Origin of the sequence: Mesorhizobium sp. L2C066B000, assembly GCF_000502335.1 — a bacterium.
Lineage (GTDB): Bacteria > Pseudomonadota > Alphaproteobacteria > Rhizobiales > Rhizobiaceae > Mesorhizobium.
Window position 1 is genome coordinate 622,588 of record NZ_AYWZ01000001.1, and the last position, 56,568, is coordinate 679,155.

Below are 56,568 nucleotides of genomic sequence, written 5' to 3' on the forward strand. Positions count from 1 at the left end.
CTCGTAATTGTCGGGGCCGATCGAAGGACCGAGAACCGCAATGATGCGCTCACGGCGGGCGCCGAGGCTTTCCATCGCGGCAATGGTGTTTTCAAGCACACCGGTGAAAGCGCCCTTCCAGCCGGCGTGTGCAGCGCCAATGATGCGCGCTTGCGCATCGGCGAACAGCACGGGGCCGCAATCGGCCGTCGAGGCGCCGATGGCGATGCCCGGCCGGTCGGTGACGATGGCGTCGGCCTTGGGCCGCGGGCCGGGAAAGGGTTCCCTGGCAATAACGACATCGGGCGAGTGGACCTGATGCGCGGTCAGGAGATGGCTGGCCGGCACACCCATCCAGGCAGCGACGCGGCGGCGGTTCTCGGCGACCAGCATCTGATCGTCATCCGACCCGGTGCCGATGTTAAGTCCCTGATAGATGCCGCCGGAGACGCCGCCGATACGGGTGAAATAGCCATGGCGGATACCTCGCGGCTTGGCCGCTTCCAGCAGCGGCGAGCGAACAGGATCCGGTTTGGTCTGATTCAGCATGGATGGGTTTGTTGTCCGCGCCGGCGTTTTCGTCAAGGCGAAGTTCGGCCGAGTGATTGCGACAGTGCTGCCGCGTCGACTTTGCATTGGCCAAAAGCAGGCATGCGACCATAGGCGGCGTCGCGGGACGGCTTGTAACGATCTCTGAGGGTCAGACTGGCTGATGCGGCAGGATTCTCAGGATTTTGAACAGCGTGCCCATGCCGTCGGGTCCGGCCAGGCGTTCGACGGCATCGGCAATGGTTTGTCGTGCCTCTTGGCTTGCCTGGCTGCCCAACTGGCCAGCTCGCTCAAGCAATCCCATGCCAAGCAGAAAGTCGCCCTGCGTCGCCAATTCCACATCGAGGCCATGCGCCCGCACGACGGCGGCCAGTGCAGCGAAGTCGACATGGGCGGTGAGATCGGCTTCGCCGGGATTGGCCAGCACATCTTCGGGGGCGTGCCTGCGCACGGCCTGCAATGTGTCGCCGAAACCGGGCTGGAGATGGCCGTAATCGGGGAACAGCCCGGCGCCGCCGTGGTCGGCTATGCGTTCGGCAATGGTCGCCATCAGTGCCGCGCGGGCCGGTGCTATTTCGAAAATAGAGCCTTGTGGCGCCTCGGCGGCGTCTTCCGGCAGCAGCGTCGCCTCGACCGAGCCGGCGCCGGCGAAGAAGCTCAACTCGTCTGAGACATCGAGGCCGATCACCCGTTCGCGCCAGCCGGCGCCGGCGCGGATGAACTGGCGGATCGGCACGGCATCGAACAATTCGTTGCCGACGATCAGCAATGGCGCCTGCGGTAGCGTGGCGATGGTTTCGTGCCAGCCGAGCTCAACCGAACTTTCGGCAAGCGTCTGCTTCTGGATTTCGGTTAGCCGCGGGCTGGTCTCGACCAGAGCGAAGGACGCTCCGGCGGCGATAGCCGGATCGAGCCGCGTCAGGGTGCGAAGCATGTCCTTCATCAGCGTGCCGCGGCCAGGCCCGATCTCCGCGATGGTGACCGGCAGCGGTCGGCCGATCGCCAGCCAGGCCTGATAGAGCCAGACGGCGACGAGTTCGCCGAACATCTGGCTGATCTCGGGTGCGGTGACGAAGTCGCCGGCGGCGCCGAACGGCTCGCGCGTGGTGTAGTAGCCGTCGCTGGGATCGAAAAGGCAGAGCGCCATGTACTCGTTGACGGGGAGGGGCCCGAGCGCGCCGATCAGGTCGACGATGCGGGTCTTCAGCCGTGTCATGCCGGCTGTGGTTGCGGCGCCGGTTTGGCTGTGGCCATCGCCCAGATGCCGGCCAGCACCATCGGCAGCGACAGCACCATGCCCATGGTGAGCCAGCCGCCGAGGAGGTAGCCGAGCTGCTGGTCGGGCTCGCGGAAGAACTCGACGAAGATGCGTGACAGGCCGTAGCCGCAAATGAAGGCGCCGCCGACAAAGCGCGGCGTCTTCAGCTTCAGCCGCGAATGGGTGAGGAAGCGCAGGACCAGGAACAGCACCGCGCCCTCGAGCAGCGCTTCGTAGAGCTGGCTCGGATGGCGAGGCTCCAGGCCCGCGACACAACCCGCCACGGTCTGCTGGAGACGCTCGTTGCAGAAGACGACGCCCCACGACACGTCGGTCACGCGACCCCAGAGTTCGGCATTGACGAAGTTCGCGATGCGGACGAGGCCGAGCCCGACCGGCACGCCGGCTGCCACCACGTCGAACAGCGTCCAGGTGCGGATGCCGCGCTTGAGGGAAAACAGCGTCATGGCGAGGATGACGCCAAGCAGGCCGCCATGGAACGACATGCCGCCCTGCCAGACGGCGAAGATGTCGAGCGGGTGGTCGATATAGCGCTTTAAATCGTAGAAAAGCACATAGCCGGTGCGTCCGCCGAGCACGACGCCGACGGCGGCCCAGACGATGAAATCGTCGAGGTCGATCGGCTTCATCGGCAAGACGCCATCAGGCCACAGCCTTGTGTTGGTGACGAGCCGCTTGGCGTACCACCAGGCGAACAGGATGCCGACGATATAGCCGATGCCGTACCAGTGCACAGCCAGCGGGCCGATCTGAACCAGGATCGGGTCGATGTTGGGGAAGGACAGCGACGCCATCGGCAGCGGGAAATAGTCGTTCAACAGGATCTCCTGGGAGGGCTCGCGTTAGGGCGCGGACCATGCGGCAGGGTTTTGGCGGGGTCAAGGCAAGGTGACGACAGCCTGATCGTCAGAGATAATGGGCTCAACCCTGCGGCTTGCCGGCGACCAATTGCCTGAGCGCATCGTTGATCCTGTCTTGCCAGCCGGGGCCATCTTCCTGGAAATGGTCGAGCACGGCGCGATCGATCCTGATCGAGACAAGCTCGCGAACGTTTGGTGCGGCGGAGGGTTCGCGAATGGGAGGCGCGGGTTTCTTGACCGGCTTGAAGGCCGCTTCAGCGGCTTCCATCGGATTGGTCGGTCGGCGCGGGGGCGTTGCCATTGGTTGATCCTGAATGAGAGTGACTCTTGCCTGGAGCAAGTCGTGAGGAAAACTAGGCCGCTGGTCTGTGAAGACCAGTAACTTCACTTGGTTCTCTCTGCCATTGCCCTGTATTTGGCTTCAAGCCTGTCCAGCACCTCGTCGCCAGGCTAGACCCGGCCCGCACTGGCATCCGAAATGCCCTTTGCGAGTGCTGCATCGAGTGCTGCAAAGCGCTTCTCCAAGTCCGCACTGTCCGTCACGGCAACCGTCGTTCCAAGAATCCATTTGCGATAATAGCAATCTGTCGGCCGGACCGTGAGCCAAATCGCGTCCGACATGAAGCCGCACCAGCTTCAACGTTCTTGCATTCCGCAGGCAGTGCCACTACGTCAATTCCAGCAAGCGAGGATTTGCCATGTCGACCGGACCGAACCGCATTCTCGATGAATTCGCCAAGCTGATGACCGATGCCGCGGGTGCCGCACAAGGCGTGCGCCGCGAGGTGGAGACTGCCTTCAAGGGGCAGGCCGAGCGCATCCTCAACACCATGGATGTGGTGCAGCGCGAGGAGTTCGAGGCTGCCCGCGACATGGCTGCCAAGGCCCGCGAAGAAAACACCAGGCTGGCCGCCCGCATCGATGCGCTCGAGGCCAGGCTTGCCGAATTGACCGGACAGGCCGCACCTGTGGCTGCGGCAAAGCCCAAAGCAAAAAAATAAAATTTGAACTTTTCCACAAAGCACAATCCGAAAAAATGCTTTGCCGTGAATCGTTTACCGGCGATGCATGAATCTTTGTGACAGCGCCTTTCCACATGCTGATGACGCAGTGCGAAAAATTAGGCTGTTCACGCGACTCCCGATCAATAGACTGAATTTGTTGCATGATTCGGAGCAGGGTCATGCGGCCGGGCGGTGGGGTCCGGTCCGGGGTCTTTGTGTCGTGAAGTCCTGGCCGTCCGAGTTCAAGACAAGATTGTTCGTCGTGTGTGCCCCGCGGAGCGTGTGGCGCTCCCCTGAACACAGGAAGCATTCCATGGAACTTCTCGAACTCGAATTCTCCCGCGAAATCCATCCGGTGGATGTCATCGAGCAGGTCGCCCATAACAATGACTGGTCCTTCGAACGGGCCGGCGATGACGAAATCTCGATCTCGGTTGCCGGCAGCTGGACCGATTATCACGTCTCCTTCTCGTGGATGGAGGACTTCGAGGCGCTGCATCTGGCCTGTGCTTTCGACATCAAGGTGCCGGAAGCCCGCGCGCTGGAAGTGATGCGGCTTTTGTCGCTGATCAACGAGCAGATGCTGTTTGGCCATTTCGATCTCTGGGAGCAGGAGGGCGCGATCATGTTTCGCCAGTCGCTGCTGCTCGCCGGCGGGGTCGAACCGTCGAGCCAGCAGGTCGAGGTGCTTTTGTCGTCGGCGCTTGAAGCCTGCGAATGCTATTTCCAGGCCTTCCAGTTCGTTGTCTGGTCGGGAACCTCGGCCAAGGATGCGCTGGCCGGCGTCCTGTTCGAGACCTATGGCAACGCTTGAGCTTCCATGAGTTCGAGCAGCGCGCGCAAGCCCGAGATCAGCTTTGCCGATTTTGATCGTGTTGACATCCGTGCCGGCACGATCGTCGAGGCCGAGCCTTTCCCCGAGGCGCGCAAACCCGCCTTCAAGCTGAAGATCGATTTCGGCCCTGAGATCGGCGTGAAGAAATCCTCGGCACAGATCACGAAATACTATGCGCCGGAAACGCTGGTGGGACGGCAGGTGTTTGCGGTGGTGAATTTCCCGCCGCGCCAGATCGGTCCGTTCATGTCGGAAGTGCTCACGCTCGGCTTCCCTGATGAAGAAGGCGCCGTGGTGCTTGGCGCCATCGAGCGCAAGGTGCCGGACGGCGGGCGACTATTTTAGGAAGATTGCGTCAGGCGGCCAGCTTGCGCGTGGTGCCGAGCGCCTCTTCGACCGTGTCCATGAACATTTCGGCGCAGGCTTTCCAGCTGTAGCGCATGGCGCGTTCGCGCGCCTCGGCGCGGTCGACATTGAGCGCGGCGAGCGAGGCCTCGCGCAGATCGGTCGACACCGCGCCGCCGATGCCGTCGCCGACAATGTCGATCGGTCCGGTGACCGGATAGGCGGCCACCGGCGTGCCGCTGGCCAGCGCCTCGATGATGACGTTGCCGAACGTGTCGGTGCGGCTGGGGAAAACGAAAACATCAGCCGAGGCGTAGATCTCGGCCAGCTCATCGTTCGGGCGATGGCCGAGGAAATGCGCCTGCGGGTACTTCGCCCTGAGCCTGGCCAGTTCCGGTCCTTCGCCGACGATCACCTTGCTGCCGGGCAGGCCGAGATCGAGGAAGGCGCTCAGGTTCTTCTCGATGGCGACGCGGCCGACGCACAGGAATACCGGGCCGGGAAAGCCGAGGTCCTTCTTCTTGTCCGGGCGGAAGTGATCGGTGTCGACGCCCCGCGTCCACGGCCTGAGCTTGGTGAAGCCTCGCGACGCAAGGTCCTCCGCCAGCGACTGGGTGGCGACCAGCGTGCCTTGTCCGGAATTGTGGAAATCACGCAGCCAGCGATAGGCCCAGCTCTCCGGCACCGGCAGGCGGGCGCTGAGATATTCGGGAAAGCGGGTGTGATAGCTGGTGGTAAAGGGACGGCCAGCATTGCGGCAATAGCGCCGCGCCATGATGCCGAGCGGGCCTTCGGTGACGATATGGATATGGTCGGCCTTGCGAGCCTCGATCAGCCGCGCGACATGACCGGGCGTGGTCAGCGCCAGCCTGATGTCGGGGTAGGTCGGCAACGGCAAGGTGCGAAAGATGTTCGGGGTCAGGAAGTCGACCGCAACGTCGAAGGTTTTCAGCGTTTCGGTGAGCCGCTCCAGCGTGTGGACGACGCCGTTGACTTGCGGCCGCCAGGCGTCGGTGACCATCAGGATGCGCATGGCGGTCCTTTGCTCGGGTCGACGGTTGCCTTGATGCGATAGCGGTACGGCCCGGCTGCCCTCGCTTCGCTCCACCGCACCCGGGCAGGCACGAGGTCGAAGTAAGGCGGCTGAGCCGAATCAACTGATGTCGCGCGCTTCATGCGCGCTCTTGACCATGGTTTCATGACGGGCGGATGAAGGTGGTTTTTGGCCGAGCCCGCCTTCCAGATCATGCTTTGGTCAGGCGGGCACCTTGATCACCGCCCGCAGGCCGCCGAGCGGGCTGTCTTCCAGCATGATGTCGCCGCCATGGCTGCGGGCAATATCGCGGGCGATAGAGAGACCAAGGCCGGTGCCGCTGGCGTCGAGGTTGCGCGCCTCGTCGAGCCGCACGAATGGTTTGAACACGTCCTCGCGCTTTTCCGGCGGGATGCCCGGACCGTCATCGTCGATGGTGACGACGAGTGAGCCGCGGCCGTGATCGGCGCTGATCTCCACCGTCTTGGCATAGCGCAAGGCATTGCCGGCGACATTGGACAACAGCCGGGCGAAAGCGTGCGGGCGCACATGCACGTCCGGATCACCGGCAAGCACGGTCGATAGCTTGCGCTTGTGCAGCGACGCCTCGTCGCCGAGCTTTTGGAAATAGGCCTCGAGATCGAAATGGCCGGCATCTTCCGACGCTTCGCCGCGGGCAAAGGCGATATAGCCTTCCAGCATCGACTGCATGTCGTCGATGTCCTGGTTGAGCGCGGCCTTGGTCTCGGGCTTGCCGCCGGCCAGCGCCAGCTGCAGCTTGAAGCGGGTGAGGATGGTTCTGAGATCGTGGCTGACGCCGGTCAGCATGGCGGTGCGCTGTTCCAGCTGGCGTTCGATGCGCTCGCGCATCTGGATGAAGGCAAAGCCGGCCCGGCGAACCTCCTCGGCGCCGCGTGGGCGGAAATCGCGCGGCATCGGCCGGCCCTTGCCGAAGCTTTCGGCGGCCTCGGCCAGAGACAGGATCGGCCGGATCTGGTTGCGAAGGAAGGGGATGGCGATCGTCAGCAGCACCAGCGACGTCCCGACCATCCAGATCAGGAAGATGTGGGTGTTGGAGGCATAGGCCTGGCTGCGGCGCACGAAGACGCGCAGCACCTTGCCCTCGAGCTGGATGCGAACCTCGACGATGTTGGAATTGCCGACCGTGTCGATCCAGAACGGGCGGTTGATCTGGCGGGTGATCTCGGTGGAAAGGACGTCGTCAAGGATCGAGAAGAAGGGCTTGGGTCCAGGCGCCGGCAACGGGTCGGGCGGCAAGAGGTCGACCTTCAACTGCATGCGGTCCTGGGCGATGCGGATGATGTTCGCGTAGTCGCCATCGTGCGGATAGGTCTCGATCATGTCGATGATCGCGGCGATGTCGCGCACGGTGGCCTGCGACAGGCGCTGCGTCACGGTTGCCCAGTGGCGTTCCATGAAGTCGAAGGCGACGACCGACTGCAGAAGGATCATCGGCGCGATGACGATGATCAGCGAGCGGGCATAAAGCCGCTTGGGCATATAGAACGCAACCAGCCGCCAGAACCGCTTCCAGGCACGCGGCATTGCTTTCAGCGCCCGTGATACGCGCGCGCCAAAGCCGCCCTGTTCCGGCCGTTCCAGTTGCGTGGTCGCCATTTGTCCTTCCGCTGGGTCAATCGCCGCTGGTCGATGGCCGCACATCTATGGCCAAGGGCGGCCGTCAGCGGCATTCTATTCCACGCTGAGCCGTTCTGGAACAGCCGTTGGCGATCAAGTAGTTAGGCTGTCAAACCTCGGATTTCTTGCCATTGATAACAAAGGGTTTATTCCTGAATTGTCAAACCCGTAAGGTATGTGTTGGCCAAAGTCTGAGGCTTGTTCTGGAGATGTACAACTCATATAGGACGCTCCACCGGTCTCAAAAGGGCTGAGTCACATAGTTGAATGGTGCGGAAGGAGATGCGGACAATCATACAACGATAATCGCACGGCTGTACCCAGCTCAGAGCCAGTTCTGTATATGGCAGCTTTGCGCCTGCATGTGGTCGTTGAGCACGCCATAGCAGAATCCTAAAAGCAGACATCCGAGTGAAGGCCTCTTCGCGGGGCGACCGCTGGCGTGGCCTGGCTTCCTCGCACAATCGGGCGGCGTGGTTCGACACGGTGCCTATCACTGCATAATAGGCGCTGATCGAAACCGGTCCGCCGATAGTTGTATAGCCTCCGGCCATGCCGATTCCGAAGCCGAGCAGGTGATATCGCTTGCGCCATTGTTCCCTCAACACGCACATCGCCGTAGCCATGCGAACCGCTCTCCGTATCGTCGGCGCAGGCTAGTGGATCGTTGAAAACCACGACGATGTCGTCGCCCACGAAACGTGGTATTCGCCAAGAACCGTCATCACCTCCTCGGGTTCGCAGTCCCGGCGAAGGCTGCAAAGGCGCGTAGATCGGTGAAAACGACGGTCACCCCGCGACGGTGACTTTAGAAGCGTGGTCGCATCCCTTTAAGGACTGGGTGAGAGAGTTCGCTAACCCCGCCGGACGGCCACCTTCGAAGCCACGAAGCGGGTACCGTCTCGATTTATTGCAGCAGCGCGATTGCTGCGTCTCCGAGACCCTTTGGTGGAGTGCCGGTGTAGCCATCCAGGTTGACGCTCGAATCTCCATTGTAAGAAAATTGCCAAGCAACAATCCACCCCAGGCCGGTAGCCAATTTTTTATCATCGGTCCCTTTCATTTTAAGGCGGTGCATGGGCGAGTATATTGTCCCACTTATCGAATAATTCTTATTTGTTGCAAGCGATATGGTCGGCAACAATGGCAAGACGGTACGCGATCCGAAGATCGCGATGCCAGTATAAACGCCGCTCGTTGGAGCGGAGAGTTCCATGGCGCCGTTCCCACCTGCCTGTATGATGCTGGACTTGGCATCGACGAATATGGTGACTTCCTTGCCTGTGATTTTCGCATTGTTGCCGATGCCGACTACCGCATTATGAAAGTAGTGAACGCCTGGGGAAAGCACAACCTTTCCACCGAAGGCGATGCTCCCGCAGAACACCCGGCCGGCCGGAATGGTGACATCCGAGAGCGTCTGGTTACTGTAATCGCAACCTGTCGGCGGAACCGGTTCTGGTGTGCTGACAAGGGGGTCGGCGAGGAAGGGCTGGTTCGCCTTCGGGGAAATACTGTATCCGCCGCCTTGGTAATTGCCGACTACCGAGATTTTTGCCGCGGTGATTTTGCCGGCCCCAACGTGTCTCATTGCTTTGGGGCTGGAAGAATTTACCTGGATGCCACAGTTTGGCACCGACACCTTTCCCAAACCGGTCACGCTCAGTGATCCGGTTGAGTCTGGATCGAGAGCATAGATGCAGTATTCCGGGGGCGCCTTTCGTGCCTTTGCAGTGACGTGAAGGCTGATCGCCCGAATGCCGGCAAGGTTCATAAAGTCCGTCGGCATTGAGGCGGTGATTTCAACTGCTGCCTCCCGCGACACGGGAGTGGGCGTTGTGATGTCGACTTCAACCACCGCGCCGACCGCAAAAGAGCCGTTGCCAAGCGCAAGGTTCTTGGCGGCCAGAACGGCCTCCTCGTCTCCACCTTCACTCTCCATGGCTGCCAGGGCCGCCGAATCCGCTAGTTCTTGCAGCCTGGATTTCCAGGTGACGGCACTGGTAAGGTCGACGCTCACGCCCAAGACCAAACAAAGCGGTAGCGCCACCAAGGCCGCTGCCACAGCAAAGTTTCCGCCCCTGTCGAGCAGCAGATCCTTCAGCTTTCGCATTGAGATGCACTCCCTCTGGTGGAGAAACTTTAGACTACGCAAGCGGCGGAGAACGCCAGGTCTTCACTTGAGGCCGAAGGCTTCCTCAGCTTGATCCGACTGCAAAAGGTCTTTGGCAGAATGACCAACACCTGGCAAAATCACCAAGCGCCAATTTATTGGCCACCCGTTAGCGATCGCAACAGACTGACCTAGATCAAATGCAAACTGCCCTCGCTCCAAACGCGTCGCTCCTTGTCGTGTGGCAGCTGAACTGTCCGCCAGATTTTCATCCCCAACATCGTCTTCTCCAAGATAGATGGTGAGCGGAAGAGCAAGGTACGCCTTCAGCTGCTGGGAGGCTTGATCAGCACTGTAGATGCAGCCCGAGGAAAGGCACCCAAGCCCATATGGCGCTGCCTCAGCCAAAGATGGCAATACATAGGTAGATGGATTCGCGACAACTAATCTCTTGCCAGCTGGAAGGCCGAATGCCGCGTCGCGTGACATAAATTGTCCCCCAGCCGAATGGCCAAAAAGATAGTACGGCGCAGCAGGCAAGCTCTCTCGCGCTCTTGCCCAACTGACGAGGCCATTCACGTACCAGACCGTCCATTGAGCACGCGGCTGGATTACGCCGTTGTTGACGATGCCGGCTCGCTGATACTTCCAGTTCGGAAACCTATCCAAGTCGAAAAGCGGCGCATAAACGATCAGACAACGCCGATCGGCGAGCGGCTGTGCGTAGTCCCTATAAGAATCGGCCGTTCGACTCAAACCGTGAAATACAAACAGAAATGACGGGTTCGCACAGCTCTTTGGATGATAGCTGTATACCTTTAGCTTTGTTCCATTAATAACCGCCGTTTCTGTGCTCTTGCCGCTCTTCCAGGCAAACACCGGCCCTGAATAAATCAGGCCAAAGCTCAGAACCACGGCGGCTAGGAGTTGAACAAAAAAACGCACACGCCACTCCACAACAATTAGCACTCGCTGATATACCCGGTTCGGTCCTCAAAGCCAACCGCGAACTGTCGATGGGGTAAAGATTTGGTTCTTGAGGGCTCTGCTAATACTTCCACGCCCATCAGGGGAAATCGAACGCGGCTGACGAACTCACGACGGAGAACTTGGCGGGACGTCACGGCCTAGTTTGACTGAGTGGAAAATCAAGATGAAATCCAATCTCGTCAGACCCGACGTCCCCCAGCCGACCTTCCAGGCCTAGGGCGACCACCGCGTTTTCAACGGATGCCTTTTCGATAAGGCAAGTCTGGAACCCGGTCTGCAAATTGTCAGTCAGCATCGGATACAAGCGAAGCGAGTCGCTCCCATCGCTCGCGAGCCTGAGTACGGCGGATAAGCCACATGGGAAGGCGCCATAGCGTGAAAAGCCGCCCGGCGAATTGAAGACGAAATTTCCCAAGCCATACACGACAACGCGTCCTAAAACATATTCGACCTTTTGAGCAATATGGGCGCCGTGCCCTATGATAAGGTCCACGCCTGCCTCAATGAGTTGTTCCGCCAGTCGTGTCTGTCTTTTCGTCGGTCCTAAATAGTCGCTGCCCCAATGAGCAAAAAAAACAAACATTGGGTCCTGGTAACTGCCCCGCAGATCAGAAATCTGATCTCTAATACGGATAGGGTCAATCGGATTGACGCCAGGTGCACTTCCAGTAGCATACCATCTGTATATCTCAGAGTACTTGTGTCTTATCTCGAAACCGCCAAAGACGATAATATCTGTTTTTCTACTGCCGATTTCAAGTGTGATTATCAGGGGGCGCTCAGCATCCCGGAGATTAATGCCTCCTCCAAAGCCTTGGATACCAGCTAAATCAAGTGCGCGAATCGTATCCTTTAATCCCTGCCGACCGCAGTCCATCATATGATTGTTCGAGAGTGACACCCCAGTGAACCGAGCGTCGATTAGAGCTTGCGAGGTCTGCTTAGGGTCACACCACGCAAGAAAGTTCTTTTGCCCCCTGAGTTTGTGTGTTCTGTCGTGCGAGAGAGGTACTTCCAAGTTGCCAATCACTTTGCTCGCCTTTTCTATGAGCCCAGCCAAGTTCTTCAAACAGTAGCCGTAACCATATTTGGCCAGTAGATCACGCAATCCAACCACACGTGGGTGATCAAAATAGCTTTCACCGAAACATATATCGCCAACAAATAGAATATCCGCCGTAACCTTTTCCTGAGGTTTATCAGGTTCACCTTCAATACGAATCTCGCATTGGGAAAAGCCAAAGCCCATTCTTCGCGCACAGCTTTCGGCGATATATCTGCACACGTTGATAGGCGTTCCATAAACCGGAAAAAGATGCGATCCTATCCCCGGTCGAGTATTAGCCTCAATAATCGCGTATCCACTTTGGTCTGCGGGCGCCGAATGGTCTATCGCGATGATGTCCACGCCCACGACGTCCAGACCTGGAATCACTACTGCTACCCGTTCAGCCACCGCTTTCATGGTGAGATGTACTTGTTCGGTAATGTCCTGAGAATCGGCTCCAGTGGAAATGCCCGCCTTTAGATCCATAATAACTCTTTGCCCGTCAGGCGGAACGGAATCGAGGTTGAAACCCTGAGCTCGTATTATGTTCTCTCGATGCGCATCGACAAGGATCGGCCGATGGCCAAGATTTGGATTGCGGCGCCGAAGTGCATTCTGGTTGTCGACGAGCTGTCTGACGGTTTTTTTCCCGTCACCGTACACGACAGGCGGAACGCGTCTACAGACGGCAACGCACCGGCCGTCCACTACCAGATAGCGGGCCTCCGTTCCGGGGATTCTTTTTTCTATCAGCACGCCGCGTCTTGTCTGTGCAGTTGCTGCAACCCACGCAGTCTCGAACTGTTCGGGTTTTACTCCGACCGAAACGCCCTTTCCTTTCTGACCATCCACGGGCTTGATTACGGCTTCGCCGAGCTTCTTTAGGCGTTGGAACGCTCGATCCTTGTCCCTATTGCGAAATCTATATCCCTCAGCCACGGTTAGTCCTGCTTGAATGAAGATCTCGCGGGCATAATCCTTTCGGGTCAACAATCGACTGGCGACGCGCGAGGTGAAACTTGTTTCTGTCTCGATCGCGAAACATGTCTTGCCCAGTCGAGAGGCGAACATGTATGGCGGCTTCACGCGAGCATCGAAACCTAGTTGGACGAACTCGCGCCGAAGATACTCGACCGTCGAGAATTTACCTATATTAGGATACTCGTTTCGGTCTCCTCTGGGAATGTCGACCGCATCCAGCTGAAGTGACGGTATGTCCATATCAGTTCTTTCCCCAGCGATTATTTATAATTCCGCTTCTGATTCAGAGAGCGCCTCGATAAACATCAAGCCGAATGTCATGGAAGAGATGCCGATCGCCATCCGAGTACCAGAGCGTTTTTTGGGGATCTCGATAAAATCTGAACACGAACGATTGCCGACCGTATTGGTCTTGATCCGAATCTTTGGATTGAGCTGTAGCCAGGCTCTCGACGTTCCCTTCGAACGTAACCGCATTCAAGCAGTTCAACACAGTGCCTGGAGCAAAGATGTCGCCGCAGTGCTTGATTGTCTTCGAAATTTCCTTGTCAGGCCCAGATAGAGTCTTTCCCGGAGCAGGCGAGATCGTCTTGCGGTTCATTAAGTAGGTATCGCCCTCGGAAATAAACGAAAGTGACGCGCCCCTGTAGCAGAAGCCGGGTCCACTCTGGTCTTGAAATCCAGTTGATAGGTTCAATATGACGGCACCTGTCTCGCCGCTCACTGTCATCTCGTCCTTGTGCACAACGACCGCAGTATTCTCGTCAACCCCCACCCCGCTTTGACAATCCAACTCGGCCATAGTCGCTATCAGCCGTGCGAGGCGGCCTCGTTGAAGAAAGTGTTGATCGACTATCCAGCTGGGATCCAGGAATCCGAGGCCGGCGTCCACATCAGTTCCGAGACGAACTCCGCCTAGGAGAATCTCGATGGGTGGTGCCGGAAGCTTAAACATGTAATGACCCATGATTGCCGCACCGGCGCTTGACCCCGCTATAACCCCGCCGGTTGACCAGCAGTCGTATATCGCCTGAAGCGTAGGGGAGGGGCGGCCTTCGGTAGTGAGCAACTCGCCTGTTATCCGAGCTTGCCTGCCGCCAGTGAAGTAGACGCATCCCGCATTTCGGATCCGGTCAGCGATGTAGATGCCTTGGGACTGCTCCGTTCCTCCGCCAATCGTTGATGACAACGGCACAACAAATGCGGAGAGGCCGAATTTCGCTAAATGCGACGCTATCTTCTCGCCCGATTTAAGAGGATTGGCTGAAGCAATTGGGATTACCGCTACCTCGGGTCTACTGCGCTCGACCAATGAGACCAATTTGCGCCAGAGCGCCCTGTTCCTAAGCCGAAAGTTTCCGCCGACGATAAACAATGGGCCGCGACGATCCAAGTGTAGGCCATTGGCATAACGAACATGTTTGCTGGTCATAAGCATTTTGCCTAGTAGGATCATTATCTCGCGGCGGGAGGGCGGCATGTCGAGGGGCTCGGGTAATCGCTTCGGATCATTCAGATGCGCATTCGGAAATTCGATTGGCCGATTTCTACGTGCGGCTAGCTTCACGCTATGCAGGCAACAACCACCGGGCGCTCCAATCTTTACGCTTCCCACCGACCGCTAACGCACACCGTTGGTAGAATTGCTGCCTTTCAAGTAAGCTTTTATGGGTCAGGGCGCTATCAATTGACTAGCCCAGTCATCAGCCGCTTTTAGTCGCCTTTCCGTTTGCACCGCTAGCAGTTCCCGCCTTCAGTTCACTTGCGTCGACCGATGCGGGGTCAACGTCACCAGGCCCGCTGAGTTCCTGCCTAGCGCGTTCCAACACTTCCGATAGTAATCCTTCACCGATCAGCTTGAGTTCTTCCGCTACCACGGCCGACTTTGTCAGAGCCCACTTGTCGAGGGAGTCAGCGCGGATGAAGCCGTAACCGGTCGACGTACGGACCATCAGCCACCCTAGCTTCATCAATTCCTTGGTGAATCCTCTCACAAATGCCGCGCCGCCGACACGGCGTCCGGTTAGGCGCCTAAATGTGTTGTGTGACATTCCTACACGGGTTCGCAGCTGTCCCGATTTGTTCGTGGTGCGTTTCAAGGTCAAGGCAACGAGTGTCGCTGCATCACTTAGCGAAACATTCGGTGCGGCAGTCGGCGAAACAGTATCCATATCCATATCCATATCCTTACTCCCCTTTACTTCGGTAACCGAAAAACTCCTCACTACTGTCGAATTTCGATCGTCTCAGGCTGATTCGAAGGAATTGAGGCCACGTCATCGAACCAACCATTCTTTTTTGCCAGATACGAAATTGCCATTGCATGCATGGCAGCCTTGACCTGCGGCGGTCGCGACGCAAACGTGGCAGGTTCCGCAACCAGCTCGCCAGATCCGGATGCAAGCGTCATCTTGGCTCCGGACCCATCGGTGCTCCACCGCATCGATAGAGCCAATCCACCGCGTTGTAGATGTCGCCGCAAATCAGCGCCAAGCTCAGTCTCCGCACTTGTCAGAATCAATCTTTCAACAGGCAACGCCGACAACGCCTGGCGGGATACTAAATCCTCATTGTCGACGATAAAATAGCCACGGTTACCGGCATTCAAAACTGCTTTGGCCAGGTTTATGAGAATCTCGCAATTCTCGGCGTCGGTCGCCGTCACCGACACAGCGTGGCAAGCGCCCAGGCCAAGACCGTTCTCCGAGATTCTTGCTGGAGAAGCGGCATAAACCAGCGCTTCCAATAAAGGATCCCTTGCCAGCATTTGCGGTGTTGCCCGCTGGCTGAATTCTTGCGGCGCGGTGTTGATATAGGCGCCTTTCTTCGACAGGAGGCCGATGCACCGCCCCTCTGCCATGAACCGGTGCTCGATTGCTTTCGCCACCATGCTGGTATGCCGGTCACCAAGGACGAGCACCGTGGCAACTTCCGATGAAGCCGGATCGTCGTACATATTGGCCAGGATTATCTCGCTCACATCCCTTGCCGTGCCGGCCCGCGGCCAAAGATGAAACTCGATGCCTGGTCGAGCGTTCACCTCGATGACAGTGCACCCGACGTCTTTGTGAGATTGCGCGATGTCGGGCATGATCAGATCCAATCCGGCAATACTGAGCCCGATGACCCTCGCGATGCGTTCGCATAGCTTATGATTGTCCGGATGGACGGAGTTTGTAACGTCGATCGGCACGCCTCCGCGTGCGAGGTGACCGTTTGGTCGCAGAACCACCTGCTGCCCGGCAATGGGGACAGTCTCCATCGTAAGATGGTGCAATGACAGGTGTCTAAGCAGGTCGTCGTCGATTTCCAGACGCGACAGACGCCTGCCGTCCCTGTCTGGTTCCCGATTCAAATCATCGATCAAGTGGCGCAGCGTTTTTTCGCCGTCGCCAGTAACCTGGGGCGGGCAACAAAGGACTGCCGCCACGACACGAAAATCAACAATCGTCGCTCGATACTCCGGGCCGGCGATGAACTCTTCCACCAGCACGCCATACCGGTCAGACTGAGCCACCTGGCACGCTATGTCGAACGCGGCTTCAACAGCGCGGCGTCCCCGCAGCTTGACTGAAACTCCGCGCCCCTGATTGCCTTGGGCAGGTTTCACCACCACTGATTTGCCCAGCTGCTTGGCGGCAGCGACCGCCTCGGATTTGCTGCGAACCGTAAGCTGGCGCGGTACGGGCAAGCCGGCCTGCGACAAAAGCCTGTTGCCCAGCCTCTTGTCCAGGGCCACTTTCGCCGACGCAAACGATGTCGAGCCGGATATCGTGGAGAAGAGCTGCTTCTGGTGTTTGCCCTGGCCGAGACGAAGGTGGTTGCGCGCGACAAACTCGAACGGGATGCGGTTCCTCTTGGCGGCGGCGACCAGCACTGCGGTCGAATTTGAAAGACGCCGTTTCTTTGCTCTTTCCAGGTTCAATTCCCGGGCAAGGGAGTACTTCGCTGCCGCGTCCCCGTCTCGCGCCGCCTCGCTGACCGCCTCCACGACAGCCGCAGCCGCAGCGCGCGACATCTGCGGGTCATCCGACTCCCAGACGATCACTGAATTGCTCTCGGTCGGATCGCTCAACAACGTTGCCACGGTTGGAAACGAATAGAAATTCATCGCGCGGCGAAGCTCGAGGTCCGCGGCCAGGATCGCATCGGCTAGATACGACGGTACCAAAGCATCCTGCTCGCACTCCGGAAACAGACCGGAAAGTACCGAGCGGGCCTCGTCAGAAAAACCGGACACACGGGCAGTAGCCAATAGCCCTAAATTCAGCGTTAATCTAACAACTGTATTCGTATTATACACGTTGAGGCCGGATAGCGTCTTGAACCCGGTGATCTCAAGCGACTCCAATTCCCCAACTGGGCATACCATAGCCATACATTTTGCCCCCCGAATTAACCTTCCGTCTGCTTTACGAAAGGTTCCTGCCTCTACGGCTTGCGCGCCACCCTGCGTTATATTATGGTTAGCTAATGGTTAAGGCAACAAAAAAATAAATAAAGGTGGGAGTGAGAGGAAAATAAAACTTAAATAAAATCTTAGATAAAAAGACTCGGACTGCGTATTTGAAAGTAGAGTTGGGGTGGGTATCATGTCGATTTGTAGAATTCAGCGCGGGCGCATGAAGAAAGCCAAGCGTTCGTTCGCGACTCGCCGGGTCGCGGCCTCGCATATGCGCACGTTGATCACAGGATCCTTGCAACCGGTCGCAGGCGATCTTGTTTTGGCTCGTGTCGACAAACTCGGTAATCACAGCAGGTTGGAGCTGATCAACGGGAGAAAGGCGATCATGTTTCCCGGCGATGAGATAATCATTTGCTATGGAAACAGATACGCACCGGACCAGTTCGAAGCCGTTATAGGCCCTGATCTCGGACCATGTGACCTGGTGGCGGGGGGGGGCATCGCTGCGTGTGAGCTTTCCAGACATGATCGCATGATCGCGCCAACGAAGATCACCCCTCTCGGACTGATCGGGGACAAGTTCGGTCGCCGATTGAATGTTTGGGATTACAAGGTCAGGTCCGACGACCTTCGCCCCTCTCTGCCGATTGTCCTGTCGCTCGGAACATCGATGAACGCGGGAAAGACATTGACGGCGACGTCGTTGGTAAGAGGTTTCAAAAGAGCAGGGCTGAAGGTTGCCGCCCTGAAGATTACCGGGACCGGGTCCGGCGGCGACACCTGGATTGTGCGCGATGCGGGCGCTGACATCGTTCTTGATTTCACCGACGCCGGGTTTGCAACCACCTATCTTGCCTCAGTGGAAATGATCGAAAAAGGCGCTTTCCGCCTGCTGAACCATGCAGCCGAGAACGGATGCGACGTTGCCGTCATAGAGATTGCCGACGGGCTGCAGCAGAAGGAAACGTCCGAGTTAATTCTGGCGGAATCGTTTCGCAGCATGGCTCTCGGCACGATATTCGCTTCCTACGACGCGATGGGAGCAAAGTATGGAGTGGATACTTTGCGCGCCGCCGGCCACAAGGTGCTGGCCATCAGCGGCAGACTTGGCCGATCGCCGCTTGGCGTGAGGGAGGCTGAGGAAGCTACCGGGCTGCATTGCTATTCCCCGTGGGACCTCCAGGATGGCGCGCTCGGTCCTGTGTTTAGGGCTCGCGCTGCGGAAAAACTGGCCAATGGACAGAGCAACAACCCGTACCTGCGGCGCATTGCGGCATCGTCGGAGGCAGCCATGCCGGTCGGCGTGGATCGAACCCATTCTCATCAACTCCGGATTGATTTCTTGGCAAAGGTCGCGCGCGAGTTGATTTTGGCCGAGTTTGGAGAAGTAAATGCCAATGGCAGCCTGGCGATGTGGCCCAGTCCATTCGGAAGCATTTTGGTCACTCTGCCTGAGCGATCTCCCCAGGGTACTGTCCCCACACTCATGTCGGTGCAGGCGCCCGTGGAACTGATAGAGGCAGCAGTCTTGGCGAAAAGCCGCGGTGTCCTCAAGTCGTCGCTCGGCGGCATCGTACAGGCCCTCGGGTACCCTCCGCTGCCGACGGCCCGGATGTCCAACCTGCTGAACGAAACTTGGTCGATGTTGGAGGCGGCCGATCACCATGATCGGCCTCTGCAAAACGCACTTGAGGCGCCGCCGTTGGATGCTCATGACGACATTGATGCAGTGATCATGAATTTCTCTGGACTCTTCAACGAGCATGCCGATCGGCACGCGCCCCTTGGGCGCGCGTGAAAGACGGTGTCCCCATGAGAACACAAGGCAAGCGTCGCTATAGCGCCCCCCTTCGCGAAATGTGGCGCAGGTCGATACCCGGCCTTGCGGCTCTGGTGGTATTCAGCGTGTTTATCAATGCCTTGCGCTTTGCCGGGCCGCTTTTTCTTATACAAATATTCGACCGGGTCATTTCCAGCCGCAGCGTGGAAACCCTCATTATTCTGACCTTGGCTGCCTTGCTCGCTCTGGTAACTGGCGCGGCGCTGGAAACCGTCCGGCGCCGCATGCTTTCCCGATGGAGCGTCTGGATCGAGCACGAGCTAACGAGCCAATCGGTGAGAGCCGGGTTGACGGCAGGCGTTGCCAATCCGCCGCTTCTGGCCAGCATCGAGAAAGTCTCTAGCTTTGTAGAGAGAGGGCTAGCTTCTTGGCTTGATGTGGTTTGGGCTCCCGTTTTCCTTTTATGTACATACCTTATTCATCCGGTTCTCGGGCTGGTCGCTTTTACAGGAGTAGTTTTGCTGGTTTGTATGAGCCTGCTCAAGGAAAAGCTCACCCAAGAACCCCGCCAAGCGCACAGTGAAGCTGCCAGGCAGGCGAAAGAAGTGTTGGTTTCAGCGGAAAGGCACAAGGACATTGTCGGTGCTTTTGCAATGGCGGACGCGATTGCAGGCCGTTGGACTAGGAATAGGCTGGACGGCTTTTTGCAAAGGGAACGGCTAAGCGCCAGGGGAACGTTACTTGGCTTGGCGATCCGTGCGCTGCGGCGAGGCCTCAATATCATTCTGCTGGCGACTGGCATATGGCTGTTCTTGAACGACCTGGCTTCCTTAGGCGGCGTGTTTGCAGCTCGGCTTATTGCTGGCTTCGGTTATAGGATGGTGGCAGGTGCGGTTCGTGAGATCCGAGGCCTTCATGAAGCGCGCGCAGGTTACTTTAAGATCAAAGCGGAACTTACCAAGCCGTTGGACTTGGAGCCTTCGCTGCTTCCTGGAACACCGCAAGGTACTTTAAATTTGGATCAAGTCACTTTCAAGCATGCCGGATCTGGAACATACGTATTCAGAAGACTGACTTTTGCGCTGGCTCCTGGCGAATTGCTGGTGATCATGGGGCGTGCAGCCTCCGGGAAGACAACACTCAGTCGTCTTCTCATTGGCCTTCTCAAGCCACGCACTGGTCAGATCCGTTTGGGAGACATGAACATAACCCGTCTTCCGGATCACATTCGAGCGGAAGTCATCGGCTATCTACCCCAGCAGGTTGAACTGTTTGAAGGAACCGTGGGCGAGAACATTGCACGCTTTCAAGAAACCTCTGTTGATGACGTAGTCTCAGCTGCGAAAATTGCTGGAATTCACGAAGTTATCGTTCGTTTGGCCCAAGGGTATGACACTCTGCTGAATGACTCGGTCGGGCTGTCCGGAAGCGAGCGGAAGCGAGTAGCACTTGCCAGAGCACTGTTCCGGTCGCCGAGGCTCATTGTGCTGGACGAGCCGTTCGCTAATTTAGATAGCTCTTCTAGAAAAGCGCTTGAGTCCGCCGTGGGGTACATGAAGAGTTCAGGGTGCTCGGTAGTTGTGACAATGTCCAGCCGGTCGACCCGGCTTGCTGGATTGGTTGACAGGTCACTGATCCTCGGTGGCCGAACACCTGAGCTCGCCGATCACACCGAACGTTCAGTTCGTCCCATACGCCCCGGGAAAACTGAATTGCGGAGTGTCAAGTGATGGTCTCGCTTGCCCTTGGTACCAAACAGCCCGCCACTCACCAAGCCGAAGACCCGCCGCCGTTTGGTAAGCGTTTTGTCATCATCGGTTTCGCGATAATCGCCGCCTTCTCGACCCTGACCGGCATGTGGCTTGTCGGAGCTCCCATCCAGGGCGCTGTTGTGGCCACAGGGGTGGTGAATGTAGCGTCAAACGTAAAGACAGTTCAGCACCTCGAAGGCGGCATCATATCGGAGATTTTCATTCAAGAGGGAGATCGCGTAGCGCCGGGCCAGGTCCTGATACGGTTGCAGAGCACTGCTTCGACCGCCGCTGCAAATGAGATCAAGGCACAGTGGTATGATGCCAAGGCTACAGAGGCGCGCTTGGTCGCAGAAAGAGACGGAAAGGATTCGATAGATATTCCGCCAGAATTGAAGGGGTCGGGCAAATTGGCAGCAGATGCTGTTTCCGGGCAGGAAAGCGTCTTTCGGACACGTCAAAACCTCTTCAGAGAACAACTCTCTCTGCTGCAGCAAGCGACCGGAAGCATGGCGAAGGAAATAGAGGGGTTTGAAGGGCAAGTAGTAGCAGCCACTCGGAAACTCGAGCTTATCGAGGAGCAATTAGGTGATGTCCGCGCCCTGTATGAAAAGAAGTTGGTGGTCAGGACACGCCTTATAGACTTAGAGAGGGAAAAGGCAGACGTGGGAGGCGCCCTAAGCGGGTATATAGCGTCGATCGGCGCGACGAAACAAAAGATGGAGGAGACGAAATTCAAGATTGCCGAACTACGTGCCTCTACGACGGCTGACATTGTCGAGGGACTAGGAGAAACTCGTGCCAAAATATACGAATACAAGCAAAAAATGGCTGCCGCTGATGACGTGGCAACGCGTACCGCGATACGCGCCCCTATCGGAGGTACCATAGTGGGAGTTAAGGTCCACACAATTGGGGGGGTCATTGCGGCGGGAGAGCCGCTAATGGACATCGTCCCCCAGGAGGATAACTTCGTGGTTGTGGCAAACGTTGACCCTCTTGACGTCGATCAGGTGAAAGTGGGGCTGCACGCGACGGTTTGGCTTAGCTCTGTGAGCAAACGTTACCAGCAACCAATGAGCGGTGACGTTCGCACCCTTTCAGCGGATCGGCTGATAGACCCTCGGACCGGTCAGGCTTTTTATTCGGTTCGAATTGTTCTGAGACCGGAGTCTTTGAAGGCATCGCCTGTAGCATTGCAAGCTGGAATGAGCACACAGGTCATGATCGAAACTGGAGCGAGGTCGGCATGGGAGTATCTCAGCGCTCCGGTATACACTGCCATGGGTCGGGCTCTTCGCGAACAATAGGGATTGGCCATCGGGCAGGCACCTTTGGGATGGGATTGTGAGCGGTGCGCAAGGTCAGCGCTTCCACATCTCAAAAGATAGCGTGCACCTGCTGGGGTGAGAGAAGAGCCCCGTCTTGCCACGCTCATAGACGAACGGCGTGGGGCGGTACCGGTACGGCGCTGCGATCCCGAAGCAGCTGATCGTTGAGCTTTCGATAGGCCGGTGATCGACGATCAACATCTGTGCGGGTTCCGACATAGGCGTGATCAAAGTGATAAGGGGAGCCTTCACGGGTTCTAGCTCCCGTGCAGTCCGAACTAGGGAAGCGCCCAGTTAATTAAGGCATCCAACTGACGGTGCGCCCGCCTAAAGCTTTTCCCCTCGCTGCCGCTGGGTTCGCCGGAGCTGAGAAATAGAAAGCGGCAGAGGCCGCACCAAGAAGGTCTGCTTCTTCAGTGTGGCCACATTGAAACAGAATTAGCAGGATCGTGGCGAGATCCCGTGCTTCCTCGCTGTCGCGTTCGAAATGTCGCTCGACACAAAACCGGTCGAAAACGCGCTGGCATATCTGCTGATCAGACTGCCAGAAGGCAGCGAGTTCACCTTTTAACATCGCCCCGCTTTCGAGCCACAGCCGTAAGACATTGCTTCCAATCGCAATTAAACTATTACATTCGTCGGAAGTCAACCCAGCCTTCGTCAGCGTTTTCAGACCTTTATGCCTCAGTCCCTCAAACTGCTGCGCGTGGCCTAGGGAAAGTCAACTCAATATCCATTTGCCCGCGAGGATTTGGTTTTTTCCGCAGACTGATCGGGCGGATCGCCGGCCTGGAAATGCGTTTGCTCACCGCAAGCGGACGGTCTGCTTTCGGCCCCAACGCAGACGGCTGGACGCGCAATCGGCTGTGCGCCTCGCCCAGTAACTACGGGCGGAGCGGCTCATCCTGAAGCGACGCCTTATTAATGCAGGTTGCCCGCGAATATGTCCTGAAGGGAGTAGATTATTTCCGCACAGGCAAGCATGCGGAGAAGCACGTACGAGGCTTTCATGGTCGGGTACGTGTTCGGCGGCACGCCGCGAGCCGTGGTCGACGGGCGGCTTACGGCGGCTTGCGGACCGGCATGTAGTTCCGGAGGCCGGCATCCAGGCCAGGTTAGCCCACCACGCTATGCTTGGTCTAACCGCTGATCCAGATCAGCAAGCAGCGCACCGCACACAACCGAAAATGGCTCTGGTTCCAACGTCTGCTCGTGGGACACCGCGGCCGAGAGACGTCCGCATCAAGCGGCTCATTTGGTCTTTCAACCTATCGCAGCTGTGATCCGTCTGCACTCAAGCGGGCATGAAGATGGTCAAAATCCGCGAGGATCCAGAATCGCTCTAGTCAGCATCGAAACAGTTCGTGTTTCGATACACAATAACGACCTTCGACGGCTGAAGCCAGTCTATCCGGAAGACAGTATGGGTGGAGCGTCTCGATAGGTATATGGCGTATAAATATGGCTATATCTCCGTTATGCGTTTACACTTCTAAGCATAAACCCTTTCTATTCTTGCTATAGATAAGATGTGAATGCACAGACAGTCTAATAGCGAGATAAAAATAATGAAAGCTTCCGGTCAACCAAACGCAGATACAGGAATTGCGAAGTTCATAGATCGTCGCATCGACCAGCTAAAGGGTCGAAAAAGCCAAAGAGACATCGCCGTCGAAGCAGGGTTTACCAACGTCAACTTTGTATCGATGTTAAAGTCGGGCGCAGCAAAAGTCCCGTTCGACCGCGTTCCTGGACTCGCGAAAGCGCTGGAGTGCGACCCCGCGAGACTTTTCCTTCTGGCGCTCGAGCAGTACTATGAGAGCAGCGCATTGGTGGCGATAAGGCAAATCTTTGGTACGATCGTGACCGAGAACGAGGTGTCTTGGATTGAGGCGCTACGCAAGGCGTCCGACAACGCCGACCCAGCTCTAACCGCGAAGCGTGCAAAGATCCTGCGAGCGATTTTTGGGAAGATTGGACCGTATCCAGGTCTGTGAAGGCGGTAGTGCAATCATCAAGGTAAGTGACACAGCCTTGCCTGCGGACGGTCGCTCCCAGCTTGTAGCAGGGGCACTTCCGTGCACTTCGCATGTGAAACTAACGAGAGCCGTGGTGCCAATATCCACTGGTGCCACGGGTCTTATCGTGCGACCAGTGCGGGGTCAGGAACCGATCGACTTTGGTCACCAGACTGAATGAACCCCATAGAAAAAATCATGGGTCGAAGTCTTAGAATGGGCGTGCTCAGCGCATGGGAATGGCTCCACTTGCGCCACAGAATAATCGCTCAATGCTCCGTTTTGTGTGGGACGGCAGGGAATCATATCGCTTCAGGACCTGGAACAAGTTGACAAACGTCAACTTAGCTAGCCCAAAAGCCCTAAATGAGCCTCAGCAACCCCGCAACCTATCAGCCAAAATGTTATGCGCTCTCTTACGGTTTAAGAGCCGGCTTGACGCTAAGTTTACGTTAAGTTGACGTCCAGACGCCCGCGGGCACATTTTCGATAAAAAGTTGACAAACGCAACCTGAGACCCAAACCAAGGGTCGAACACCAAAACAGACAGAGAAGCTCACCGGGCACCGCCAGCCGTCGGCGCAGCGGTTGCGCGAGATACATCTCGGAAGCTATCTGGCAAGCCCCATTGGTCGAAGCAGCACGCAGCCGGCAACAGCTTGACCAGCATCAGAATAATAGCACCGCCATATAGAGCGAATTAGCTATGTAGGTAGCGAGAGCACAGAGAGACCACGAGCCGCCTGCCGAGACGTACATCTTAGAGAGGCTTGTGCAGAGGTGTGGCGTGGTGGTGAATTGAGGTTCTTCGCTTTTCGCTTTCAATGACCGTTTATTTGTGGCCGATCTTCTCTCAGGGTCCGCAGGAAAAATCGGCCTATCCGATGTCCTGGGACTTCGTAAGTACAAGGCACTGGGTCTCAGATTGCAAAGCCGACCTGCAGAACGCTGTGGTGTTCTCGTATTGCCGCCTACATTGTCCGTCAAATGCCTGCCAACAAAGCACGCGCAATGCGGAAGCACGCATTGCACCCTAGGTGCCGTTCGTCCGAAACGGTGACCGCGTTGCTAAATGAACGAGGATGTTGACATTTAACGCGTTAGTGTTATAGTTCGCTGCAAAGGAGGCGACATGGTCAAGACACCCGCACAATATCAGCGCGATTACCGTCAACGGAAACGCCTAGCTCGTGAGGCGCAGCAAGAAGCTACGCGAGCCTTTCTGAAACAACCGTTTTTCAAGTTCTTTAAGGACGACCCTGACGCCTCGAATTTTGAGATGTCGCTAGACGTTGCCGGCATACATCCCCACCAGTTTGAGGATGACCGTGATCCAAAGTCTGCGACCGGTGAAATCGAGAAGGGCGGTTACGATGACTACGTGGATAATGCCGGCTCTATAGGCCGTGCGGAGATCATGGTCGCCAATTTGCTAGACGCGGCCACTCAGCTTGCAGGGATAATCAACCGCTACAAACTGAGTGAGATTAAACGCGAGGAAGATCGACTTCACAGACTTGCCGAACAAGCCACGCCTGAAGGGCGGCACGAAATCGTGAAAAAACTAGCGAAGCTCAACCGCATCGTGGGGTTATTGGACAGGGAAGTCCGCCGGTCGCTGCCACAATGGAAAGCTAAGGAGGATTAAGAGACCAAGACACTCCAAAAAGAAAGGCATGACCAAGCGCGAACTCGGTCATGCCCGATACTGCAAGTTCCCGAAGACACTCATCAACAGGAGAAATCACAAAGAAACACGATACCACCGCCCCCTCGCTCTTGGCAACTTCGAGCACGCTCGACATCCAGGCTTCGATAGCCGGGGCAAGCGAATTGCCGGTCACTGAAACGCTTCGGTTGAAGAACCGTATCGAGACGATGACCCCGGCTCGACTTGCAGATTCGCGTGGTGTTCTTGGAAGGCTTGTTCGAAGGCGCGACGGGACACCGCCCCCCCACCTCACCAGCTTGATACGGTGACCAAAATTTGGGTGGACTAGCGTCGGCGATACCTCTCGCCGGTGCATTTCTGCCCTGACGGAGGACATCCCGAACCCGCAGTGTTTCCAGTCATTGTGGAAGCACTTCGCCTTGCCGTGAGTTCAAGGCGACTGATCTTCCGCATGTCTTACGCAACAAGCGAATCTTCGCTGATCTCCGCGGGAACCGCGAGGATTCCGCTATATCGAACATCTCGATCAATTCCCGCCCCAAACATGGAGATACCCAATGGAAGACCCGCGCAAATCTACTGCTCAGCAGATCCCATCCGCTTCTCGACATGAAGCAGGCGAACCCATAGTCGCCATCATGCTCCCCGCAGATCCGCAGCTAACAAAGTCAGACATCGAATCCGTACTAGCTGAGCTCGACGGGTTGGGCTCAAGTGGCGACGGCGGGGGATTTAATGGCGGTACGGAAGAGGAGGATTTGGAAAATGGCGACGAATATAACCGTATTTTGGCATTCCGGTTTCCGACTGCAATCCAGATATTATTCCACATTAACTATATACATATTCCCGTGAGAAAGCTCTTGCAGTGGGCGGCCGCAGAACTCCCCGATGACGCGGAAACCATCAACGCCATCCGCGACGAATACTACGGCGGGGACGAGCCCGAAGACCACGAGTTCGGGGTATCCGAATTTACCTTTAGAAACACGCCGCCGACGATTGAGCAAATGGCTATCAAGCGAGTCGCGCGAGCAGCCGGCCGCAAAGAGCGTGACGCTCGTCGGTTGGGCTTTGAGATTGGAGAAGCGGAGGAAGCCATTCGTGATTCTGAGTGGCAAATCGATCAATTGGAAGGTCGATCAACGCCGTTCGAAATACATATGGAGCAGTGCAACAAGGACAGAACTGAGATCGGTGCGATGTACGGCGAGCTTCACGACGCATGGGACAAATTTGTCGCCGACCGGCAAGACAAAAACGATCCTGAGTTCGATGCGTCGACGCGCGCGAAGCTGATGACATGGGAGCAAACGATCGGCGACACTTCTACCGCGCGACGTATTGTGAGGGACGCCGAATTCAAAGCACTGATGGCTGAAAAAGCCTCTGCAGCAGAGAAAAGGAATGCAGCGTGATCGCGACCCTCCGGAGTCCAAAGCCAAAAAGGCCGAAACCGTGGTCCTGGACGGCGAGGAGGCGGTTCAAATGCGCCTCCCACGACGTCTATGACTTTGCGAAGTTCCGCAACAGCAAGGCCATTTCGGACTGTTACGGCGCCATGGGCATGCCTGAGATATTTCCCGGCAAGAATTACCTGCCCGGACCGGTTATCAATGCGCTGATATGCGAGCTGGGGGAAATTTCCCTCCCGGCAGATCGGTATGACACTTGGACGTGGCACGGGCGTTATGATCCTGAGCACTCGGCTATTTTGGTGACGCTCAGGCGATTTCGCATTGTCGGTAAAAGAGCGGAACTTATCCGCGACGCACTGCGGGCTATAGAACCCTACCCATCAAAAAAATGGGTCGAATATTCCAAGATCGATACGGTGGTGGAACAGGTTGGTAAGCTTGTAGCTCTGCCGATGGCCAACGACTCCACTACGGGGCTCTGGCAGTAGCCAGAACTTACGGGCGCCGGGTGACCGGCGCCCCCGATGCGCGCGGCTAGCCGGCTAATAACACTCCTGCACAAGATGGTCATCCTAACGCAAGGGAAGAACCCGAGCGTACATCCAACATACCAATCGCCACGCGGTCAGGGAAGCTCTCCACCGGCCGGCGCGTTTGAATGCACACATCAGCTGAACCGGCAACGTAACGTTCAGGTGAGCTTCCTTGACACTGTGGCTGCCAATCTTAGGTCTACCGGCCGCCCAGAGAGCACGGTCAGCTTAAGACAGGGTCCAAGGTGGAACAAACCCGATAACCCGCTAGGAACGAAAGCAAGTGGATGACCCTAGGCGCGACCATCACAATGGCTAACAAGGACGGCTCTCCAGCCGCAGAGATCCGCTATGAATGCAGCCGGCTGCCAAACACCCAAGCTCGTCTGCGGGGTCGCTTGACGCTTGAGCCGCAGATCGATTTCGGCGCGTATATCACTACAGCCGTCCTCGACTGGGTTGATCTCGTTTTCCACACGGTTCGTCCGACCCAGCGGAAATGGATTTTCGCTGAACTCGAAAAGGCCATTGGTACCAGGTCTTTCGTTTGGCAAAGCCGCGACGAGGATGAAGTCCAATACCGGGATTTTCGCGTCCGCTTTCAGGAACCGGAAATAAAGGACCTCCTGGCCGCTGAGTTCGCGATCAACGACAGGTGGGGATTGGCTCATTCGACCATGGTCGAGAACCTGGAGGTCAGCGTGGACTTCCGTCCCAAGGTGCCTTCGGACGTCAGCATGGCGAAAATGTTTGGCGTTCTCGTCCGAAGCCATCTTCCGGGCCGGGATGTCATTTCAGAACCATCTGATCGGCCGCGGTTCACATGGGGGAAGGGTACAAGGAAAACTGCTCACGTACTGGCGGCTCAGAAAGGCAGCCCCGACCGAAACGACGAACTGCTTCTGGCTACCGATAAGGACCGGCCGGCTGTAGCTGATTCATCTTACTACGTGGGCGCAAAGAAAGCTTCACCGTCCTGGCGCACCATGACCAAGATCATGGACCAACAGAACAAAGGCACCGGGACACGCTTGATCCTCCCCAAGAATGAGAGGCGCGTGAGAATTGAGGTAACGCTTTCGAACTCCGAGCTACGAAGCATAGGCATCGACACAATGGCGAGCCTGATGGCATTCCGCTTCCAAACATTTCAAGGCCGGTATTTCCAGTTCAGGCTGCCGACGTTTGCAGATGCGGGTGCGCTGCCAAAGGGTAACCACGCTACTCTAAGCCATCTCAGAGAGAATGAACGTCGAACCAAGTTCCTGAATAGCGGCGTTGTAGGGCTGCAGGCCATGGACGATGCAAGAGCTAGGCGAACCGGAGCGCTTCAGATGACCATGCGCACGGAGGCAAGAAAGATAGGAAACGCTAAGGCTGAAAGGTCGACAACTCAAGAGATGCCTATGATCGCCTACAAGGAGCTGACCGGTCGCGTGCTGATGGCACTGCGTCATCTGGGTGATCGTGTCGCCGCGGCTACGATTTCGTAGAGACAGGTGAGATGCAAAGGTTCTGCGATGGCTTCATGTTAGGCGCCAATGTGTCATTGCGTCTAAGACAAGTTATTAGATGCCCGAGCCTGCCTTTTTCGCAAGAGCAACGCCGTCAACGAGTCGAGACTGCTCAGAACGCTCGCGACGCGCTTCGATGCGTGGAGAAAAGTTCGGTTCGAGCACGGCTGCCGACCATGAAGGCTCAGAAAGCGGTAGATGAGTTCAACAACAACCCTCTCCCTGTTACGGAACTGCCCGCCTTGTCAGCTTATCCGCCTGGGACTGGGCCGATATCGCATCTGGGATCGCGACATGTTCGATATGGCGTACGAGCACATCAGGTTCGCTCAGGGGACGCTCAGGGCGCGCTCCGAGCGTCGTCTAGCATCTTTGTGCATGAACTCGCGATGTGTGCTCTGGTGACGCTGCCTGATAAGTCGCGCCAACCTCTGCCGTGCGCGAGATAAGAGGCAGCAGATCAAATTGAAAACACTGAACATAGTGCAGTCATTGCAATGACAGATCAGAAGCAGTTTGTGGCATTCTATTTTAGCCATGTGGGGAGACAACCTCGCACGCTTTCAGAGCTACGCAAGCTCTCGTGGCTGAACGTACAGCGCAGGATGATCCAACATTGGGCTGCGGCTAATAATTATCGTCTCGCCCCCACACCTTTCAAAACCACAACCAACACCGAAACAGCTTTTACGGAGAGCTTAGAATTCCGAACGGCGCTCCGCCACGCAGGAGAGCTCAAATGTTCGCTAGTCATGGCTGATATTTCGGAGTCGCTGTCTCGAACTCCGGCGGAGAAAATCGTTGGGTGTGTGAAAGCCCTCGATACCATCCTCGTTGATATTTGGGATGTGCGTAGCGACGACCATTGGCGATCACTGTCGTCGGAGACGCGAAGCAAGTTGATGAACCGAGCCGTGATAGTTAGGGTAAACCGTGAAAGGTCTATAAAGAGCGGACTAAGGTCAACAGGCACTCGAAAGAAGCCTTCGGCCGATAACTGGAAGAGAGGCAACTCGGCAAACCAGGCCAAGGCTGACGCATTTGCACGCGGACTCGCGGACTTCGTGCGATCGCAAAAGGAGAAACTACTGCCCGGTGCGAAAGTTTCACCATCAGCCTTGGCACACGCACTTAACGAGGCTGGTGTCCTCTCGCCGCGTTCAGGCGTCTGGAATCACAATTCAGCCAGGAACCTCCTCCGTCGTGTCGAAACTCTCAGTCGGAGTTGAGTTCGCGAGCCGATCATCGAAGGCCAGCCGATCGCCGACGGTCAGGGATCCGCGCTGAGGCTCGCAACTAGCCGCCACAAGAAACAACATTGTCTTGTCTGCCCTCCGAAGGCAGAGGTCACAGGTTCGAATCCTGTCGGGTGCGCCAATGAATTCAGGTCCATTCCGGACACATAGGTTACGGTTTATATCGGAGACATGGGTAACACTTTTGGCCCGAAGGGGTTTTGGAGTGGTTCGAGCCTGCATGTCTCATCATCGAAGTAGCCCAAATCATAATCCATGAAGGAAGCCAGCCAGATATGGTCCTCGACCTGTTTGATGCCGACGGTCTGGCCGGCAAAGACGAGGCTGAGGTTGATCTTCTTGCGATTGTAGCAGATGCGGCCGCAGGTGGTGACGGTGACGGCCTTGTCGTGAAACGGATAATCGAGATCCGGCAGGCCGGCATAGATGCGCGGTGACGGCGTGTAGCGCTCGGCTGGACAGGCCATGTCGAGCGCCTGATGTGGGCGTTCTGAGTTGAACTCATTGATGAAGTCATCGAACCTGGCCTGCTGCTGCAGGAAATTGGCGCCAGCCGGTTTGGTGGTTTCCTTCTTGAGAGTCAGGTGCATGCGCTCATGGCGCCCGTTCTGCTGCGGACAGCCCGGCTGGATGCGCTCGATGTCGATGCCCAGGCGCAGCCACCAGACCGACAGTTTGCTGAGATTGAACAGCGCGTTTGGGCTGGCAAAGGGAACGCCGTTGTCGGTCCTGATGGCGCTGGGCAGGCCGAACTCTTTGAAAACGCTCTCGAACACCGTGAAGGCATAGGCTTCCTTGGTAGTCGACAACGCCTCGCAGGCGATGAGATAGCGGCTGGCGAAGTCGGTGATCGTCAGCGGGTAGCAATAGCGCCGATCGGCGAGCATGAACTCGCCTTTGTAGTCGGCACACCACAGATCGTTGGGCCGATAGCCGTTTGAAAGTGGTGTTCCCATCGCCCTGTTGCGCCTTCGCTTGCGGCGCTCGACCAGGCCATGGCGGTCGAGAACCGCATGCACCGTCGAGATCGCAGGCCGGTGAACGTCAGGATACAGCCGGGCCAACCGTTCGCGTATCTTTGGCGCACCCCAGGTCGGCTTGTCTTGCTTGAGGCGCACAATCAGCTTCTCGATTTGAAACGGAAGCTGATTGGCGTGGCGGTAGGGTCGGCGTGATCGATCCGTCAGCCCCTCAAGGCCACTGTCATTGTAGCGTGTGAGGATCTTGTAGCCGGTCTTGCGCGAGATATCGAACTCACGGCAAAGCACCGCCATCTTCTCGCCGTCCAGCAGCCGGGCAATGAACTTCAGCCGCTCTTCCATGACGTTACACTCCTTCCAAGGCACCTTGCTCTCCTTGCAAAGGGCCGAAAGTGTAACCCATGTCTCCGGAATGAACTGTCACCCATCTCTCGGGAAGGGCATCAAGTGGTTGACAGGATTTTTGCGAACGATATTCGCTTATCCCACACAAATTTCCCACACAACCGTCGTATCTTCCAGATTTTGCCGATCCCGCTATAAGGTCAGCAAACAGGAGGCAGTGCATGGCCACGCGCATCTACACGTTCGGATACGAGGGGCTGACGATTGAACGTTTCATCGAGAGACTACAATCGGCACACGTCAGTCAGGTCATTGACGTGCGCGCAACCCCTCTATCCCGCAAACGTGGCTTTTCGAAAGTGGCTTTTGAGCAGGCGCTAGCCGCCGCCGGAATTTCCTATGTTCATGCCAAGGCAATGGGGTGCCCAAAGCCAGTTCGAGACCGTTACAAGCGAGATGGGAACTGGTCGATTTATACAAAAAGTTTTCTGCAATACCTGGGCGGTCAGGAATCGGCTGTTGACGAAGTGGCGAGCCTCGCTCGGTCGAAGAGTTCATGCCTGGTCTGCTTCGAAGCAGACCATAACCTTTGCCATCGGACTTATGTGGCGAGAGCGGCGGCCCGCAAAACAGGTTCTTCAATCGCTCATCTCAAAGATCAAACAGAGATCGTTGAGCCATTTGAGGCGATTGCCGCCTAGGGGGATAAATCAGGCTGACGATCAGCCACTGATCTGGAAACCTGTGGATCGTTCCCATCAAGAAAATGAGGTCGGCCGCAGGTAGATCGTGTTCTAGCTTGGCGCGAAAGGGGGCTTCCCAATCTTTGCCGTGCCCCCGCCGGCAATTCCAATACAGAGCGCCAATTTCCCAATCGACGATTTTGTGCCGATACTCTGCGTCAATACCCCCCACGGTGCACCGATAGCGGTAATGGAAGTCGTGTGGCAGCTTCCGAAGGGTTCTAATTGCTGGAGCGTCTGCATCATCGAAAAGCCCAGCCTGTTGCTGATGCTGCAATAGTTTCTTTCGCTCCTGGGATGTCCAGTCCGGGTTCGCTGCCGCTGTGATGTCGAGCCCAATGATTTTGGACTGTCGCAAAAATGCAAGTGTGCTGCCTGCGGTTTTTCGAGATGCCTCGACCGCGGCGTAATCGTCGAAGATAGGCGCCTTGCTTAGATACGCCCGCCGATCGGCCCATCCATTTTTGGTCGAGAGGGGAGCGTCAACCTTGTTAATCGTGTCGACCTTTATGTGATGGCTTTCGGGGCGGTTGTCGTCTCTTGCCCTTTCGATCGTGGCTTCAATCATCTGCCATTTCTTGAATTGCTGGTCATCCTTGATCAGCCGAAACGGCACTGGAAACAGTCTGATCAGGGAACCTGTTTCCTCCATTCCGGCTACGCATGAGGTCTCGGAATACTTGCTGCTCGGCGAAGGGTAGGTTTTGCAAAGCACCAGTATTTTTGCGGTTCTCGTCACCATCGCGCCACGCTCCTAGCAAAGGCTTTCGCACGCGATGCCATCCTTGTCGCGGTCGAGCTTTCCGCCCCACGAGCAATTTTGCAGATACCACTGGGCCTCATCGCACGAGCCGATCTGCGAACAGGTCCGCCGTGGCTGGCACGAATAGCCGCTCTGCGCGACCAGCTTGCGGCTGACGAGGCCAAACGGCTGGCTCGACGGCGTCGTGCCTTCAGCGTGCGCCGCGCGCCATTCCCAGGGCACCTGAAACGTGCCGGCCCACAGACCGACCTTCGCGGCCTTCGCGGTCGCCTGCTGCCTTGCATAGGCGCCTTGGCTGTAGCGGGGCCAATCCAGCGCCTGACCCTGCTCGACCATCCAGATAGCCACGCCGGTGCCGTCGGCGCGCCGGCAGTCGCCTACAAATCGGTGATAGCGGTCCCACGTCACGAATGTGCAGTCGGTTGGTCTCGATGCCGCCAGGAAGGCATCCAGCGCTTGGGCCGATCTCCGGCCGCAGGAATAGTCGGCGCCGTTCGCGTTTTTACATATCTGTCGGGTTTCGGGCGCGTCTATGCCGTTGAAGCGGATGCGCTGGCCGTGGATCTCGATCGTATCGCCGTCGATGACCGAGGCGACACCGGCGATCAGCCCTGGGCTATGGCTGATCTGGCTCGAAAGATGGATCTCGGGTGCACGGCTGCTGTGCCGCAGGACGAACTGCGTCACGAAGGCGGACATTGCAGCCACCGTGACGAAAATCAGGCGCTTCGGAATGCCAGCCAATTGGCGTGCACCCCGCAGCTTAGTGACGGTCCGATTGCCCCATTGGCCCGACCGATTGTCGTATCGGTATTTGTCCAAACCCCTCTCCCCGATGAGAGGATGCTACTGTTATGGTTTGGAGTCCAGCCGGCCGGCTCCGCAGAGCCCCATGCGGCGGCAGCGATCCAATCGACGATAAGCCGTCCGGTCCGCCCGGCGGCTGCATCTGGTCGGGTCCGCGCTTTCCTTCTTGGGTGGCGCGGGCCGCTTTGAATCCGAAATTGTGTCAACCGCCCGACGAGCCTGCTGCCCTCCCTGGCGCGAGCCGGAATGCGTAACGGTTCCGGATGTAAACGTTGAAATAGACGCCCTTGGCAAAGGCAGCTTTGAACGCGGCAAAGGCCTCAGCAGGTACGTCCAAAAACTCGTAATGCTTCCCGCTCGCTACAAACCAAACCGAGAGAACCTTGGTGCTGGGGTCATAGTCGAACTTGCGTATCGAGGTCGACGGCATGGTATGCCATTCAAAAACTCAGCTAGCCGAGTTGGATCGTCAGCTACAGGCTGAAACTATATTCGAATATATGGCCGCGCTTCTCGTCGGCAACCCTGATCCAAATGGGTTCGCTGGTGGGCAGGGTGAGGTCGCGCTCTGTCGCTTCCCGCGCCGTCCTGATCGGCGTTGTGGCGTGGACGATGTGCGTAGCCGTCACGGTTTCGCCGTCCATTTCCTCGACGTGGTATTTCGGCACTTGTGTTCCTAAGCGTCTAGTTCGAGAGGCTGATCGTGATCCGGATCGGCATGATAAGCGACCTGGCGAAAGTCGCGCATGTCGATCTGTTGGCCGCAAACAGGGCAAGGCATGAAGTGATCGAGCTCGCTCGCGGGCGGGCCTTCATGTCGATGCCCGATTATTGGTCTGCCGAGATCCGATAGCCTGGTCATTATTTCCGCAGCGCCTTCGCTTCCCGCTCCAGTGTCTCGCGTTGGTTGCCGTGCTTCGCGATCAGTTCCCTGACCTGCTGCGGGGTAATGCCGGCCTTCGTGGCGAAATACTCGACCTCATAATCCTCATCGGCTGAAACACGATAATCCTCATCGGCTGAAACACGGTCCCGATCGCGAAAATCCCGTTTGCTCTTGTCGTCGACCATATCTCGATTCCTCCTACGAATATCGAGCAACGTTCAGTTAGCGTGTTTGTTGCACCAAAAGCCGGTTTCCGGTTTCGGAACCATTTTAGCTTAAGCTTATTGAATGGCCGGGTGTGGGTGTGTTCATGCGTTTAAAATTCATCCGGCCAATGGAGCCCGAGCTTTTCGATGTGCCGCCGGCCGGCGACGATTGGAGCCACGAAATCAAGTTTGATGGCTACCGCACTCAGGTCATCAAGGATGAAGACGGCATCCGCTTCTTCACAAAGAACGGCTTCGACTGGACGGCTCGATATCGCTATCTCGCCGAAGAGGCGGCGGCGATCCACGCGGAAAGCTTCATCCTCGAAGGCGAAGCTATCATGATCAACGATGCCGGCCTGCCAGACTTCCATGCCATGCAGGCGGTGATTGGGTTGCGGCGCCCGTCGCCGGATATCTACCTGGTCGCATTCGATCTGCTGTTCCTGAACGGCCATGACCTGCGCGGGATGCCGACCGAAGATCGTCGCGAGATCCTGCACGAAATGATCCCGGCCGCTGGGCACATTCAATTCAGCGAGGCGATGCCTGGCACCGGCGACGCGGTTTATCACCTAGTCGACAAGGCCGGGCTGGAAGGCATGGTCTCGAAGCTCAAGGGCAGCACATATCTCAGCGGCAAGACGAGCGCCTGGCGCAAGATCAAGTGCTTTGAGGAAAAGGAAATGGAGATCATCGGCGCGCAGCGCGAGCGCGGCAAAGCTGCCCAGGTGATCATGGCTGAAAAGGGCCACTACAAAGGCGGTGCATTCGTCTCGTTCACTGCCGACAAGCGGCGGGCGTTATGGGATCGCGTCCAGGGCAAGGTTGGCGGCCCGGTCCCGAAGGGGCATAAAAAGGACAAGGCCGAGTGGCTGAAGCCCGGATTAGTCGGCCGGGTCAAGACCCTCAAAGGCGAAGAGAAGCTGCGGCACGCAAGGTTGCTGGACTTCTGGGAGGATGATGCAAATGGCCGTGCGTAAAGAAAGATCAGGAGCGCGTCACCTAATGCATGGATGTACGGTGCGCAGGCGCGCAAGGATGGCAAGGAGCGCGCGGTGCCAGCTTACTGGCAGGAGCATGCCGACGCGTGGCTGCAGGGCTTTGATGGTGTGGCGGTGGACGGTTTTGGCAAGATCAAGACCGTCAACGGCGAGATTGTTCTCGAGTTTGGGTAAGGTCTTTCTTAATAAGCGAAATCTAATGTGACGTATTTCTGTCACTCAAACAGCCGCAGACTTCATTTTACTGATCACCGTTAGCTTCTTGGTAGCTCTCATGACTGTAAACGTCTTGCGGGCGAATAGCTTTCATGCTGCCTTCAGCGCACTCAGGAATCAGGGAGCTTAGGCATGGCGGAGCGGACTTTGGCGCGCGATGGGATTTGGGTTTTGCATCTCGCGCGCTTGCAGCAGCCAGCGTCGCTTCGCTGGAGCGCTTCTGCCTTTGCGATTCTTACGGTCACCCTTGCGCTGAGCGCCGCGCCGGCTTGGGCCGATGGCGGCAATGGCACAGGCGTGAGTGCTGGACAGGGGGGTGTGGACGGTGCACTAGCGGGCGCCACGGGTCAGAGTATCCCCAATGGGTCGACCGCCGGCGGCGGTGGTGGCGGCGTTGACCTAACAACGGGTAACGGTGCGCCCGGGGGATCGGGAGCGGGAGTCTTCACGGCCAACAGCCCAAATGGCATTGCCGGTGCGACTGGTGCTACGGGTCAGGTCATTTCCACAGAGGGGACAATTTCAACCAGCATCAGCGGCGGGGCTGGCGCCACAGGCTCACCTGGCACGAACAACGTCGTCAGGAGCGGCGGCGGTGGCGGTGGCGGTGTCGGCGTCAGTGCCACGGCCGACGTTACAGTTACTGGCACCGGATCGGTGGCTGGTGGCACTGGCGGTCGAGGCGGAACCGGTGGCACTTCCGGCAGTGGCGGTGGCGGCGTCGGCATATTTTCGTCTGCAAACGTGTTTGTAGAGGCGGGCGGCAGCGTTACCGGCGGCACGAGTGGCCTTATAGTTGGGGTCCAATCAGGCGGCGGCGGTGGCGCAGCTGCCATCGTCTTGACTGCCGGCGGGACAATCCAGAACAGCGGACATCTGCTCGGGGGTGCCGGCGGAAGAACCCTGCTCGGCGGCGGTGGGGACGGTGGCGCTGGTGTTCTTCTACTTTCGGGTGGAACGGTCATCAACGGGACCGGGGCGACGATCATTGGCGGCATTGGTGGTCAGGCCGGGGCGACCGGAACGGCAGGCGATGGCGGCGCTGGGATCAAGGGCTCCAACATCGCCGTCATCAATGCGGGTACGATCACAGGTGGCGCAGTCGGCGCGGGTGGTGGAACGCCGGTAGCCGGCAGAGCCATCCAGTTCACCGGTGGCGTCAATTCCTTGGAGATTCAGGCCGGCTCGAACATCACTGGCAATGTGGTTGCCTTCAGCAATGCCGATACGTTCAAGCTAGGCGGCGATACCAATGCAAGTTTCGATGTGTCCCAGATCGGCGCTGGCGCCAAATACGATGGCTTCGGACTCTATGAAAAAACCGGAAGCAGCACCTGGACACTGACGGGGACAACGACTGCAGTTACGCCGTGGACGCTGTCCGGCGGCGTCCTGCAGATTTCAAGCGATGGCAATTTGGGAGCCCCTTCGGGCGGCTTGACCTTCAATGGCGGCACGCTGCAGACGACCGCCGACATAGCCAGCGACCGGAGCGTCGCCCTGACCGGCAACGGAACGTTCCTGACCGACAACAGCACGACCCTCAGGCTCAGCAATGCCGTCTCGGGCGCAGGCGGCCTCACGAAAGCCGGAGGCGGCACGCTGGTTTTGACGGGCGTCAACACCTATGCGGGGGGCACGACGATCACAGCCGGCACGCTTGTCGGCAATGCGGCTTCGATCCGTGGTGACATCGGCAATGCCGGAACCGTCGTGTTCGACCAGGCGGCGGACGCCAGCTTTGCAGGCAATATCTCGGGCACCGGCGTGATGGTGAAGGATGGCGCGGGATCGCTAACGCTGTCGGGCACCTCTCTGCTTGACTGGACAATCGACCAGGGTGGTCTCGTCTCGGCGGCCGAGCGCTTCGGCGGCGATGCCGCGATCGGCGCCGGCGCCTCCTTTACATTCGACCAGGCTGCCAATGCGAGCTATGCCGGCGTGCTCTCGGGCGCCGGCAATTTCATCAAGAGCGGCGACGGCACGCTGGTGCTCGCCTCGGACAACTCTGCCTTTGCTGGCGGAACTTCGGTCACCGGCGGCACGCTTGCCGCGGGCGCTGCGAACGCGTTCAGTTCCTCCTCGCAGTTCTCCGTCGCCTCGGGCGCCACTCTCGATCTTGGCGGCACCTCGCAGTCGATTGCGGGGCTGAGCAACGCCGGAACGGTGCGCATCGCGGGCGGCGGCCTCGGCAAAACGCTGACCATCGGCGGCGATTACGTCGGCAATGGCGGCAACGTCGTTCTCCACACCGAGCTCGGTGGTGACGGTTCGCTGACCGACATGCTGGTGATCGCGGGCAACACGTCGGGGACGAGCACCCTTCAGGTCGTCAATGTCGGCGGCTCGGGCGATCAGACGGTCGGAGGCATCAAGATCGTCGACGTCGGCGGCATCTCGAACGGCACCTTCTCGCTCAACGGCAATTATATCTTCGAAGGCGATGCGGCGGTCGTCGCGGGCGCCTATGCCTACAGGCTCTACCAGGGCGGCGTGAACACCCCCGGCGATGGCGACTGGTATCTCCGTTCCGAACTCGACAACAGCCTGCTCTTCCAGGCCGGTGCACCTGTGTACGAAGCCTATGCGGGCGTGTTGCAGAGCTACAATCAACTGGGTACGCTGCAGCAGCGGCTCGGCAACCGCTCGTGGACCGTAGAAGCGCAAGGCGCGGACGGTATCTCCGACGATGTAAAGGCCGAGGCCGGTATCGGGCTGTGGGGCAGGATCGAAGGCACCAGCGGCTCCTACGATCCTGAAAGCTCCACCACCGCAACGACGTATGATACCTCGACCTGGAGGCTGCAGACCGGCGCCGACATGCTTGTCTCGGATAGCGCGGCCGGTCAGCTCATCGGCGGCGTCGCCTTCCAGTATGGCACGGTATCCGCCGACATCTCGTCGGTGTTCGGCAGCGGGTCCATCGATACGACCGGCTATGGCGTTTCCGGCTCGTTGACCTGGTACGGCGCGGAAGGCTTCTACCTTGACGGCCAGGCGCAGGTGGTCTGGTACGACAGCAATCTCGACTCGGCGACCGCCGGACAGCGGCTCGTCGACGGCAACAACGGCGTCGGCTACGCGCTCGGTGTCGAAGCGGGCAAACGCATCATGCTCGATCCCAATTGGTCGCTGACGCCGCAAGCGCAGCTTGCCTGGTCGTCGGTCGATCTCGACGCCTTCACCGACGCCTTTGGCGCTAGGGTTACCCCCGGCACCAACGACAGCCTGCTCGGCCGCCTCGGCCTCTCGCTCGACCACCAGACGCAGTGGCAGGACCGTGCGGGCCGCGCCGGCCACACGAACCTCTACGGCATCGCCAACCTCTACTATGATTTTGGGGATGGCTCCTCGGTCGACCTGGCCGGCACCAATCTCTCAAGCCGAGACCAGCAGCTCTGGGGCGGTCTCGGCGTCGGCGGTACGATCAATTGGGCCGGCGACAAGTTCTCGGTCTTTGGCGAAGCTCTCGCCCGGACACGTCTGAAAGACTTCGGTGACAGTTATGCACTGACCGGCTCACTGGGGTTGCGGGTCAAGTGGTGACGGAGGGCGCTCCCATCTGAAACTGGACCCTAGATGCCGAGCAGCTCATCCGTGAAAGCGGGTATTCTGCTCCGGAGTTGTGTTGAAATTCACGTGTCCTGGAAACTGCGCCGCCGGCGGGGGAACACGCCGGGCCCGCGCCGAAGGGCATGAAGCGGCCGGCGACGCAATGGCTCAAGCCGGGGCTAATTGGACGCGTGAAGCACCTGCGCGGCGAGGATGACCTGCGCCACGCCTCACTGCAGGACTTTCAAGAGGATGACACAGATGGCCGCGGCTAAGAAAGATCAGGAGCGGGCCACCTACGCCTGAGCACACGCGGCGTCAACTTTCTCGATCGGGCGATCGGCAACAATCTCCCCGAAACGGCTAAGACCGACGCCGTTTCGGTAAGTGAGTACATACACAAATTGTATGCCGACGCTAAAGCCTTGACGATCAAGCGCGAAGAGATCGACGAAGAGGTTGATAGCCTATATCGGACGCTGGTCGATGCCGTCGTGCACTTTGCCCCAGGTGTTCCCGAATGAGCAAGCCGGCCGTCCTATTCTTGAACCAATGGAAACACGATCTATCCGACGCCGGTGCGCCGAAAGAGCGAGCGGAGATCGAGCAGCTCGCAAAGCGGCTAATCGCCGACGCGGAGGCTGAGGGGATTGCGGAAAGCGAGCTGACCGAGGCGTTCGACGACAAGGAGGTCGACAGCCTTTATCGTACCCTCCTCGATGTTAATTCTGGTTCTGGGCAACCAGAATGAGTGTTCGCGGCCTGAACCTTCTGGACAAGGGATAGCCGAGCAGCTGCCCATCGTGGGGAGGGGCGATCCGATCGCCGCCGGTGGCAGATAGGGGCCTCATGCGAGTGCAGGCGGCGCTTTGAATTGCGCCAACTGTGGCAGAAAAACAACTGCATGAATCGGCGCGCTCTGCTACCAAAAAAGGCAGTTATGGGAGATCACTTATGAAGAAGCTGCTTTTCGCTTTGTCATTGTCGTTGCTGACGTCGTCAGCCTTTGCTGCCGATGCCATCGTTGCAGAAGCCGCGCCGGTCTTTAGCTGGACAGGGGGGTATGTCGGCCTTCAGGCAGGCTATGCTTGGGGTGATGGTCGCGTTGACCAAATCGGTGGACCGGGCTTTGTAGACACAGACCCTGATGGGTTCCTTGGAGGCGTCTACGCCGGTTACAACTATCAGATGTCGAACAACATCGTGATTGGTGCGGAACTGGACGTCGTCTATGCGAATGTTGATGGCAGCGGCCAAGTATTCGCCGCTCCTGGTTTTCCAATTCCGGGCGCCAGCGTCACCGAAGAACTCAATTGGAGTGGGGCGGCAAGACTTCGCCTGGGATATGCAGCTGATCGCTTTCTTCCTTATATTGCGGGTGGCATTGCGTTTGGCGACATCAAAATAAGCAATGATACCGGTCCAGGTTCGTTTGGAGATACATTTACAGGATGGACGATAGGCGTGGGCTTGGATTATGCCATGACGGACAATCTGCTGCTGCGCGCCGAGTATCGCTATACTGACTTCGGCAGCGAATCATTTGAAGATACGGGATCGGATGTTGATCTGAAGACCAACGAGGTTCGCTTCGGCATCGCCTACAAATTCTAATCCCTGAAGTCCCATAGAAAGCCTGTCGCTTGCCGCGACGGGCTTTTTTTGTGCAAGAACCGGAAACATGTCCCTCGTTGCGCGATCCCCTCAACGGAGTTCGCTACCATGGTCAAGACGAAAACCCCTCACAACGAGTTTCGCAGGAACAGCTCGCCGCTCAGGACCGAGGCGGAACGGCTGCACAAGGCATCGTCAGCCCGCTTGTCGCCGAGCTGCGACAACCACCAGGCCGTGCAGGATCCGCATGAAGTGCTGCTCAAGACCGTGAAACAATCACCGACAGGGATGCGCTATCCGATGGCCTCTTACAGGTCCGGCGTCGCTGCCTAGTGCTGGATAGGTGGAGTCCCGAGACCAGGGAAGGGCAACACGTTGCCGCCCGTCCCCCGCTGGCGGCGCAGTTCAACCTCTCGATAGACGAGGATGCCCATCACCATTTCCGCGCTGGCCATTTCCGATCTCGATGGCAACAACTTGAGCAATTGGTGCAGTTGTCGCGTTTCCATGGTCGCAATGTGGTGGGCCGATGGCTTCGATGCTATCGCCCAAGTTCGCCAGTAGCCCTGCGGACCTCTGCATAGGCTTGCTCTACAGCCGCAAAAACGTGTTGAGATGCAGACGCATCCTTTGGCCTTCTGCAAATGCCAAGGCATAGGATTCGATCGCGAATGATCGGGTAAGTTCCTGGTCTTCCTCGACCACGCGGACAAACCACTCGCCGCAGGCTTCGCCAACTTCGACACGAGGGTGTGCTTTGCGAATTGGAACTACGACAGCCATGGTGTTGCCTCCCCAGCAATCAGGCCAAACGGGGACCGTACTGTCGAAAGCGGTCTTCAACAAGAAAAGTTTGGGCTCCTATACGAAGCTGACGTGCCTCCAGAATGGCCGGCGCCAGTGGTTTTGGGGAACCTGGGTGGGTGCCGGCCAAGAGCGGACAGGTCCGCCGCGATGCATACATCGCCGATTGATGTCGCGGTGGTAATGGTGTGAGCGCGGAACCTACGCTTTAGCCTTAGCCGTCTGCCTTGCCTTGCCCGTTACAGTTGCCGTGGGCTGCGGTGCCTTCCTACCCAGACCGATCGACTTCGCCATGGCAGACCGTGAGGCCGCATAGTTGGGAGCGACCATCGGATAAGTGGATGGCAAGTTCCACTTNACTTCGCCATGGCAGACCGTGAGGCCGCATAGTTGGGAGCGACCATCGGATAAGTGGATGGCAAGTTCCACTTCGTTCGATACGCGTCAGGAGTGAGACCGAAATCCACGCGCAGATGCCGCCGAAGGGTTTTGAACCGCTTACCATCTTCAAGACAGATGATGTAATCGGGAAATATTGACTTCTTTGGATTTACCGCAGGCACTGGTTCTTCGGTCGCGGCAGCCACGCGATGGCCGATGCCAGACAGCGACGCGTGCACTGAGGCTATCAGGTCCGCCAAGCCCGCGACTGGCAAGGGATTGTTGCTGACGTACGCGGACACCACGTCAGCCGTGAGTTCTACCAGTTCAGCGGCGTGGTCGTGGGCGTCGGTCATGGTGCGAGTCCTCGATTTTGAAGTCGATCTATTATAGCTGCTGCCGCAGCTGCGCAACTCGAAGGCCCGATGATGGGCCGCTTCCCTAGTGGCCAGCCATTCCAAGGCCAACCCCCAGTCCGATGGCAAGGCCAAGGAACAAGCTGGCGCGGACTGGGCGCCACACGTCTGAGCGGGGCNAGCGGGGCTCTCTGAGGGCGTTGGCGATATCGTCGAAGATCGCTTCGGTCCGGGCAAGTAGATCGAAACTCAAATCTGTGAATCCCCGGTTTGTTCCGTCAAAGTCTAACGATCAGGGAAGTGCCCTGGAAAGCACGTGCAGTAACGGTTGATTCAACCATTGCTGGCAAATTGTGGAATGTGGGTGGCGGCTCCGACAGTTCGGGTGGAACTCAATGCCGAAGCCGCCTGCGCAGCCAAGGTTGGGGTTTGACCGCGCCGTCCTATAATGGGACAGCGCGGTCAACGATTCGTTAAAACGTTCTGGAACTAATTAAGCACGCGCTAATTGACTCGCGGTCTCGGGAGTCAGTGCATGCGTGAAGTTCATTCCTCCGATGGTGCCGATTTTGGCGGGACAAGCCTCCCGAGGGCTTTGGACAGCGTCACGTACCGGCCGGCGTCTTCGTCTTCCCTCTTCCTAGAGATCGGCCATTCGTTGGGCGAGTGGGTTGTTCGCATCATAGGCAGGAACGGTGAAACGTATTCCCGAGCATTCGAAAATGAGGCAGATGCCGTCGCTTTCGCTGGCGATCAGTCTTCTCGTCTAGGATTGGAAGCTCCCCCGAACCGAGCAACTTGACCGCCCTTCTCTGAAGATCGAAAGCGCGAATCTGTGAATCCCCTGGAACATCGTCGCCTCGAAACACTTCGGGCGGGTCGCACTGTTCCCATTTCAGTGTCTCCCAAAACTGCCCACTACCTGAGGTGGGCTTTTTTGTACATTAGCGGAACCTGAAATTTGGGGGCTTGTTGATAGAACGGCAGCGAGTGGGTGTTCGCTGCTGGTCGAGGTCCCGCAAGACTCGGCCGGGCTCGCATCACNTTGTTGATAGAACGGCAGCGAGTGGGTGTTCGCTGCTGGTCGAGGTCCCGCAAGACTCGGCCGGGCTCGCATCACCTGCCCTGGTCGGTGCGAGCCCACCGTCGCGCGACCAAGCGAGCTTCCCTGTGTCGGTCTCTATTTGATACTAGGAGACGGCGTTTTCATCATCACGCGCAATTGCATCTGGTCAATGGTTGCGACGATTGCAGCTGCCAGTGCTTCCGCCTCGTGGATCAGTTCCGGCCCATAGAGGCCATTCACCATCTCTTCGCTCGGTAACACGCCAGGCGGACAGTGATCCTCGGTAGTGCGCCGGATGAGCGTCAGCGCTGCCCGGCATTCGTCGGCTTCGATCTTCATAACCATTGAAACATGCATTTGAGCTAAAATGTTCCGGAACAGATTTCGGGCTCGCGGCTTGAGACGGTGAGGGAAGAACACTAGTCATGCCCATCAGACGAAAAGCCGTGGATGCCGGGATTTTTAAGCCTGCCGAATTGGCCTTGCTAGGGCGCGTTTTCGAGCAGCTTAAACTCGTCGACGACCAAACACCCGGTGCGCAGGGCCGGTTGGCCTCTCGGATCATTGCCAACTACATGGCCGGGATAAAAGATGAGGCCGAACTTCTCTCGCTTTCGAAGCAGCCGTTAGGGCGGTAAGGTCGGGAAAGCTAGAGCTTCACCAGCCGCACAACATCAAGCGCGACCGTCACCACCGGGCCACCCAGGTGCGGCCGTCTCAGGGGTCAAGTAGCGGAACCTAATATGCGCTTTGAACTTATCTGCTCATGAGCACACGCGGCTTCAACTTCCTCGACAAATGGATGGCGGAGCACCTGCCGGATGCAGTCACCGATGATCCCGGCACCGTCACCGATCTCGCTGACCAGGCAATGCGAGCGGCCGACAAGGAAGGCATTTCAGCCGACGAGATCAGCGAAGAGGTGGGCAGCGTCTTTGAGATCATCCTCGAGGCGATGCAGAGCCGCTAAGGCGGCACAACGGGCTAGTCTCATTCCATGTCCGGGACGTCGCCGCTGACGAACAGCGTCGTGGGCGGCCCATAGTCGCCGAGCGCCGGGTCTGCATCACGGCTCCAGGCTATGACACCAACATGGCTCGATGACAGAGCCTTGGCCGTGCGGACCGCGCGCTCCTCGCTTTGCTGATCAGTCGGGCCGTAAGCGGTGAATAGCTCGCCGTCCTCGCCTCGATCAAATGCAACGACCACAATCAGCTTCGGCTTGGTCTGGGTGGGCAGTACATTGTCCGACATTCAAACCTCCTAGAGGAACCGTTCCCCGTCGCCGCTATGTTTCAGGCAGAACCAGTGTGATGGCTGTCGTGGTCGGGCAAAGCCGAAGCCTCCATCCTCACCGCAGCCCGGGTGCTCGCACGCATGATTGTCAACGCGTCGTCGATCGCGCGGAATCGCCGTCATCCCTTCGGCAAGTCGGCTCGGTTCGTCGCTCATAACGGGTTGATCGGCCCGACCAGGCCGGGATGGTCATTGGGCAGCTTATTGACGGCGCTCGTGTTCACCTCACGCCCAACGCGATTGAACTGCAACTGATCGTCGATGTCGTGGCTGAGAATGTCCTTGAGGCTGTCCTTGGGCGTCGCCGGGTCCAGCCAGTCGTCATAGTATGCCTGGTCGAGAATGAGAGGCTGTCGATCATGCAACTGCTTCATCGGGTCTCCGGCAGGCTCTGTGATGATGGTGCAGCTGGTTATGTCGAGATTGGAATTGTAGGCCCAAAGGCCGGCGAACGAGAATGGCGCGTGGCCTGGCTGGTAGATGTGCCAAGGGTCTTTCTTCCCATCAGCCGGTGAGATGGTCCACTCATAAAAGCCATCGGCAGGGATTAGGCAGCGCTTGGACTTGAAGGCATCGCGGAAGGCGGGCGCCGTGTCGACGCCCTCAATCCTCGCATTGAACATCGCCGCCTTGGGCATTTCCTTTGCCCAGAAAGGAACCAGCCACCAGCGCCCTTCACGCAGCCGGTGGTTGCCATCCTCACCGGCAGTGACAAACGGCACATCCTGTGTGGGCGCAATGTTGTAGCGCGGTTCATCGTTGCGTCCGGTCTCGGCCGGCGCCGTCAGTCTGTAGAGCCGGTGGATTTCCGACCACGACAGATATTTGGTGTAGCGTCCGCACATCGCTCTGCCTCAGTTGCGCAGGAGTTCAGGCACGCTGAGCGGGCCAAGGTCGAGAATTCTCCTATACTCGTCCCTGCGGCGCCAGACGCCGCGGATTTTGCCCTTTTCCCGATCCCGCTTCGCATCAAAGGACTCACCTTGAAAATGATCAAGGAACGCCTTTGCTTCGGCTGGATCCGCGAAGCAGTGCAATCGATATTCCTCGTATTTGCCGTTTGGCCAAACCGCTTGCACGTGCCTAATTTGGAAAGTCATTCCACGCTTCTGACAGTAGTCGTGGATCGTGGTCCGGTTCCGACCGGTGCAGAGGTCATCCGGCAGCGCGACCTGGTGTGGCCATTTTTCGTCGATTGTCGATGGCGGCAGTATGCTGCTGCTGCGCTGGACCATCAGTGGCGAGCGCCGCCGACGTTCTTGCTCTCACGGAGATAGATGTCGGCCTGATGGCGTATGGCCTCTGCCAAAGACAATGCACGATCGAGGTCATCGGGATAGTTCGCCAGGCACCATATGGCGGTTAATTCAGCGATGGCCGCCTTTTGGCTGAGAGGCGAGAGGCCGCGCATCTGCTTTCCCATCTTGCTGACAGCCCGGTGTATGACGGGCATCTCACGCCTGACCGTGGCGTAGATTTCGGGCTGTTCGGATTCAGTCGCAATCATCGGTTTCATGAGGTGTCTCCAATTTGCCAGCAGTGAACAAAATAGGAACACGGGAGTCAATCTCTCTTGACTGGAAAGGAATATGTTCCTCATTTTGTTCGCCATGGCGCATGATCCGATCGACACGCTGGGAAAGGCAACCCGGCACAACATGCTTGTGAAGGCCGAGTGCAGTTGCGGCAACGTCCGCTACTGCCGATCGGCCGATCTCATGATGGTCTATGGCGGCGGTGTCGATCCGTTGAAGCTGAAATTCGACTGCAACCGCTGCAAACCGCAAATCAAAATCACGCTTCTCGAGGTTCATCCTGAGCACCTTCCGAAGCGGCTGATGATCCACAAGCCGATGAGGATCGACGGGAAGATCGTGTGGCACACCGAACGGTTCCGGCTGTAGGCGCATGGCGAGGACCAAGCCATCTCAGGTTGGCCAGTTGCCGCGGCTTCACTAAGCTGTCAGCGGCTCAGTTTCCGGCCATGATCATCCAATTGCTGCCGTCGCTGACGAGTGTTGCCCACTCGCCGGCGGTGGCCGCCAGAATTGCTGCAGTAGCTGCTCCACCGGCCATTGGCACGACGTTTGGTGCAGCCGAGACCACGGTGAACGCCTGGAGGTTCTTGACCGTGATTTCACGCCCTGGAAATGTCGCTGCGGCCGGGAGCGTTACGGTGCAGGTTGCAGCTGCCTTGTTGTTGATCAACCAATTGTCAGTAGCGGCAACGGCAAAGTCGGCCGTCTTGGTGACAGGTACACCGCGCGAGAAGCCTCTCGCTAAAAGCAAGCCTTCGCCGGTAGCCGTGTCGACAACGACGGACGCTGTAGTTCCGTTTGGCGTGGCAGACACGCTTGCACCCTGAGCCGTCGGCGTCCATGCCTCTGTGGTGCTAAAAAGCACATTGGCGCGGGAGGTAAGCGTATAGTTGGTGCCATCATAGGCGCCAAAAGCTGAGAACCCTCCGATTGGATCGCCAATACCCAAAGCTGTGCGCGCCGCTGGCGTACCGTTCGCCCGGCGAAATGTGAAGTTGCCGAGCGTTCCAAATCTATCAAAGGTAACGCGAGATTGCACCCCGTCAGCGCTGCCCAATTGGAGCGCTGTCCCGCTGGGTGGCGCGGGTAGCAGCGCCAGCGTTGCCGGCGACAGCGCGTCGGGCGTGACGACTTGATTTTTGAGCTTGCCATCGCTTCGCCGAACGTCCGCGAGCGCATCGATCGTTTCGTCGGCGCTGCGCACGAGCTCGGCCAGATCAGCGTCCAAGTTCGTGCCGGGAAAATTCGACACGCCCTGCTGTTCCTGTTGGTAGCTAGTGTATGAATAATCGAGGACGGGCTTCGTCGGAGAGGGCATTTGGTGTGCACCAGAACGTCGCTTCCACATCGCACCGCGGCGCCGGAGCAGCGCTCCGCACTCAGATTTCAGATGCTTATTGGAAGTCCGTTGACGTTAGCCCCGGCAGGATCCGAAGCGGTTGGTGCAGTTGCCCGACTTCTGCTCTGTTCCGGCTCAAAGAGTCTACTCGACTTGGACTCGGAAAACTAGGCCAGCAAGAGCATTCTACTTTTCCTCGCTGGCCTAGGCGTGATAGCGTCGAGCCGAATATGGCAGGTGCAGTTGCACAACCGCCGAAATGCTTCTTCCAATTGAACGAACCCTGACCACGCTGGGCCAACGCCACGGTTTGGTTTTCGGCAAGCTTTTGAAGGCGCGTGGCTTCGGAGATCGCTTCCTGATAATAACTTTGACGAAGCCGATCGGCACACCGCCTCGTTTCAGTTTTTGCGCGAGCTCGAAAGCGCTGGCCTGGAAGTTTGATGCCGACCTTCGCGTAGACTCCCGAGCCTTCCCACCCTCTGAGCCCTCGCAGTTTCGCTCGCCACGTGATAGCGGCGGCCCTTAAGACTGCTCATTCAGATGGACGTTCCAGGGAGGATTGTCGCGTCAAACGCAGCTTCAATGCAACAAAATTGTGCCGGTGATGCTCCTGTCATTGTGGCGAACGTCGGGAATTAAGTATTGGATGACCACGTCATTTGCGGTACAGAATCAGAGCAGCTGCTTTGGTGCCAACCTTACGTGTCGCTAAGAAGAAAATACTAGGACAAATTGCTTACGATGGAACCGCCCCATTTGACGCTTTCCTTTTTTTGGCCCCAGCAGCCAACGTCTCAGGCACCGCTGCCGGCCCGGGCACAGCGTGAGCGATCGAGCTTGAGATCAATCGACAGAGCTCGGAACTTGAGCCTTCAGGAAGTGATCTAGTGCATCGCCCTGTTCTCGACGGGATTGAAGCTGCCTCTTCAGGTACGAGATCCAAGACCTCTCACGTGATCTCGCGGCTGTTGACGTTGCGAGGGCTGGCCCTGCTGCACGACGGCTTGATGGGGGCAGCCGCGTTGTTGCTTTCATTCGCGTTAAGGCTGGATATTACCGGATTTTCGGCAAACGTTTGGAGCTTCGTCGCTGCTGCCGCCCTGTTTGGATGCGTAGTCAGCACCACTGGATTTTTCCTTGGATTGAATCGCGGTATATGGCGTTACGCGTCGCTTTCAGATTTCCTGGCAATTGCGGGTGTCGCCACCGCATCTATCGCCATCTTCTCGGTCCTAGAGTTTTTGGTGAACCGACTGAATTCAATTCCGCGTTCTTCGATTCTCATTGCATGGGCCTTTACAATCGTGCTTCTGGCCGGACCGCGCGCTGTGTACCGAGCCTATCGGAATCAGCACGACGTAAGAAGGGGAAAGGTTGCGAAGGGAAGCGCTAAAAACGTTCTACTCATCGGAGCAACCGATAACGCCGAAGCTTTCATAAGAACAAACAATGAGAGGCAACGTGCCTCTTTCCAGGTACTAGCAATTCTCGATGAACGCGGCCGAAGAACTGGTAGGGCCATACGTGGTGTCCCAGTGGTGGGCCCGTTAGAAAAGCTGCCGCAAATATTGGAGCGGTTCGAGGCGCGGGGCCGCCGGGTCGAATCGATAATCCTTACTCGATCACGAGATGAATATCAGCGATACGCCAAACTAGAGGAGTTGGTAGACGTCGCGGCGCAGCATAAGATTGAGTTGCTGACACTCCCTAACATGCTCGACATGAAAAGCATCGACGCAGAGATCGAACTCAGGCCTATAAAGTTGGAGGATCTTCTGCAGCGGGCGCCCGTCGGGTCAGACACGCAAAAAATCGCCGCCATGATAGGTGGCTTAAACGTGATGATCACTGGAGCCGGGGGTTCAATAGGGTCAGAGTTAGCGCGGCAGGTAGCCGATCTCGCCCCGCTAAACCTCGTACTTGTGGATGCCAATGAATACGCGCTCTACTGCATCAAATCCGAGCTGAGCCAAAAACATCCCGCTTCACGAATTCATGCAGTACTCTGCAATGTACGTGAGAGGGAGGCTACAAGCAGCGTCGTTGAAGCCCATGCCCCCAATCTTATCTTTCATGCTGCGGCTTTAAAGCACGTACCGATGGTTGAGGCTCAACCGATCGAGGGCATTTTTACCAACGTCATCGGTACGCGGAACGTGGCCGATGCTGCGCTGCGCTGGAACGTCTCTAAGATGATCATGGTCTCGACGGACAAGGCGGTGAACCCTGCGAACGTTATGGGTGCCACCAAGCGCATGGCGGAAATGTATTGCCAGGCGATGGATCTCGCCCAGGCGACCTTATCCACCCGTTTCATGACTGTGCGATTCGGCAATGTCTTGGGATCGGCTGGGTCTGTCGTCCCTCTGTTTGAACAGCAGATAAAAGCCGGCGGGCCTTTAACCGTAACTCATCCGGAGATCGTGCGCTTCTTCATGACCATCCCGGAAGCATGCATGCTGGTGCTGCAGGCGGCCGCAGCTCATGAACCGGACATAATTCACGAGCGGGGCAGAATCTTCGTGCTCGACATGGGCTCACCAGTGAAAATTGCCGACTTAGCAAAGAACCTGATCCGTCTGTCTGGGCGGCGTCCAGATCTCGACATTCAAATTGCTTACACCGGGCTACGTCCTGGGGAAAAACTCTACGAGGAGTTATTCGACTGCAATGAAAAGTTGAGTGAGACGGGCTCGCCAGGAATCTTGGCCGCGTCTGCGCGATCGATCGAGCGGGCCGTGATCGAGCGCATTTTCGATGAGATGCAACGCATGATAGATGACCTGAATGTAGAGGGCGCGCTGCGTCTTCTCCAATCAACGGTACCAGAGTTCACTCCGGGATCCGAAATTCAAGCGACAATGAGCAACGCGCGCTCGCTTCGGCAATGAAGCACGCCCGGCTGGTACCAGAGGATGTTGAGATAGCAGGTGGCGGGCTTGGTAAAGGCCTGCGCGTGCTGGTCGTCAGCCAACACTATTGGCCCGAGAACTTCAGAATCAACGAGGTGGTGGATTCACTACGCTCCGAAGGCTGCGACGTTGAAGTTCTGTCTGGGCAGCCGAACTACCCCCATGGCAAGATATTTAAAGGGTACAGTGCTTTCGGATTGGGCACCGAACTGCACCCATCGGGCTATATGATCCACAGGGTTCCGTTGGTGCTTCGAGGCCGCGGAGGAGGATTTCGGCGCATTTGGAACTACCTCTCGTTCGTGATGTTTGGAGTGGCGGTGGGCCCATATCTCACACGAGGGAAGCCGTGCGACGTTGTGTTTGTTTACGCGATCTCGCCCATCCTGCAAGGGTTGGTAGGGGCCGTTTTCCGCCAAATCAAAGGTGCAGCGCATGTCATTTGGGTACAAGATTTGTGGCCGGAGAGTCTTGAAGAAACGGGCTTTGTCAGAAACAGGTTGGCGCTAGCGGCGGTTGAGCGGCTCACAAGCTTCATATACCGGCGAGCCGACCTTCTTTTAGTGCAATCTCGCGGGTTTATAGGGAAAATCAAGGCCGTTGCGGGAGACAACATCCCAATCGCGTATCATCCAAATCCGGGCGATCTGCCGCCGGTGCGAGGTGACATCGAGGAAATCCCTCCGTTGAGCCTGCCTGCAGGGTTTAATATCGTATTCGCGGGTAACTTAGGCGCCGCCCAGGCCTTGGAAACCGTGCTAGACGCAGCCAGTCACGTTCAAGATCCAGATATACGGGTAGTTTTCGTCGGGAGTGGCATCCGGTCTGAATGGCTTAGACAGCAGATCGAGAAACGTCGGTTGACTAACGTGGTGTTGGCCGGGCGATTTCCCTCTGCGGTGATGCCGAGCATCTTCGCCCAGGCATCTGCCCTGCTTGTTACACTCAATCGGTCGAAAGCCCTCAGCCTGACGATACCAAGCAAAATTCCGACCTATCTTGGCGCGGGGCGCCCAATCCTGGCCTGTTTAGATGGTGAGGCCGCAGAGCTTATTCAGGACTCCAACGCGGGCCTTGCGGTTCCCGCGGAAGATTCTATCGGACTTGCAGAGGCGATGGTGCGGCTAAAAAACATGCCGGAGGAAGCAAGGGAATGCATGGGAAAGGCCGGACGCCATTATTACGACGCGCACCTAGCTCCGGCACGCCTTGCACGTGAACTCATTAGCCACTTTCGGTATGCCGTTGACCGGCGTACCCGCTTGCGGTGACGAAGTAGGAATAGGCGATGGACAAGCGAAATCCTCTCAAAGTGCTAGTGCTTGGCGCCTCGGGTATGCTCGGCAATGCGGTCTTCAGGTTTTTCTTAAGCAGCCCTGGTTACCGGGCTTTTGGCTCAACCCGCTCGCAATCGCATCACCGCCTATTTGCGAAGGAAACCAGAGGAAATTTAGTTACTCTCCCCGATGCCGAAAACCACGACGCACTCGCTAAACTGTTCGCTGAGGTCGGCCCTGATGTCGTGGTAAACTGTATTGGTTTAGTCAAGCAGCTTTCCTCCGCGAGCGACCCTTTGGCGGCGATACCCATAAACTCGATCTTTCCCCATCGGGTGGCGCGCCTCTGTCAAATCGCAGGAGCTCGTCTCGTTCACGTAAGCACCGACTGTGTGTTTGATGGCGCAGACGGAAGTTACAGTGAGAACTCCCGCCCCAATGCATATGACCTCTATGGAAAGAGCAAGCTTCTCGGAGAGGTGGACTACGTTAACGCCGTCACGTTGCGGACCTCGATTATCGGCCGCGAGCTAGGTAGCGCACATAGCCTGATCGATTGGTTTCTCGCTCAGGAAGGAACTGTTAGAGGCTTTACGCGAGCAATCTTCTCTGGTCTGCCCACGGTGGAGCTCGCCAGAATCATCCGGGATTTCGTTGTTCCGCGTCCTGACCTCAGAGGCCTTTACCATGTCTCCGCGCAAGCAATCAGCAAGTACGATCTCCTCAGGCTAGTGGCCGAAATTTACGCCAAGCAAATTCGGATCGAGCCTGATGAGGGATTGTCAATTGATCGATCGCTTAACTCATCGCGGTTCCGCCAGGCCACGGGCTACGATCCCCCGGAATGGCCTGAACTTATTCGGGCAATGCATGAATTCGGCTAATCCAAATCGAGAACAAAGAGTATGTTTTCTAACAAAACGCTGCTTATAACCGGAGGCACTGGTTCTTTCGGAAACGCGGTGCTTTCAAGGTTTCTGGCGAGTGATTTCGCGGAAATCCGCATATTCAGCCGCGATGAGAAGAAGCAGGAGGATATGCGGTTGGCGCTCAGAGATGATCGCGTCAAGTTCTACATTGGAGATGTCCGTGACTATCATGCCGTCGACGATGCAGTCCGCGGTGTTGATTATATTTTTCATGCCGCGGCGCTAAAGCAAGTTCCTTCCTGCGAGTTCTATCCGATGGAAGCGATCAAAACGAATGTCCACGGGGCCGAGAATGTGCTGCGTGCAGCGATTAGCAATGGTGTGCAGAAGTGTGTTGTTCTTAGCACCGATAAGGCGGTTTATCCGGTCAATGCTATGGGCATGTCCAAGGCTCTGATGGAAAAAGTTATGATAGCCAAATCCCGTCTGAGCGAATCCGTCGGAACGGTCGTCTGCGCTACCCGCTACGGAAACGTCATGGCTTCCCGCGGGTCGGTTATCCCTCTGTTCTTGGATCAACTCCTGCGCGGTCAACCACTCACAGTGACCGATCCCAGCATGACTCGCTTCCTGATGTCTCTTAGCGAATCCGTGGACTTGGTACTCTATGCCTTCGAGCATGCTCGGTCTGGCGACACCTTCGTTCAGAAGGCGCCGGCATCCACCGTCGGGATTTTGGCCAACGCGATGCGAGAAGTCCTTGGGCGCGACAATCCTATCAAGATCATCGGCACGCGGCATGGTGAAAAATTATTCGAGTCTCTTGTGTCTCGAGAAGAAATGGTTCGGGCGGAAGACCTCGGCAATTACTACAGAATCCCAGCCGATTCACGGGATTTGAACTACGACAAATATTTTGTCGAGGGGGAAAAAGAGCTGTCGACACTGGAAGATTACACATCTCACAACACCGAGCGTTTAAATATTGAGCAGGTGAAGAAACTGTTGAGCCAGCTTGACCTCATAAAGGAGGCCATCAGTGCTTAAAGTGATGACAGTCGTTGGGACACGCCCCGAAATCATAAGGCTGTCGCGAGTTATCGCCAAGTTTGACACGAATTTCGAGCACACGTTGGTACATACAGGACAAAACTACGACCACGAACTGAATGAAGTGTTCTTCTCGGAGCTTGGTATCCGAACACCAGATAGTTTCCTCAATGCAGCCGGCAGATCAGCCGCCGAAACGATAGGTCAGGTGATTATTGCCGCTGACGATGCCCTGGTTAAACACAATCCGGATGCGTTGCTGATCCTAGGCGACACGAATAGCTGTCTTGCTGCGATCGCAGCGAAACGACGCAAAATCCCAGTGTTCCACATGGAAGCGGGGAACCGGTGTTTCGATTTCCGGGTGCCCGAGGAGATCAATCGCCGTATCGTTGATCACATTTCCGATATCAATTTGCCGTATAGCCAAATTGCTCGCGACTACCTGTTGCGGGAAGGGATTCCACCTGACCAGATAATCGTCACCGGAAGTCCTATGCGTGAAGTTCTGGAGTACTATCATGCGGCGATCGATAGCTCGAATGTGCTCAGCCGCCTTGGGCTTACCGGGGGGAATTTCTTCGTCGTCAGCGCACATCGCGAAGAGAACGTTGACGATCCGGAACGGCTAGAACGACTTCTAGAGATCATCAACGGCATTGCGGAACGGTACGATGTTCCCGTGATAGTGTCGACCCACCCCCGAACGAGAAAGCGACTTGATGCGCTTGGTGGCGATCGCAATCCGAAGGCCAGATTTGAAAAGCCTTTTGGTTTCCTTGATTACGTGAAACTCCAAAGCTCTGCGCGCGCTGTGTTATCGGATAGCGGGACCATTACGGAAGAGAGCGCGATCCTCAACTTCGCCGCTCTGAATCTGCGAGAAGTGCATGAACGTCCGGAAGGTTTCGAAGAAGCCTCTGTTATGATGGTGGGGCTGGAACTCGAGCGGGTTTATGACGGACTTCGCATCCTCGAAACCCAGCCGCGCGGTGCGGATCGGCTATTGCGTTTGCCAAGCGATTACCAACCCGACAACGTGTCTGACAAGGTGATGCGAATTGTCCTAAGCTATACCGGTTTCGTAAATAGACGAGTTTGGAGAAAACAATAGCGGCTAGGTTGGTGTTTTCGCAGTTTCAACTCATTGCAGCGCACCGCGCGCGCTCTCAACCTGACTAGCTGACGTCAGCCCTCTTGTGACCCACCACACGACCCCAACGAACGTAACCGAAAGGAGGAGTTCGATGGCATAAATCAGTAACGTCCACGGGAACCCCATCTGGACGGTTAGATATGCCAGCGACACTCCTGTCACAGCCGCGGTTGCCACATTTTGAGTCAAGCGAGCAGCTACCCATTCGATCAAGTGGCCCAAAAGCGTCAGTGCAAACATAAACGCCATCACAATCAGCGGCGATCCAGACAGGCTTGCTATACCGATAGGGCCAGGAAGGGTCAGGAACGTGTAGTACTCGACGTTTCCGTAACGATCTCCGGACATTTTTTGGTAGATTGCGTGAGAGCCCGCTGCGGGATCCTCAGACATGACTTTCAAGAACAAGTCGACGCTGAGTTGCTCCGGATTGGCCGCTGCTGTCATAACGCCTTCCAGCCCGACCCATCGCATGATCGCTAGGTTGCGGAGTTGGTGAAATAAACCTTGGAGGGCAAAACGGTCGCTTGTGACGGCCTCCACCTTGTCGCTCAACGATGTCGTTTGGGATGCCGGCGGTTTCGTTACCTCTTTTGGTGTGGAAGAGACCTTCGGCGAAATGGAATTTGCCTCCGGCGACGCAACATCATCGACCGATTTGGGTGGAGCGAGGGGCTCTAGGGTCGGGGGTGCAAACTGGGACGAGGGCGCAGTCTGCCCAAAATCGAACGTGCGCTCGAAACTGACCACCGCAAGTGAGCCTGCAAAAACAATCGCGGCCAAACACATCGCCATGGCAATCGCGATCCAGTCCCGAACTTGCTGGCGGCGGAACACGATGACTGCAACTGCAGCTAGGACGTAGAGGAGAAGCTGGATTCGGCTGCCCATCGACAACGCGGCAAGCACACCAAGAAACGTGGCCGTAGCTACCAAGGAAGCATACGGCCATCTTCTGAGCTCTATTAGCCAGAGGACTGCGGTAAGTCCGCCGACAAGGGCACCCCACGTGATGATGAAGGCGGCGACCGCATAGATCCGAGCATCTATGT

General features: G+C 57.3%; 56 protein-coding genes and 1 pseudogene (2 of these 57 cut by a window edge). 28 read left to right on the forward strand and 29 right to left on the reverse strand.

What is annotated here, in order from left to right:
- The 4 genes from pgeF to X733_RS162850 all read right to left on the reverse strand — a co-directional run.
- Positions 1-528: the 5' portion of a peptidoglycan editing factor PgeF gene (gene pgeF / locus X733_RS162860; protein WP_023695793.1), read on the reverse strand. It extends 267 nt beyond the left edge of the window; the window shows 528 of its 795 coding nt (coding positions 1-528); its start codon is at positions 526-528; the stop codon falls past the left edge of the window.
- Positions 529-679: 151 nt separating this feature from the next.
- Positions 680-1,744 (reverse strand): class I SAM-dependent methyltransferase, encoded by a 1,065-nt coding sequence (locus tag X733_RS0133885; RefSeq protein ID WP_031192989.1) that lies wholly within the window; start codon positions 1,742-1,744, stop codon positions 680-682.
- A complete protein-coding gene (lgt, locus tag X733_RS162855) occupies positions 1,741-2,625 on the reverse strand; it encodes a prolipoprotein diacylglyceryl transferase (RefSeq protein WP_023672032.1) in 885 nt (294 codons plus the stop codon). Before lgt ends, X733_RS0133885 begins: the two co-directional genes overlap by 4 nt.
- Before the next feature lie 103 nt (positions 2,626-2,728).
- Positions 2,729-2,968, reverse strand: a complete 240-nt coding sequence (locus tag X733_RS162850) for a BrnA antitoxin family protein (RefSeq protein ID WP_023683720.1) — start codon at positions 2,966-2,968, stop codon at positions 2,729-2,731.
- 397 nt (positions 2,969-3,365) lie between these two features.
- Between X733_RS162850 and X733_RS162845 the strand changes: the two genes are divergently transcribed.
- The 3 genes from X733_RS162845 to X733_RS162835 all read left to right on the forward strand — a co-directional run bounded on the left by X733_RS162845 (position 3,366) and on the right by X733_RS162835 (position 4,851).
- On the forward strand, positions 3,366-3,668 hold the full coding sequence (locus X733_RS162845; RefSeq protein ID WP_023672029.1) for an accessory factor UbiK family protein: 303 nt from the start codon (positions 3,366-3,368) through the stop codon (positions 3,666-3,668).
- Positions 3,669-3,984: 316 nt separating this feature from the next.
- Positions 3,985-4,485 (forward strand): YbjN domain-containing protein, encoded by a 501-nt coding sequence (locus X733_RS162840; protein WP_006202532.1) that lies wholly within the window; start codon positions 3,985-3,987, stop codon positions 4,483-4,485.
- Positions 4,486-4,491: 6 nt separating this feature from the next.
- The gene (locus tag X733_RS162835; protein WP_023672028.1) at positions 4,492-4,851 is read left to right on the forward strand and encodes a tRNA-binding protein; all 360 of its coding nucleotides are present in this window, start codon (positions 4,492-4,494) and stop codon (positions 4,849-4,851) included.
- A gap of 10 nt (positions 4,852-4,861) precedes the next feature.
- Here the strand turns inward: X733_RS162835 and X733_RS162830 are convergent, their stop codons facing one another.
- The 8 genes from X733_RS162830 to X733_RS162805 form a co-directional block, all read right to left on the reverse strand.
- Positions 4,862-5,884 (reverse strand): glycosyltransferase family 1 protein, encoded by a 1,023-nt coding sequence (locus X733_RS162830; RefSeq protein WP_023817461.1) that lies wholly within the window; start codon positions 5,882-5,884, stop codon positions 4,862-4,864.
- A gap of 222 nt (positions 5,885-6,106) precedes the next feature.
- On the reverse strand, positions 6,107-7,522 hold the full coding sequence (locus X733_RS162825) for an ATP-binding protein (RefSeq protein WP_023817463.1): 1,416 nt from the start codon (positions 7,520-7,522) through the stop codon (positions 6,107-6,109).
- Between the two features lie 928 nt (positions 7,523-8,450).
- Positions 8,451-9,656 carry a TadE/TadG family type IV pilus assembly protein gene (locus X733_RS162820; protein WP_023817465.1) on the reverse strand — a complete coding sequence of 402 codons (1,206 nt, stop codon included), beginning with the start codon at positions 9,654-9,656 and terminating at the stop codon, positions 8,451-8,453.
- 63 nt (positions 9,657-9,719) lie between these two features.
- On the reverse strand, positions 9,720-10,601 hold the full coding sequence (locus X733_RS0133890) for a hypothetical protein (protein ID WP_155924134.1): 882 nt from the start codon (positions 10,599-10,601) through the stop codon (positions 9,720-9,722).
- Positions 10,602-10,776: 175 nt separating this feature from the next.
- Entirely contained in the window at positions 10,777-12,915 is a 2,139-nt protein-coding gene (locus X733_RS0133895) for a CapA family protein (protein WP_031192991.1), read from the reverse strand.
- A 43-nt stretch (positions 12,916-12,958) separates the two neighbouring features.
- Entirely contained in the window at positions 12,959-14,107 is a 1,149-nt protein-coding gene (locus tag X733_RS162815) for a cyanophycinase (protein WP_196813683.1), read from the reverse strand.
- Positions 14,108-14,378: 271 nt separating this feature from the next.
- Positions 14,379-14,858: a hypothetical protein gene (locus X733_RS1000000169355; RefSeq protein WP_155924135.1), complete on the reverse strand. Its 480-nt coding sequence runs from the start codon at positions 14,856-14,858 to the stop codon at positions 14,379-14,381.
- Positions 14,859-14,899: 41 nt separating this feature from the next.
- Positions 14,900-17,026: an ATP-grasp domain-containing protein gene (locus X733_RS162805; protein ID WP_196813684.1), complete on the reverse strand. Its 2,127-nt coding sequence runs from the start codon at positions 17,024-17,026 to the stop codon at positions 14,900-14,902.
- Positions 17,027-17,297: 271 nt separating this feature from the next.
- On the opposite strand from X733_RS162805, the gene X733_RS1000000167525 reads away from it, so the two are divergent.
- From X733_RS1000000167525 to X733_RS162795, 3 genes are all read left to right on the forward strand, one after another.
- Entirely contained in the window at positions 17,298-18,878 is a 1,581-nt protein-coding gene (locus X733_RS1000000167525) for a hypothetical protein (RefSeq protein WP_023817474.1), read from the forward strand.
- Between the two features lie 107 nt (positions 18,879-18,985).
- Positions 18,986-20,590 carry an ATP-binding cassette domain-containing protein gene (locus X733_RS162800; protein ID WP_196813685.1) on the forward strand — a complete coding sequence of 535 codons (1,605 nt, stop codon included), beginning with the start codon at positions 18,986-18,988 and terminating at the stop codon, positions 20,588-20,590.
- A complete protein-coding gene (locus tag X733_RS162795; RefSeq protein ID WP_023817478.1) occupies positions 20,590-21,921 on the forward strand; it encodes an HlyD family type I secretion periplasmic adaptor subunit in 1,332 nt (443 codons plus the stop codon). Before X733_RS162800 ends, X733_RS162795 begins: the two co-directional genes overlap by 1 nt.
- Before the next feature lie 319 nt (positions 21,922-22,240).
- Here the strand turns inward: X733_RS162795 and X733_RS1000000169360 are convergent, their stop codons facing one another.
- Positions 22,241-22,591: a hypothetical protein gene (locus tag X733_RS1000000169360; RefSeq protein WP_155924136.1), complete on the reverse strand. Its 351-nt coding sequence runs from the start codon at positions 22,589-22,591 to the stop codon at positions 22,241-22,243.
- 919 nt (positions 22,592-23,510) lie between these two features.
- On the opposite strand from X733_RS1000000169360, the gene X733_RS162785 reads away from it, so the two are divergent.
- The 5 genes from X733_RS162785 (at position 23,511) to X733_RS162770 (ending at position 29,076) form a co-directional block, all read left to right on the forward strand.
- Positions 23,511-23,939 (forward strand): hypothetical protein, encoded by a 429-nt coding sequence (locus tag X733_RS162785; RefSeq protein ID WP_031192994.1) that lies wholly within the window; start codon positions 23,511-23,513, stop codon positions 23,937-23,939.
- Between the two features lie 1,153 nt (positions 23,940-25,092).
- Positions 25,093-25,608, forward strand: coding sequence for a hypothetical protein (locus tag X733_RS162780; RefSeq protein ID WP_023817482.1), 516 nt, complete (start codon positions 25,093-25,095; stop codon positions 25,606-25,608).
- Between the two features lie 581 nt (positions 25,609-26,189).
- Positions 26,190-27,050: a hypothetical protein gene (locus X733_RS162775; RefSeq protein ID WP_023817484.1), complete on the forward strand. Its 861-nt coding sequence runs from the start codon at positions 26,190-26,192 to the stop codon at positions 27,048-27,050.
- Entirely contained in the window at positions 27,047-27,538 is a 492-nt protein-coding gene (locus X733_RS0133910) for a hypothetical protein (protein ID WP_031192995.1), read from the forward strand. Before X733_RS162775 ends, X733_RS0133910 begins: the two co-directional genes overlap by 4 nt.
- Before the next feature lie 356 nt (positions 27,539-27,894).
- The gene (locus X733_RS162770; protein WP_155924137.1) at positions 27,895-29,076 is read left to right on the forward strand and encodes a hypothetical protein; all 1,182 of its coding nucleotides are present in this window, start codon (positions 27,895-27,897) and stop codon (positions 29,074-29,076) included.
- Positions 29,077-30,511: 1,435 nt separating this feature from the next.
- On the opposite strand, the gene X733_RS162765 is transcribed toward X733_RS162770, so the two are convergent.
- Positions 30,512-31,675, reverse strand: coding sequence for a helix-turn-helix domain-containing protein (locus X733_RS162765; RefSeq protein ID WP_031192996.1), 1,164 nt, complete (start codon positions 31,673-31,675; stop codon positions 30,512-30,514).
- A gap of 224 nt (positions 31,676-31,899) precedes the next feature.
- Between X733_RS162765 and X733_RS1000000167530 the strand changes: the two genes are divergently transcribed.
- Positions 31,900-32,379 (forward strand): DUF488 domain-containing protein, encoded by a 480-nt coding sequence (locus X733_RS1000000167530; protein ID WP_081740573.1) that lies wholly within the window; start codon positions 31,900-31,902, stop codon positions 32,377-32,379.
- Here the strand turns inward: X733_RS1000000167530 and X733_RS162760 are convergent.
- From X733_RS162760 to X733_RS162750, 4 genes are all read right to left on the reverse strand, one after another.
- Complete coding sequence (locus tag X733_RS162760) at positions 32,330-33,163, reverse strand: hypothetical protein (RefSeq protein ID WP_023817490.1); 834 nt, start codon at positions 33,161-33,163, stop codon at positions 32,330-32,332. The genes X733_RS1000000167530 and X733_RS162760 overlap by 50 nt on opposite strands.
- Before the next feature lie 12 nt (positions 33,164-33,175).
- On the reverse strand, positions 33,176-34,006 hold the full coding sequence (locus X733_RS0133915) for a thermonuclease family protein (protein WP_196813686.1): 831 nt from the start codon (positions 34,004-34,006) through the stop codon (positions 33,176-33,178).
- Between the two features lie 187 nt (positions 34,007-34,193).
- Positions 34,194-34,421: a KTSC domain-containing protein gene (locus X733_RS162755; protein ID WP_023817494.1), complete on the reverse strand. Its 228-nt coding sequence runs from the start codon at positions 34,419-34,421 to the stop codon at positions 34,194-34,196.
- Positions 34,422-34,464: 43 nt separating this feature from the next.
- Positions 34,465-34,659 carry a hypothetical protein gene (locus X733_RS162750; protein WP_023817496.1) on the reverse strand — a complete coding sequence of 65 codons (195 nt, stop codon included), beginning with the start codon at positions 34,657-34,659 and terminating at the stop codon, positions 34,465-34,467.
- A 35-nt stretch (positions 34,660-34,694) separates the two neighbouring features.
- On the opposite strand from X733_RS162750, the gene X733_RS1000000169365 reads away from it, so the two are divergent.
- Positions 34,695-34,844, forward strand: coding sequence for a hypothetical protein (locus tag X733_RS1000000169365; RefSeq protein ID WP_023817498.1), 150 nt, complete (start codon positions 34,695-34,697; stop codon positions 34,842-34,844).
- Between the two features lie 8 nt (positions 34,845-34,852).
- On the opposite strand, the gene X733_RS162745 is transcribed toward X733_RS1000000169365, so the two are convergent.
- The gene (locus tag X733_RS162745) at positions 34,853-35,062 is read right to left on the reverse strand and encodes a DUF3606 domain-containing protein (protein ID WP_023817501.1); all 210 of its coding nucleotides are present in this window, start codon (positions 35,060-35,062) and stop codon (positions 34,853-34,855) included.
- Positions 35,063-35,187: 125 nt separating this feature from the next.
- On the opposite strand from X733_RS162745, the gene X733_RS162740 reads away from it, so the two are divergent.
- From X733_RS162740 to X733_RS162720, 7 genes are all read left to right on the forward strand, one after another.
- A complete protein-coding gene (locus tag X733_RS162740; protein ID WP_023817503.1) occupies positions 35,188-36,066 on the forward strand; it encodes an ATP-dependent DNA ligase in 879 nt (292 codons plus the stop codon).
- A gap of 33 nt (positions 36,067-36,099) precedes the next feature.
- A complete protein-coding gene (locus tag X733_RS1000000170110) occupies positions 36,100-36,261 on the forward strand; it encodes a hypothetical protein (protein WP_196813687.1) in 162 nt (53 codons plus the stop codon).
- An 882-nt stretch (positions 36,262-37,143) separates the two neighbouring features.
- Positions 37,144-39,849, forward strand: coding sequence for an autotransporter outer membrane beta-barrel domain-containing protein (locus X733_RS162735; protein ID WP_023817505.1), 2,706 nt, complete (start codon positions 37,144-37,146; stop codon positions 39,847-39,849).
- A gap of 308 nt (positions 39,850-40,157) precedes the next feature.
- Positions 40,158-40,379 (forward strand): DUF768 domain-containing protein, encoded by a 222-nt coding sequence (locus X733_RS1000000167540; RefSeq protein ID WP_023817508.1) that lies wholly within the window; start codon positions 40,158-40,160, stop codon positions 40,377-40,379.
- Entirely contained in the window at positions 40,376-40,606 is a 231-nt protein-coding gene (locus tag X733_RS162730; RefSeq protein ID WP_023817510.1) for a DUF768 domain-containing protein, read from the forward strand. The genes X733_RS1000000167540 and X733_RS162730 overlap by 4 nt, the downstream gene beginning before the upstream one ends.
- A 203-nt stretch (positions 40,607-40,809) precedes the next feature.
- On the forward strand, positions 40,810-41,469 hold the full coding sequence (locus X733_RS162725) for an outer membrane protein (RefSeq protein WP_023817512.1): 660 nt from the start codon (positions 40,810-40,812) through the stop codon (positions 41,467-41,469).
- Between the two features lie 108 nt (positions 41,470-41,577).
- Positions 41,578-41,802, forward strand: coding sequence for a hypothetical protein (locus X733_RS162720; protein WP_023817515.1), 225 nt, complete (start codon positions 41,578-41,580; stop codon positions 41,800-41,802).
- Between the two features lie 258 nt (positions 41,803-42,060).
- On the opposite strand, the gene X733_RS162710 is transcribed toward X733_RS162720, so the two are convergent.
- From X733_RS162710 to X733_RS162705, 4 genes and pseudogenes are all read right to left on the reverse strand, one after another.
- Positions 42,061-42,252: a hypothetical protein gene (locus X733_RS162710; protein ID WP_023817519.1), complete on the reverse strand. Its 192-nt coding sequence runs from the start codon at positions 42,250-42,252 to the stop codon at positions 42,061-42,063.
- A gap of 222 nt (positions 42,253-42,474) precedes the next feature.
- On the reverse strand, positions 42,475-42,603 hold the full coding sequence (locus tag X733_RS1000000171415; protein ID WP_348625853.1) for a hypothetical protein: 129 nt from the start codon (positions 42,601-42,603) through the stop codon (positions 42,475-42,477).
- 80 nt (positions 42,604-42,683) lie between these two features.
- Positions 42,684-43,010: pseudogene (locus tag X733_RS1000000167545) on the reverse strand (MucR family transcriptional regulator); the annotation flags it as partial.
- Positions 43,011-44,190: 1,180 nt separating this feature from the next.
- Positions 44,191-44,421, reverse strand: coding sequence for a hypothetical protein (locus X733_RS162705; protein ID WP_032910840.1), 231 nt, complete (start codon positions 44,419-44,421; stop codon positions 44,191-44,193).
- A gap of 80 nt (positions 44,422-44,501) precedes the next feature.
- On the opposite strand from X733_RS162705, the gene X733_RS162700 reads away from it, so the two are divergent.
- Together X733_RS162700 and X733_RS162695 are read left to right on the forward strand one after the other, a co-directional pair.
- On the forward strand, positions 44,502-44,714 hold the full coding sequence (locus tag X733_RS162700; RefSeq protein WP_023817524.1) for a hypothetical protein: 213 nt from the start codon (positions 44,502-44,504) through the stop codon (positions 44,712-44,714).
- Positions 44,715-44,842: 128 nt separating this feature from the next.
- Positions 44,843-45,046 (forward strand): DUF768 domain-containing protein, encoded by a 204-nt coding sequence (locus tag X733_RS162695; protein WP_023817526.1) that lies wholly within the window; start codon positions 44,843-44,845, stop codon positions 45,044-45,046.
- Between the two features lie 20 nt (positions 45,047-45,066).
- Here the strand turns inward: X733_RS162695 and X733_RS162690 are convergent, their stop codons facing one another.
- From X733_RS162690 to X733_RS162675, 4 genes are all read right to left on the reverse strand, one after another.
- Positions 45,067-45,330, reverse strand: a complete 264-nt coding sequence (locus tag X733_RS162690) for a hypothetical protein (RefSeq protein ID WP_023817528.1) — start codon at positions 45,328-45,330, stop codon at positions 45,067-45,069.
- Positions 45,331-45,524: 194 nt separating this feature from the next.
- Complete coding sequence (locus X733_RS162685) at positions 45,525-46,217, reverse strand: SOS response-associated peptidase (RefSeq protein ID WP_023817530.1); 693 nt, start codon at positions 46,215-46,217, stop codon at positions 45,525-45,527.
- Between the two features lie 9 nt (positions 46,218-46,226).
- A complete protein-coding gene (locus X733_RS162680) occupies positions 46,227-46,607 on the reverse strand; it encodes a hypothetical protein (RefSeq protein WP_023817532.1) in 381 nt (126 codons plus the stop codon).
- Complete coding sequence (locus tag X733_RS162675) at positions 46,607-46,888, reverse strand: hypothetical protein (RefSeq protein WP_023817534.1); 282 nt, start codon at positions 46,886-46,888, stop codon at positions 46,607-46,609. Before X733_RS162675 ends, X733_RS162680 begins: the two co-directional genes overlap by 1 nt.
- A gap of 73 nt (positions 46,889-46,961) precedes the next feature.
- Between X733_RS162675 and X733_RS162670 the strand changes: the two genes are divergently transcribed.
- Entirely contained in the window at positions 46,962-47,276 is a 315-nt protein-coding gene (locus X733_RS162670) for a hypothetical protein (RefSeq protein WP_023817536.1), read from the forward strand.
- 67 nt (positions 47,277-47,343) lie between these two features.
- On the opposite strand, the gene X733_RS162665 is transcribed toward X733_RS162670, so the two are convergent.
- Entirely contained in the window at positions 47,344-48,228 is an 885-nt protein-coding gene (locus X733_RS162665) for a hypothetical protein (protein WP_023817538.1), read from the reverse strand.
- A 911-nt stretch (positions 48,229-49,139) separates the two neighbouring features.
- Between X733_RS162665 and X733_RS162660 the strand changes: the two genes are divergently transcribed.
- The 5 genes from X733_RS162660 to wecB are packed head-to-tail and all read left to right on the forward strand — an operon-like array spanning position 49,140 to position 55,474.
- Positions 49,140-51,143 (forward strand): nucleoside-diphosphate sugar epimerase/dehydratase, encoded by a 2,004-nt coding sequence (locus X733_RS162660; protein ID WP_155924139.1) that lies wholly within the window; start codon positions 49,140-49,142, stop codon positions 51,141-51,143.
- Complete coding sequence (locus X733_RS162655; protein ID WP_050588613.1) at positions 51,140-52,435, forward strand: glycosyltransferase family 4 protein; 1,296 nt, start codon at positions 51,140-51,142, stop codon at positions 52,433-52,435. Before X733_RS162660 ends, X733_RS162655 begins: the two co-directional genes overlap by 4 nt.
- A 17-nt stretch (positions 52,436-52,452) precedes the next feature.
- Positions 52,453-53,325 carry an SDR family oxidoreductase gene (locus tag X733_RS162650; RefSeq protein WP_023817545.1) on the forward strand — a complete coding sequence of 291 codons (873 nt, stop codon included), beginning with the start codon at positions 52,453-52,455 and terminating at the stop codon, positions 53,323-53,325.
- A 21-nt stretch (positions 53,326-53,346) separates the two neighbouring features.
- Entirely contained in the window at positions 53,347-54,357 is a 1,011-nt protein-coding gene (locus X733_RS162645) for a polysaccharide biosynthesis protein (RefSeq protein WP_023817547.1), read from the forward strand.
- Positions 54,350-55,474 carry a UDP-N-acetylglucosamine 2-epimerase (non-hydrolyzing) gene (gene wecB / locus X733_RS162640; RefSeq protein WP_023817549.1) on the forward strand — a complete coding sequence of 375 codons (1,125 nt, stop codon included), beginning with the start codon at positions 54,350-54,352 and terminating at the stop codon, positions 55,472-55,474. Before X733_RS162645 ends, wecB begins: the two co-directional genes overlap by 8 nt.
- A gap of 30 nt (positions 55,475-55,504) precedes the next feature.
- Here the strand turns inward: wecB and X733_RS162635 are convergent, their stop codons facing one another.
- Positions 55,505-56,568: the 3' portion of a hypothetical protein gene (locus X733_RS162635; RefSeq protein ID WP_155924140.1), read on the reverse strand. The gene runs 535 nt beyond the window's last position; 1,064 of the gene's 1,599 nt are visible here — the last part of the coding sequence; its start codon lies off the right edge, out of view; it ends in the stop codon at positions 55,505-55,507.

Bases quoted from the DNA above. Each gene is read 5' to 3' on its own strand.
- X733_RS0133885 (WP_031192989.1), bottom strand. From the start codon at position 1,744: ATGACACGGCTGAAGACCCGCATCGTCGACCTGATCGGCGCGCTCGGG.
- X733_RS162850 (WP_023683720.1), bottom strand. From the start codon at position 2,968: ATGGCAACGCCCCCGCGCCGACCGACCAATCCGATGGAAGCCGCTGAA.
- X733_RS162845 (WP_023672029.1), top strand. From the start codon at position 3,366: ATGTCGACCGGACCGAACCGCATTCTCGATGAATTCGCCAAGCTGATG.
- X733_RS162840 (WP_006202532.1), top strand. From the start codon at position 3,985: ATGGAACTTCTCGAACTCGAATTCTCCCGCGAAATCCATCCGGTGGAT.
- X733_RS162835 (WP_023672028.1), top strand. From the start codon at position 4,492: ATGAGTTCGAGCAGCGCGCGCAAGCCCGAGATCAGCTTTGCCGATTTT.
- X733_RS162830 (WP_023817461.1), bottom strand. From the start codon at position 5,884: ATGCGCATCCTGATGGTCACCGACGCCTGGCGGCCGCAAGTCAACGGC.
- X733_RS162825 (WP_023817463.1), bottom strand. From the start codon at position 7,522: ATGGCGACCACGCAACTGGAACGGCCGGAACAGGGCGGCTTTGGCGCG.
- X733_RS162820 (WP_023817465.1), bottom strand. From the start codon at position 9,656: ATGCGAAAGCTGAAGGATCTGCTGCTCGACAGGGGCGGAAACTTTGCT.
- X733_RS0133895 (WP_031192991.1), bottom strand. From the start codon at position 12,915: ATGGACATACCGTCACTTCAGCTGGATGCGGTCGACATTCCCAGAGGA.
- X733_RS162815 (WP_196813683.1), bottom strand. From the start codon at position 14,107: ATGACCAGCAAACATGTTCGTTATGCCAATGGCCTACACTTGGATCGT.
- X733_RS1000000169355 (WP_155924135.1), bottom strand. From the start codon at position 14,858: ATGGATATGGATATGGATACTGTTTCGCCGACTGCCGCACCGAATGTT.
- X733_RS1000000167525 (WP_023817474.1), top strand. From the start codon at position 17,298: ATGAAGAAAGCCAAGCGTTCGTTCGCGACTCGCCGGGTCGCGGCCTCG.
- X733_RS162795 (WP_023817478.1), top strand. From the start codon at position 20,590: ATGGTCTCGCTTGCCCTTGGTACCAAACAGCCCGCCACTCACCAAGCC.
- X733_RS162785 (WP_031192994.1), top strand. From the start codon at position 23,511: ATGAAAGCTTCCGGTCAACCAAACGCAGATACAGGAATTGCGAAGTTC.
- X733_RS162780 (WP_023817482.1), top strand. From the start codon at position 25,093: ATGGTCAAGACACCCGCACAATATCAGCGCGATTACCGTCAACGGAAA.
- X733_RS162775 (WP_023817484.1), top strand. From the start codon at position 26,190: ATGGAAGACCCGCGCAAATCTACTGCTCAGCAGATCCCATCCGCTTCT.
- X733_RS162770 (WP_155924137.1), top strand. From the start codon at position 27,895: ATGGCTAACAAGGACGGCTCTCCAGCCGCAGAGATCCGCTATGAATGC.
- X733_RS162765 (WP_031192996.1), bottom strand. From the start codon at position 31,675: ATGGAAGAGCGGCTGAAGTTCATTGCCCGGCTGCTGGACGGCGAGAAG.
- X733_RS1000000167530 (WP_081740573.1), top strand. From the start codon at position 31,900: ATGGCCACGCGCATCTACACGTTCGGATACGAGGGGCTGACGATTGAA.
- X733_RS162760 (WP_023817490.1), bottom strand. From the start codon at position 33,163: ATGGTGACGAGAACCGCAAAAATACTGGTGCTTTGCAAAACCTACCCT.
- X733_RS162755 (WP_023817494.1), bottom strand. From the start codon at position 34,421: ATGCCGTCGACCTCGATACGCAAGTTCGACTATGACCCCAGCACCAAG.
- X733_RS162745 (WP_023817501.1), bottom strand. From the start codon at position 35,062: ATGGTCGACGACAAGAGCAAACGGGATTTTCGCGATCGGGACCGTGTT.
- X733_RS162740 (WP_023817503.1), top strand. From the start codon at position 35,188: ATGCGTTTAAAATTCATCCGGCCAATGGAGCCCGAGCTTTTCGATGTG.
- X733_RS1000000170110 (WP_196813687.1), top strand. From the start codon at position 36,100: ATGTACGGTGCGCAGGCGCGCAAGGATGGCAAGGAGCGCGCGGTGCCA.
- X733_RS162730 (WP_023817510.1), top strand. From the start codon at position 40,376: ATGAGCAAGCCGGCCGTCCTATTCTTGAACCAATGGAAACACGATCTA.
- X733_RS162725 (WP_023817512.1), top strand. From the start codon at position 40,810: ATGAAGAAGCTGCTTTTCGCTTTGTCATTGTCGTTGCTGACGTCGTCA.
- X733_RS162720 (WP_023817515.1), top strand. From the start codon at position 41,578: ATGGTCAAGACGAAAACCCCTCACAACGAGTTTCGCAGGAACAGCTCG.
- X733_RS162710 (WP_023817519.1), bottom strand. From the start codon at position 42,252: ATGGCTGTCGTAGTTCCAATTCGCAAAGCACACCCTCGTGTCGAAGTT.
- X733_RS1000000171415 (WP_348625853.1), bottom strand. From the start codon at position 42,603: ATGGTCGCTCCCAACTATGCGGCCTCACGGTCTGCCATGGCGAAGTCG.
- X733_RS162705 (WP_032910840.1), bottom strand. From the start codon at position 44,421: ATGGTTATGAAGATCGAAGCCGACGAATGCCGGGCAGCGCTGACGCTC.
- X733_RS162700 (WP_023817524.1), top strand. From the start codon at position 44,502: ATGCCCATCAGACGAAAAGCCGTGGATGCCGGGATTTTTAAGCCTGCC.
- X733_RS162695 (WP_023817526.1), top strand. From the start codon at position 44,843: ATGAGCACACGCGGCTTCAACTTCCTCGACAAATGGATGGCGGAGCAC.
- X733_RS162690 (WP_023817528.1), bottom strand. From the start codon at position 45,330: ATGTCGGACAATGTACTGCCCACCCAGACCAAGCCGAAGCTGATTGTG.
- X733_RS162685 (WP_023817530.1), bottom strand. From the start codon at position 46,217: ATGTGCGGACGCTACACCAAATATCTGTCGTGGTCGGAAATCCACCGG.
- X733_RS162680 (WP_023817532.1), bottom strand. From the start codon at position 46,607: ATGGTCCAGCGCAGCAGCAGCATACTGCCGCCATCGACAATCGACGAA.
- X733_RS162675 (WP_023817534.1), bottom strand. From the start codon at position 46,888: ATGAAACCGATGATTGCGACTGAATCCGAACAGCCCGAAATCTACGCC.
- X733_RS162670 (WP_023817536.1), top strand. From the start codon at position 46,962: ATGTTCCTCATTTTGTTCGCCATGGCGCATGATCCGATCGACACGCTG.
- X733_RS162665 (WP_023817538.1), bottom strand. From the start codon at position 48,228: ATGCCCTCTCCGACGAAGCCCGTCCTCGATTATTCATACACTAGCTAC.
- X733_RS162655 (WP_050588613.1), top strand. From the start codon at position 51,140: ATGAAGCACGCCCGGCTGGTACCAGAGGATGTTGAGATAGCAGGTGGC.
- X733_RS162650 (WP_023817545.1), top strand. From the start codon at position 52,453: ATGGACAAGCGAAATCCTCTCAAAGTGCTAGTGCTTGGCGCCTCGGGT.
- X733_RS162645 (WP_023817547.1), top strand. From the start codon at position 53,347: ATGTTTTCTAACAAAACGCTGCTTATAACCGGAGGCACTGGTTCTTTC.